The 56,775-nt window shown below is 61.1% G+C and carries 52 protein-coding genes and 1 pseudogene (2 of these 53 only partly in view); 21 read left to right on the top strand and 32 right to left on the bottom strand.

Annotation, left to right across the window (positions count from 1 at the left end; translation table 11 throughout):
* On the top strand, positions 1-328 hold the end of the coding sequence (purB, locus tag D7I37_RS18205) for an adenylosuccinate lyase (RefSeq protein ID WP_061795391.1). 1,043 nt of this gene lie to the left of the window's left edge; the window shows 328 of its 1,371 coding nt (coding positions 1,044-1,371); its start codon lies off the left edge, out of view; it ends in the stop codon at positions 326-328.
* Between the two features lie 311 nt (positions 329-639).
* On the opposite strand, the gene D7I37_RS18200 is transcribed toward purB, so the two are convergent.
* From D7I37_RS18200 to D7I37_RS18180, 5 genes are all read right to left on the bottom strand, one after another.
* A complete protein-coding gene (locus tag D7I37_RS18200) occupies positions 640-942 on the bottom strand; it encodes a contact-dependent growth inhibition system immunity protein (protein ID WP_129544136.1) in 303 nt (100 codons plus the stop codon).
* A gap of 7 nt (positions 943-949) precedes the next feature.
* Positions 950-1,780, bottom strand: coding sequence for an RNase A-like domain-containing protein (locus tag D7I37_RS18195; RefSeq protein WP_129544135.1), 831 nt, complete (start codon positions 1,778-1,780; stop codon positions 950-952).
* A gap of 518 nt (positions 1,781-2,298) precedes the next feature.
* Positions 2,299-3,003, bottom strand: a complete 705-nt coding sequence (locus tag D7I37_RS18190) for a GNAT family N-acetyltransferase (RefSeq protein WP_061795390.1) — start codon at positions 3,001-3,003, stop codon at positions 2,299-2,301.
* Between the two features lie 21 nt (positions 3,004-3,024).
* Positions 3,025-3,477: an N-acetyltransferase gene (locus D7I37_RS18185; RefSeq protein ID WP_061795389.1), complete on the bottom strand. Its 453-nt coding sequence runs from the start codon at positions 3,475-3,477 to the stop codon at positions 3,025-3,027.
* A 117-nt stretch (positions 3,478-3,594) separates the two neighbouring features.
* Complete coding sequence (locus D7I37_RS18180; RefSeq protein WP_129544134.1) at positions 3,595-5,112, bottom strand: PLP-dependent aminotransferase family protein; 1,518 nt, start codon at positions 5,110-5,112, stop codon at positions 3,595-3,597.
* 138 nt (positions 5,113-5,250) lie between these two features.
* Between D7I37_RS18180 and D7I37_RS18175 the strand changes: the two genes are divergently transcribed.
* Positions 5,251-6,015 carry a GntR family transcriptional regulator gene (locus D7I37_RS18175; protein WP_095097128.1) on the top strand — a complete coding sequence of 255 codons (765 nt, stop codon included), beginning with the start codon at positions 5,251-5,253 and terminating at the stop codon, positions 6,013-6,015.
* Here the strand turns inward: D7I37_RS18175 and D7I37_RS18170 are convergent.
* Genes D7I37_RS18170 through D7I37_RS18160 form a run of 3 tightly spaced genes read right to left on the bottom strand, consistent with a single transcriptional unit; the run spans position 6,012 to position 9,294 of the window.
* Entirely contained in the window at positions 6,012-6,977 is a 966-nt protein-coding gene (locus tag D7I37_RS18170; RefSeq protein ID WP_061795386.1) for a PfkB family carbohydrate kinase, read from the bottom strand. The two genes, D7I37_RS18175 and D7I37_RS18170, sit on opposite strands and share 4 nt — an antisense overlap.
* A complete protein-coding gene (locus tag D7I37_RS18165) occupies positions 6,974-7,993 on the bottom strand; it encodes an ADP-ribosylglycohydrolase family protein (protein WP_061795385.1) in 1,020 nt (339 codons plus the stop codon). Before D7I37_RS18165 ends, D7I37_RS18170 begins: the two co-directional genes overlap by 4 nt.
* Before the next feature lie 50 nt (positions 7,994-8,043).
* On the bottom strand, positions 8,044-9,294 hold the full coding sequence (locus tag D7I37_RS18160; protein ID WP_061795384.1) for a nucleoside permease: 1,251 nt from the start codon (positions 9,292-9,294) through the stop codon (positions 8,044-8,046).
* A 422-nt stretch (positions 9,295-9,716) separates the two neighbouring features.
* Between D7I37_RS18160 and phoP the strand changes: the two genes are divergently transcribed.
* From phoP to D7I37_RS18145, 3 genes are all read left to right on the top strand, one after another.
* Positions 9,717-10,388 carry a two-component system response regulator PhoP gene (phoP, locus tag D7I37_RS18155; RefSeq protein WP_020826469.1) on the top strand — a complete coding sequence of 224 codons (672 nt, stop codon included), beginning with the start codon at positions 9,717-9,719 and terminating at the stop codon, positions 10,386-10,388.
* A gap of 5 nt (positions 10,389-10,393) precedes the next feature.
* Positions 10,394-11,851, top strand: a complete 1,458-nt coding sequence (phoQ, locus tag D7I37_RS18150; RefSeq protein WP_061795521.1) for a two-component system sensor histidine kinase PhoQ — start codon at positions 10,394-10,396, stop codon at positions 11,849-11,851.
* A gap of 207 nt (positions 11,852-12,058) precedes the next feature.
* Positions 12,059-13,180, top strand: coding sequence for a cupin domain-containing protein (locus D7I37_RS18145; protein WP_061795383.1), 1,122 nt, complete (start codon positions 12,059-12,061; stop codon positions 13,178-13,180).
* Between the two features lie 349 nt (positions 13,181-13,529).
* Here D7I37_RS18145 and D7I37_RS18140 read toward each other — a convergent pair whose 3' ends face one another.
* Together D7I37_RS18140 and pepT are read right to left on the bottom strand one after the other, a co-directional pair.
* Positions 13,530-14,618: a malate/lactate/ureidoglycolate dehydrogenase gene (locus tag D7I37_RS18140; RefSeq protein ID WP_129544133.1), complete on the bottom strand. Its 1,089-nt coding sequence runs from the start codon at positions 14,616-14,618 to the stop codon at positions 13,530-13,532.
* A gap of 89 nt (positions 14,619-14,707) precedes the next feature.
* On the bottom strand, positions 14,708-15,937 hold the full coding sequence (gene pepT, locus D7I37_RS18135) for a peptidase T (protein ID WP_095100116.1): 1,230 nt from the start codon (positions 15,935-15,937) through the stop codon (positions 14,708-14,710).
* Positions 15,938-16,293: 356 nt separating this feature from the next.
* On the opposite strand from pepT, the gene potA reads away from it, so the two are divergent.
* From potA to D7I37_RS18110, 5 genes are all read left to right on the top strand, one after another.
* On the top strand, positions 16,294-17,409 hold the full coding sequence (potA, locus tag D7I37_RS18130; protein ID WP_095097115.1) for a spermidine/putrescine ABC transporter ATP-binding protein PotA: 1,116 nt from the start codon (positions 16,294-16,296) through the stop codon (positions 17,407-17,409).
* Positions 17,393-18,253 (top strand): spermidine/putrescine ABC transporter permease PotB, encoded by an 861-nt coding sequence (gene potB, locus D7I37_RS18125; RefSeq protein WP_061800533.1) that lies wholly within the window; start codon positions 17,393-17,395, stop codon positions 18,251-18,253. The genes potA and potB overlap by 17 nt, the downstream gene beginning before the upstream one ends.
* Positions 18,250-19,032, top strand: a complete 783-nt coding sequence (potC, locus tag D7I37_RS18120; protein WP_061800534.1) for a spermidine/putrescine ABC transporter permease PotC — start codon at positions 18,250-18,252, stop codon at positions 19,030-19,032. The genes potB and potC overlap by 4 nt, the downstream gene beginning before the upstream one ends.
* Positions 19,033-19,249: 217 nt before the next feature.
* Positions 19,250-20,809, top strand: coding sequence for a PTS transporter subunit EIIC (locus D7I37_RS18115; RefSeq protein ID WP_129544132.1), 1,560 nt, complete (start codon positions 19,250-19,252; stop codon positions 20,807-20,809).
* Positions 20,810-20,831: 22 nt separating this feature from the next.
* On the top strand, positions 20,832-22,217 hold the full coding sequence (locus tag D7I37_RS18110; RefSeq protein WP_061800538.1) for a glycoside hydrolase: 1,386 nt from the start codon (positions 20,832-20,834) through the stop codon (positions 22,215-22,217).
* Positions 22,218-22,234: 17 nt separating this feature from the next.
* Here the strand turns inward: D7I37_RS18110 and D7I37_RS18105 are convergent, their stop codons facing one another.
* Positions 22,235-22,948: a MurR/RpiR family transcriptional regulator gene (locus D7I37_RS18105; protein WP_061800562.1), complete on the bottom strand. Its 714-nt coding sequence runs from the start codon at positions 22,946-22,948 to the stop codon at positions 22,235-22,237.
* A 238-nt stretch (positions 22,949-23,186) separates the two neighbouring features.
* On the opposite strand from D7I37_RS18105, the gene potD reads away from it, so the two are divergent.
* Entirely contained in the window at positions 23,187-24,230 is a 1,044-nt protein-coding gene (gene potD / locus D7I37_RS18100) for a spermidine/putrescine ABC transporter substrate-binding protein PotD (RefSeq protein ID WP_061800540.1), read from the top strand.
* A gap of 49 nt (positions 24,231-24,279) precedes the next feature.
* Here potD and cobB read toward each other — a convergent pair whose 3' ends face one another.
* The 6 genes and pseudogenes from cobB to D7I37_RS18070 all read right to left on the bottom strand — a co-directional run bounded on the left by cobB (position 24,280) and on the right by D7I37_RS18070 (position 30,056).
* Entirely contained in the window at positions 24,280-25,116 is an 837-nt protein-coding gene (gene cobB, locus D7I37_RS18095) for a Sir2 family NAD+-dependent deacetylase (RefSeq protein ID WP_061800542.1), read from the bottom strand.
* A 79-nt stretch (positions 25,117-25,195) separates the two neighbouring features.
* Positions 25,196-26,113 carry an N-acetylglucosamine kinase gene (gene nagK / locus D7I37_RS18090; protein ID WP_061800544.1) on the bottom strand — a complete coding sequence of 306 codons (918 nt, stop codon included), beginning with the start codon at positions 26,111-26,113 and terminating at the stop codon, positions 25,196-25,198.
* A gap of 53 nt (positions 26,114-26,166) precedes the next feature.
* Positions 26,167-27,414, bottom strand: coding sequence for a lipoprotein-releasing ABC transporter permease subunit LolE (gene lolE / locus D7I37_RS18085; protein ID WP_061800546.1), 1,248 nt, complete (start codon positions 27,412-27,414; stop codon positions 26,167-26,169).
* Entirely contained in the window at positions 27,414-28,118 is a 705-nt protein-coding gene (gene lolD / locus D7I37_RS18080) for a lipoprotein-releasing ABC transporter ATP-binding protein LolD (protein ID WP_061800548.1), read from the bottom strand. Before lolD ends, lolE begins: the two co-directional genes overlap by 1 nt.
* Positions 28,111-29,313 carry a lipoprotein-releasing ABC transporter permease subunit LolC gene (gene lolC / locus D7I37_RS18075; protein ID WP_061800550.1) on the bottom strand — a complete coding sequence of 401 codons (1,203 nt, stop codon included), beginning with the start codon at positions 29,311-29,313 and terminating at the stop codon, positions 28,111-28,113. The genes lolD and lolC overlap by 8 nt, the downstream gene beginning before the upstream one ends.
* 105 nt (positions 29,314-29,418) lie before the next feature.
* Positions 29,419-30,056: pseudogene (locus D7I37_RS18070) on the bottom strand (transcriptional regulator).
* Between the two features lie 87 nt (positions 30,057-30,143).
* Between D7I37_RS18070 and D7I37_RS18065 the strand changes: the two are divergent.
* From D7I37_RS18065 to dauA, 4 genes are all read left to right on the top strand, one after another.
* Positions 30,144-31,127: a threo-3-hydroxy-L-aspartate ammonia-lyase gene (locus D7I37_RS18065; RefSeq protein ID WP_095097096.1), complete on the top strand. Its 984-nt coding sequence runs from the start codon at positions 30,144-30,146 to the stop codon at positions 31,125-31,127.
* Between the two features lie 142 nt (positions 31,128-31,269).
* On the top strand, positions 31,270-34,743 hold the full coding sequence (gene mfd / locus D7I37_RS18060; RefSeq protein WP_129544131.1) for a transcription-repair coupling factor: 3,474 nt from the start codon (positions 31,270-31,272) through the stop codon (positions 34,741-34,743).
* Positions 34,744-34,896: 153 nt separating this feature from the next.
* Positions 34,897-35,382 carry a heme-degrading domain-containing protein gene (locus D7I37_RS18055; RefSeq protein ID WP_095097091.1) on the top strand — a complete coding sequence of 162 codons (486 nt, stop codon included), beginning with the start codon at positions 34,897-34,899 and terminating at the stop codon, positions 35,380-35,382.
* Between the two features lie 230 nt (positions 35,383-35,612).
* The gene (dauA, locus tag D7I37_RS18050; protein WP_095097087.1) at positions 35,613-37,301 is read left to right on the top strand and encodes a C4-dicarboxylic acid transporter DauA; all 1,689 of its coding nucleotides are present in this window, start codon (positions 35,613-35,615) and stop codon (positions 37,299-37,301) included.
* Positions 37,302-37,347: 46 nt separating this feature from the next.
* Here dauA and kdsA read toward each other — a convergent pair whose 3' ends face one another.
* Genes kdsA through hemA form a run of 6 tightly spaced genes read right to left on the bottom strand, consistent with a single transcriptional unit; the run spans position 37,348 to position 42,700 of the window.
* Positions 37,348-38,202 (bottom strand): 3-deoxy-8-phosphooctulonate synthase, encoded by an 855-nt coding sequence (gene kdsA / locus D7I37_RS18045; protein ID WP_061799135.1) that lies wholly within the window; start codon positions 38,200-38,202, stop codon positions 37,348-37,350.
* Between the two features lie 33 nt (positions 38,203-38,235).
* Positions 38,236-39,045 carry an invasion regulator SirB1 gene (gene sirB1 / locus D7I37_RS18040; RefSeq protein ID WP_061799134.1) on the bottom strand — a complete coding sequence of 270 codons (810 nt, stop codon included), beginning with the start codon at positions 39,043-39,045 and terminating at the stop codon, positions 38,236-38,238.
* On the bottom strand, positions 39,042-39,440 hold the full coding sequence (locus D7I37_RS18035; protein WP_061799133.1) for a SirB2 family protein: 399 nt from the start codon (positions 39,438-39,440) through the stop codon (positions 39,042-39,044). Before D7I37_RS18035 ends, sirB1 begins: the two co-directional genes overlap by 4 nt.
* Before the next feature lie 46 nt (positions 39,441-39,486).
* Positions 39,487-40,320 (bottom strand): peptide chain release factor N(5)-glutamine methyltransferase, encoded by an 834-nt coding sequence (prmC, locus tag D7I37_RS18030; RefSeq protein ID WP_129544130.1) that lies wholly within the window; start codon positions 40,318-40,320, stop codon positions 39,487-39,489.
* Positions 40,320-41,405 (bottom strand): peptide chain release factor 1, encoded by a 1,086-nt coding sequence (gene prfA, locus D7I37_RS18025; protein ID WP_061799130.1) that lies wholly within the window; start codon positions 41,403-41,405, stop codon positions 40,320-40,322. Before prfA ends, prmC begins: the two co-directional genes overlap by 1 nt.
* A gap of 32 nt (positions 41,406-41,437) precedes the next feature.
* Complete coding sequence (hemA, locus tag D7I37_RS18020; RefSeq protein WP_061799129.1) at positions 41,438-42,700, bottom strand: glutamyl-tRNA reductase; 1,263 nt, start codon at positions 42,698-42,700, stop codon at positions 41,438-41,440.
* Positions 42,701-43,156: 456 nt separating this feature from the next.
* Here hemA and lolB point away from each other — a divergent pair, with 456 nt between their 5' ends.
* The 3 genes from lolB (at position 43,157) to prs (ending at position 45,764) form a co-directional block, all read left to right on the top strand.
* Positions 43,157-43,780: a lipoprotein insertase outer membrane protein LolB gene (gene lolB / locus D7I37_RS18015; protein WP_061799128.1), complete on the top strand. Its 624-nt coding sequence runs from the start codon at positions 43,157-43,159 to the stop codon at positions 43,778-43,780.
* Positions 43,777-44,643 (top strand): 4-(cytidine 5'-diphospho)-2-C-methyl-D-erythritol kinase, encoded by an 867-nt coding sequence (gene ispE / locus D7I37_RS18010; protein ID WP_095097084.1) that lies wholly within the window; start codon positions 43,777-43,779, stop codon positions 44,641-44,643. The genes lolB and ispE overlap by 4 nt, the downstream gene beginning before the upstream one ends.
* A 173-nt stretch (positions 44,644-44,816) precedes the next feature.
* Positions 44,817-45,764, top strand: a complete 948-nt coding sequence (gene prs / locus D7I37_RS18005) for a ribose-phosphate diphosphokinase (RefSeq protein ID WP_039992027.1) — start codon at positions 44,817-44,819, stop codon at positions 45,762-45,764.
* Between the two features lie 185 nt (positions 45,765-45,949).
* On the opposite strand, the gene ychH is transcribed toward prs, so the two are convergent.
* On the bottom strand, positions 45,950-46,228 hold the full coding sequence (ychH, locus tag D7I37_RS18000; protein WP_061799125.1) for a stress-induced protein YchH: 279 nt from the start codon (positions 46,226-46,228) through the stop codon (positions 45,950-45,952).
* 300 nt (positions 46,229-46,528) lie between these two features.
* Here ychH and pth point away from each other — a divergent pair, with 300 nt between their 5' ends.
* On the top strand, positions 46,529-47,119 hold the full coding sequence (pth, locus tag D7I37_RS17995; RefSeq protein WP_129544129.1) for an aminoacyl-tRNA hydrolase: 591 nt from the start codon (positions 46,529-46,531) through the stop codon (positions 47,117-47,119).
* Positions 47,120-47,156: 37 nt separating this feature from the next.
* On the opposite strand, the gene D7I37_RS17990 is transcribed toward pth, so the two are convergent.
* Complete coding sequence (locus D7I37_RS17990; RefSeq protein WP_129544128.1) at positions 47,157-48,686, bottom strand: SulP family inorganic anion transporter; 1,530 nt, start codon at positions 48,684-48,686, stop codon at positions 47,157-47,159.
* A 377-nt stretch (positions 48,687-49,063) separates the two neighbouring features.
* Between D7I37_RS17990 and ychF the strand changes: the two genes are divergently transcribed.
* Complete coding sequence (gene ychF / locus D7I37_RS17985) at positions 49,064-50,155, top strand: redox-regulated ATPase YchF (RefSeq protein ID WP_061799121.1); 1,092 nt, start codon at positions 49,064-49,066, stop codon at positions 50,153-50,155.
* 169 nt (positions 50,156-50,324) lie between these two features.
* Here the strand turns inward: ychF and D7I37_RS17980 are convergent, their stop codons facing one another.
* The 6 genes from D7I37_RS17980 to nac all read right to left on the bottom strand — a co-directional run bounded on the left by D7I37_RS17980 (position 50,325) and on the right by nac (position 54,904).
* Positions 50,325-51,062, bottom strand: coding sequence for an amino acid ABC transporter ATP-binding protein (locus D7I37_RS17980; protein WP_061799120.1), 738 nt, complete (start codon positions 51,060-51,062; stop codon positions 50,325-50,327).
* 9 nt (positions 51,063-51,071) lie between these two features.
* Positions 51,072-51,833 (bottom strand): amino acid ABC transporter permease, encoded by a 762-nt coding sequence (locus tag D7I37_RS17975; RefSeq protein ID WP_061799118.1) that lies wholly within the window; start codon positions 51,831-51,833, stop codon positions 51,072-51,074.
* Between the two features lie 5 nt (positions 51,834-51,838).
* Positions 51,839-52,534, bottom strand: coding sequence for an amino acid ABC transporter permease (locus D7I37_RS17970; RefSeq protein WP_061799117.1), 696 nt, complete (start codon positions 52,532-52,534; stop codon positions 51,839-51,841).
* A gap of 23 nt (positions 52,535-52,557) precedes the next feature.
* Positions 52,558-53,310: an SDR family oxidoreductase gene (locus D7I37_RS17965; protein WP_061799116.1), complete on the bottom strand. Its 753-nt coding sequence runs from the start codon at positions 53,308-53,310 to the stop codon at positions 52,558-52,560.
* 112 nt (positions 53,311-53,422) lie between these two features.
* Positions 53,423-53,863, bottom strand: a complete 441-nt coding sequence (locus D7I37_RS17960) for a biotin/lipoyl-containing protein (protein ID WP_231922138.1) — start codon at positions 53,861-53,863, stop codon at positions 53,423-53,425.
* A gap of 117 nt (positions 53,864-53,980) precedes the next feature.
* Positions 53,981-54,904 carry a nitrogen assimilation transcriptional regulator NAC gene (nac, locus tag D7I37_RS17955; RefSeq protein ID WP_061799113.1) on the bottom strand — a complete coding sequence of 308 codons (924 nt, stop codon included), beginning with the start codon at positions 54,902-54,904 and terminating at the stop codon, positions 53,981-53,983.
* A 362-nt stretch (positions 54,905-55,266) separates the two neighbouring features.
* On the opposite strand from nac, the gene D7I37_RS17950 reads away from it, so the two are divergent.
* On the top strand, positions 55,267-56,469 hold the full coding sequence (locus tag D7I37_RS17950; protein ID WP_095097077.1) for a pyridoxal phosphate-dependent aminotransferase: 1,203 nt from the start codon (positions 55,267-55,269) through the stop codon (positions 56,467-56,469).
* 215 nt (positions 56,470-56,684) lie between these two features.
* On the opposite strand, the gene D7I37_RS17945 is transcribed toward D7I37_RS17950, so the two are convergent.
* Positions 56,685-56,775, bottom strand: partial view of a 5-oxoprolinase subunit PxpA gene (locus D7I37_RS17945; RefSeq protein WP_061799111.1) — the 3' portion only. It continues 680 nt past the right edge of the window; the window shows 91 of its 771 coding nt (coding positions 681-771); the start codon falls outside the window, past its right edge; it ends in the stop codon at positions 56,685-56,687.

The following is a 56,775-nucleotide window of genomic DNA, read 5'->3' as shown; positions in this document are numbered from 1 at the left end:
CGGCCTGGGCTACGCGCTGATCGCCTATCAGGCGACCATGAAAGGCATTAGCAAGCTGGAAGTGAACCAGGCGCACCTGCTGGACGAGCTGGATCACAACTGGGAAGTGCTGGCCGAGCCGATCCAGACCGTGATGCGCCGCTACGGCATAGAGAAGCCGTACGAGAAGCTGAAAGAGCTGACCCGCGGCAAGCGCGTGGACGCCGCCGGCATGCAGGCGTTTATCGACGGCCTGGCGCTGCCGGAAGACGAGAAAACCCGTCTGAAGGCAATGACCCCGGCCAACTATATCGGCCGCGCCGCCGCCATGGTTGACGAGCTGAAGTAAGCTTTCCCTGCCCGAGAAAAAAGGCGGCCCGCAGGCTAATGCCGGTCAGTTAAACCTGACTGGCATTTTTTTATCCAATTTCTGTACGCTCCGTACAGGCGGAATTGCCGTAAATATTCCGCATTTCTCTGCTACCGCATTGTCGTCTGCCTGGGGCTGACCCCGCGTGAACATTCCAGCGGTGGCAAACAACGTCTGGGCACATCAGCAAGCGAAGGGATGGCTACTCAAAAGCCCACTTGCAAGGTGGGCTTAACTTAGTAGTAATCCTGCTCGAAATAAATATGTATCAGGTGCTCGCGCGCGGAAAGTTACCCATGTATTTCACTCAATGTCTGGATGATTTTTTCGAGGAAAGCTCGTACAGAGTACCCCCATGCCGTAGGTGAAAACTCCCCTTCAGCCAGGTTTGTAAAGGCAACTTCAAGTTGCTTCTCTTCTGGATACAAACCCAGCAGCATTTGGGCTTCATTCACCGTTTTTTGCACAGTCACAACGTTTTCAGTGTCCCTATAAGACTCAAGGATCTCTTCTACAGATTCTCCAAACAAATCATAATCCTGCCCAAAAAAAACACGGACAAGGGTACCAAGGTTAGGTGTTTGAGATGCCATAATTGCCTTATCTGATAATTGGGTAGGCGGTCAAAATGTAATAGGGCTTACCGTTGTACACTTTTTTGAGTAAGACCACGCGTACGGAGTTGGAAGTTAACTTAATGGAACTTCCTTGTCTGTAACCAAAACCAATAGCTTTACCCGCATTGTGCGTTAGCTCAAGCACGTTAGCCGATGCTGAATGTTGTGCCCACCGCTTAATTAACGCCTTATTGAGCCTTAACGTTCGACTTATCACCTGTTCGGCAGTACGCAAATCGCTAAACGTTGATGCGGACTGCATGGCCGGACTCTTCGCCAAACGCCCGAGTAGTTCCTCCTGTGTTCTGGCAACGTGCTTTCCAATTGTATGGCCACCTCCTTTTATCCCGGGGACAGATTCATGTTCTATCAGCTTCACATGCCCGATACGAACGGAAGCTGCACGAGCTGCACCTATTGCCACAGCAAAAACCAACGGCACGGCAATATCCACGGTAAGCCCCACGTTGTATGCCGTATCCTCATCCGCTCCCAACGTTTTAGCCAGTACGACAGCCGATTGGTAGGTATCAGTGATTGTCGGTTGGCCGGTGATGATCTGATTGGAGGCGGCTTTGATGCTGTCCAGGCTGTGGGTACCAACAACGATGCAGCCGACTTTGGTTAAAAATGTGGGGTCCGGTGCATAGCACATCGCGCCGGCACCTATGAGTTCGACAACCCCACCAGCAAGCCCCAACCCGCCAAATAGGCGATTGCTTAGGGTTTCCCCCTCGGTGACGCTCCGGTCTGACATGACCGCCGCCAGTTGAACCGGCGAAAGTACAACCCTTAAACCTTCCTCTGTTGCCATACTAAATCCCTTTATTGTGGTTGGTTTTACTGTGTACAACCGTAGTTGTAGTTAATGCCGTGCCAGGTGACTTTCGATCTCGGGTAACAATGGATGCTGGCCTCTCCAGCCCCCATACCGGAGTCTTTAAGATTAATAGAACTCCCAACCTCTGACGATATAATTCATGTGATCTGCCGCCATCGCTCCAGATACAACTACCGATCGAAAGATTATTATCTGCTAGGAACTAACACCTTTCTGCTACCATTGATTCCTTGCTCGCTAATTCTCCATCTGTTCGATGATACGATTAGAGCGTTATTTCAATGTGCTCTTTACATAAACCATATTCCTCGTCAGTAATAAATGCTGAAACGCTCAGGAAACGCCCCCTGAGTAACAGGAAATGCCCTTAACAACCTCGGTCGAGACGCGTGATCCTCATGGCGCATCTCACCTTTATCGACCGCAAACTTCACCAACGCCCGCAGAAAAATGCTAACTGACAAGCATTAGGCCCGCAGGCCGCCTTTTTGTTAGTTTCTCAACGCCTGCAGGCGCTGCTTCTGCCGCCCCTGCGCATCGAAGTTATCCGCGCTCAGCCAACGTTCGAACGCCGCGCCGATCGCCGGCCAGCGATCGCCGGTGATGGCGAACCAGTCGGTATCCCGGCTGCGGCCCTTGACGATCACCGCATACCGGAAGCAGCCCTCGTAGCTGAAGCCGAAGCGCAGCGCGGCCTGTTTGGACGGCGCATTATGGCTGTCGCATTTCCATTCACAGCGGCGATAACCCAGTTCGTCGAAGGCATGGCGCAGCATCAGCGCAATGGCTTCGGTGGCGCTCGAACGCCGCTTCATCGCCGGCGACCAGCTGACGTGGCCGATCTCCAGCACGCCGTTGGCCTCATCGATGCGCATAAACGCCACCGTGCCCACCGGCGCACCGCTGGCGGCGTCGAACACCGTAAAGTTGACCAGCGCGTCGTTGGCCTGCAGGTTGTTCAAGTGCTGCCGCATCGCCGCAGGGCTTTCCGGCCGCTCCACCGGCAGATAGGTCCAGTCGCGGCCGTCCGGCGCCTGCTGAAAGGCGGCGAACAGTGCGGCGCTGTCCCGCTGCGGATCGAGCGGCGCCAGCCGGCAAAAACGCCCGCCGAGCGTAGTAACGCCTTGCGGGCGGCGCGCCGGGCGCCAGTCCGCCAGCGGCTCCCCCACCGGCTGACCATGCTGATTGGTTCTCATAGGCTTGCTCCCTGAATGCGGTTAACGGGTATAAACGATGAACGAGCTTCGCTTGCCGATCTTGTCGTACAGCGAACGCGCCGGCGCGTTGTATTCCTGCGTCATCCAGTAAACCCGATCGCTGCCGCGCTGTTCGGCCAGCCGATAGGCCTGCTCAAACAGCTTTTCAGAGACCTTTTGGCCGCGGGCCTGCGGCGACACGTACAGATCTTCGATATAGCAATAGCCGGCGGCGCTCCAGGTCGACGGATGGAACACCAGATTCATCAGCCCCGAAAGCTGACCGTCCGGCCCTTCCGCCACCAGGCCGTGGACCTGCGCATCGTTGCACAGCCGCTCAAAGGTGACATCGCTCACCTGCGGAGCCAGGTCGGCGCGGTAAAAATGCAGATAGCCCTGCCACAACGCCAGCCATTGGCGTTTATCGTCACCGCTCACTCTGCGGATCAGCACTTGATTGTTTGATGGGTTCATGGTGCCTCACGGATAGTAAGATATTATTTCCATTGGGGAAATAATCGAATACCCAGAGGATACACCGGCCGTTGGCGATGGAATACGGACCAATTTACAACGGCGAGCAGACCAATTTCAGCCCGCCGATTCCGTCGGCATTGCGCTGAAGATCTGCGCCAGCCGGCTGATGAACTGCGTGATTTCGTCCGGCGCGTAGGCCGAAAACCCCAGCACCAGCGCGCCGTGCCGCGGCCGTTCGGTGTAAAAATCCGCCAGTCCGTACAGCTGCATGCCCTGCGCCGCGGCCGCCGCGATCAACCGCCGCTCCGTCGCCGCATCGGCCAGCGGGCACACCAGCTGCAGCCCGCCCTGCGGCAGCGTCGGCTGCGTCCAGTCGCCAAGCTGGCGGTGCACTGCGGCGTGCAGTATATCCAGCCGCGCCTTATACAGCCGGCGCATATTCCGCAGGTGCTCGGCATAGAAACCGTCATGCAGGAACCTGAGCAGCGTGGTTTGCGTCAGCGCCGAGGTATAGCCGTCCTGGAACTGCTTGGCGGCCACCATCGGCGCGATCAGCGGCGGCGGCACGATCATAAAACCGATGCGCAACCCCGGAAACAGCGTCTTGCTGAAGGTGCCGATATACAAGGTGCGCCCGTCGCGGTCCAATCCCTGCAGCGCCGCCTTGGGCTGCCGGTCATAGTTGAATTCGCTGTCATAGTCGTCTTCGATGACCCAGGCGCGTTCGCGCCGCGCCCATTCCAGCAGCCTCAGGCGCCGCTCGAGGCTCAGCGAATGCCCCAGAGGATAATGATGCGAGGGGGTGATATAAACGCCCCGCCCGCCGCCGGGCGTCTGAATCAGGCGCTCGACGTCCAGACCGCACGCGTCGACGCCAATCGGCCGGGCTACCAGCCCCGCCGACTGCACCAGCTTTTTGGCGCCCTGATAGCCCGGCTCTTCAACGAACACCGCATCGCCGGGGTCAAACAGCACCTGAGTGCACAAAGACAGCGCCTGCTGCGAGCTGGTGACCACGATCACCTGCTCCGCGCTCGCTTTAACCCCGCGTTCGCGCTGCAGGTACTGCGCGATCGCCGTTCGCAGCTCCGCCACCCCCTGCGGATCGGCGTAGCCGAGCATGCGCTCGCCGTACCGCCTGAGCGCCTGCTTTTCCAGCTGTAGCCAGCTGTCGATGGGAAACGCCCGCAGATCGGGCAGCGACGGGGTCAGCGAGGCGCTGCGCCGGGTATGCGGCGCATGGCGGGCGCTCAACAGCGCCCGACCGTGCGCGCTCAGCTCAGGCTCCGCCAATCGCTCGTCTTTGGCCTGCCCGGCCGCCAGCAGCTCGCGGCCGAGCAGCCTGTCGGGCTGATGGCAGACCACGCTGCCGCGCCCGACGGCGCGGGCGATATAGCCCTCCGCCTCCAGCCGCGCATAGGTCTGTTCGACGGTATCGCGCGACACCGCCAGCCGCGCCGCCAGTCCCCGGCTGGGCGGCAGCCTGGCCAGATAGGGCAGCTCTCCGCCGGTCACCAGCAGCGTTAACGCCTGATGCAATGCCGATCTCAGCGTGATCCCGCGCTGCAACTGCTGGGTAAAGGCCGCCTGTATCGCATCGTCCGCGGCGTAGCGCTTGCTGTTGTGCTTCATGGTATTCCGAGTGGGAAGATGGCCATACCTGCTACTTTACCTCATTTCGCCGCCGCGTCGCTGCGGCGGCAGTTGCGCCGCCGAATGAAATCCCCTTAAATAGGCTATCGCATTGAGGCTACGGGATTTCTGTCGGCTATGAGCATGGACACCAACCAGCGTCTGCTGGACAAACTGCAGCGGGATCTGGCCAGCGCGGGCGCGATGCCGCTGTACCTGCGCTTTAACGAATCGGTGCGCCAGGCCATCGACCAGGGGGTGTTGAGCCAGGGGGATTTTCTGCCCAGCGAGCGCCACTTCACCGATCGGCTCGGCATCTCGCGCATCACGGTGCGCAAGGCATTGGCCTGCCTGGAACAGGACGGCATCATCGGCCGCTCGCGCGGCTACGGCACCTTTATCCAGCCACAGCAGCCGGAGCCCAAGCTGGCCTACTCGCTGGCGGACGTCAAAGGCTTCTCGCGTGAGGTGATGCTGCAGGGGCGCAAACCGGACACGGTGTGGATCAGTCGCGAACAGATCCCCGCCGACCCGGCGCTGGCGGCCAAGCTGGCGCTGGCGGAAAACACCCCGGTATACAAGCTGAAGCGCATCCACTTTATCGATAAACGCCCGATGTCGGTGGCGGTGTCTTACGTGGTGGCGGAAGCGATCGCCAACGTCGAGGACATCGGCGTTTCGCTGTATGACTATTTCCGCCTGAACAACGTCGAGCTGGGCTCGCTGCGCAGCCAGGTGAGCGCGGCGATGAGCGACGACGAGACCCTGCAGGCGCTGCAGCTGAAAGAGCCGATGCCGCTGCTGATCGTGCGGCAGACGCTGTTCGACAGCGGCAAAAAACCGATCGAATACAGCGAAAGCTTCTGCCGCAGCGACATGTACGAGTTTATCAGCGAGGACTAGGCTTCTTCGCTGGCCAGCAGCTGGGCCAGCGTCGGCGCACAGTCGCCGCCGGGCTGCGAAACCACGTAGCCGGCGATGCTGTTGGCCAGCATCATGGTCTGGCGCGGCGTCAGGCCCAGCGCCAATCCGGCCAACAGGCCGGCGCTGTGGCTGTCGCCCGCGCCGATGCTGTCCGCCACCCGCACCCGGCGCGCCGCGATCCAGCCGCAGTCCGCCTCCCCGGCATGGTAATACGCCCCCTCCGCGCCGCAACGCACCACCACCGGCTGGCGGGTGCGCCGCCACAGCCCGCGGCAGAAATGGCCGATATCGCCCCGCATGCCGAGATGCTGCGCCTCACGCTGGTTGAGGGTCAGGATCACCCCCGGGCGGATCAGCCGCTGCAGCAAGGCGGCGTCGATTACGTCGATGCGCGGGCCGATGTCCAGCACGACCCGCACCGTCGGCGGCAGGCGCAGCATCCAGTCGATCAACACCCCGCCTTTGGCGGCGCTCAGCTGATAACCGGAAAGATACGCCAGCCCGGCGACGGGCGCGGCCCGCTCCAGCCAGGCCGCCTGCCACTGGTTTTCCACCCCGTCGATGGAAATGAAGGTGCGCTCGCCGTCCGGCTCCACCAGCGCCATGCACCAACCGTTGTCTTCGCCGCTCACCGGCAGATCGGATCGCAGGCCGCGGCGCGCCATGCCATCGCGCAGGCGGTCGGCCCACGGGCCTTCGCCGACCGGCAGCAGGTTGCGGCTCTCGATGCCCAGCTGTTTCAGCGCCACGGCGATGTTCAGCGCGCAGCCGCCGAGGTGGAACCCCTGCATTTTAGCGGCGACGTCGCCGCCGCGCGGCGGCAGCGCATCGGCGCTGACCACCATATCCATCACCGCCGCGCCGATCACCGTCACCGGGCACTGCTGATGCCATCCACCCTGCGTCAGGCTGCGCAGCAGCTCGCGTCGTTCGTGGCTCATTCCGCCTCCTGCCAGCGCCGGCGGAAACGCAGAAACGCCGGCGCATAGGCGCTGACGTCCAGCGGGTTAACCCTTTTCAACTCCGCCAGCAGCGACGGATCGAAAGCATCGATGCCGTTCAGCGCGCCGCAGACTGCCGTAGCCATCGCGCCGATGGTGTCGGTATCCCCGCCCAGATTGGCGCACAGCACCGCACAGCGGGTGGGATCGGTCTGCGCCAGCTGCACCATCGCCAACGCCGCCGGCACCGACTCGATGGTGCTGACGCCGGCGCCGACCAGCTGATAAACCCGCTCGGAGGCCTGCTCGGTGCCGATGGACTCGTCCACCACCCGGAACGCCAGCTCGATGCGCGCCGACAGCGAGGCGCTGAAGGTAGTCTCCTGGCGGCGCTGGGCGTACTCCGCCACCCCCGGCAGCGCCAGACGGATCTCTTCCCAGCTGGCGCCCTCCACCGCTCGCGACACCGCCCAGGCGATAACGACCGCGCCGGCGACGGCGATGTCGGATTTATGCGTCGGGCTGGAGGCCAGCCAGGTTTGCCGGCAAAAACGCGCCAGCGGCGCTGACGGCAGTACGCAGCCCAGCGGCGACACGCGCATCGCCGCGCCGTTGGTGACGCCGTTGTTCTCCAGCTCGGCGATCGGCGTGCCCTGCTTCTGCGCCCCCAGCGCCAGCTTGGAGCTGGGGCCAAGGATGTTCTTGTTGAAGGCGTCGAAACTGTCCACCCAGCGGATCACGTTGCGGGCGATCAGTTCCGGCACCACCTGCCCTTCCGCCTCCACCAGGGCGTCGGCCAGCGCCAGCGCCATCGAGGTGTCGTCGGTATACTGGCCGGCCTTGAAATAGCAGGCGGCGCTATTTTCCGCCGGGCCGTCGAGAAAACGATCTATCCAGCCGAAGTGGCGTTTAACCCGCTCACGCGGCCACAGTTCGGAAGGCATGCCGAGCGCATCGCCCAGCATTTGCCCATAAAGTGCGCCCACTACGCGTTGTTCCTGGGTTAACTGCTTCATCTGTTGCTCCTGAGTATTGTGCCGCGCCGGGCGTCAGGCCCGGCGCCGAATCATGATTGGGTGAGGCTGACCGGCGTAATGTCGTGGCTGCGCTCGCGGAAAAACAGCAGGAACAGCAGCATCACCGCCACCACCATCGCCGCGCCGACGCCCCACACGGCGAACCAGTCAAAGGTCATGCCGTCGCGCGGCTGCGCCAGCGCGAAGGTGGTCATCGCCCGGCCGCCCAGCCAGTTGCCGATAAAGCTGCCCAGCCCCTGGCAGATCAGGGTGATCAGGCCCTGCGCCGCGGTGCGCATGTGCGGCGGCGCTTTTTTGTCGACGTAGATGTAGCCGGTGACGAAGTAGAAGTCATAGCTGACGCCGTGCAGCAGTATGCCGAGGAACAGCATGCTGTAGGCCCAGACGTCGGCGGTGCCGCCGTAGATAAAGAACAGGTAACGGATGGCGGCGGTGACAAAGCCGAGCATCAGCACTTTCTTGATGCCGAAGCGTTTGAGCAACAGCGGCAGCGCCAGCATGGCGAAGATTTCCGACACTTGGCCGAGGGTCATCCAACCGGTGGCGTCCGGCAGGCCGACCTGGGTCAGATAGCCGTTGGCGAACTGGTAATAGAACGCCAGCGGCATGCAAAACAGGAAGGAACACAGCGCGAAGGTGGCGAACGAACGATCCTTCAGCAGGCCGAGCGCATTCAGGCCAAGCAGCGCCTTGACGTCCACCGGGCCGCTGCCCTTGGCCGGGGTGTTGGGCAAACCGAAGCTGTACAGGCCGAGCAGCAGCGACGCGATGCCGGTGATGATCAGCGGCAGATTGCCGTCGGAGATATTGGCGCTGCCCAACAGCGGCGGCAGCATAAAACCGATCACCAGACCGGAGGCGATCCAGCCCAGCGTGCCCAGCACGCGGATGCGCGGAAACTCTTTTTCGGCGTCGGCGATGTTGGCGAAGGCGATGCTGTTGGTCAGCGCCACGGTCGGCATGTAAGTGATGGCGTACAGCACCAGCAGCGGGAAGAAGCTGGAGAACTGGGTCTGCCAGGCGATGATGAACATCAGCCCGCCGCCCGCCAGGTGCAGCCAGCCCAGCACTTTCTGCGCGGCGAAGTAGCGATCGGCGATCACCCCCACCAGCACCGGCGACAAAATGGCGGCGATGGCGGTGCTGCTGTAGGACCAGGCGATTTCCGCCGGGGTAAAGCCAAGCTTGTTCAGGTACTGCCACAGGGGGACAAACCACGCCCCCCAGATAAACCATTCTGCAAACATCATGACGGACAGCTTCAGATGAGGACGTTTCATTATTATATCCTTGCTGACTCAGGGCCGGCCGGGTTAACCGGGGCGGCGGTGTAAGGGCCTGGTGTTGGCATCAATTTGATACCTTGATAATACCTTAATAATACCTTTGAGTTTTTTCAACGATCTTGCTCACACTTTGTACCGCGGGTCGAGCCGCCTTGCGTTTAAGTTTCGTTTAATTTTGTGCCGCCGTTGTTTATTCAGCGTTTATCAGCCGTTGCCGATAATGATTCGGCACAAAAATTGATAGCGCATATTTCCCGGCTCGCTTGCGGCCTGAGCAGGTTATACCTACCATAACGTCAGCGTTTTCTTCGAATGGACAAGGTGGCCGCGCGTTATCCCTAGGCACGCCGTAAAGCGTGTTACCTTATAGAGCGTGGGTGACAGGATGTTCACCCGCATAGTCACAGGAGTCCCCCATGCGAGTATTGGTTGTTGAAGATAATGGTTTGCTGCGCCACCACCTTTCCGTTCAGATGCGTGAAATGGGCCATCAGGTCGATGCCGCTGAAGACGCCAAAGAGGCCGACTACTTCCTGCAGGAGCATGCGCCGGATATCGCGATCGTCGATCTCGGCCTGCCGGGCGAAGACGGCCTGAGCCTGATCCGCCGCTGGCGCGCTCACCAGATGAAGCTGCCGATCCTGGTGCTGACGGCGCGTGAAAGCTGGCAGGACAAAGTGGCGGTGCTGGAAGCCGGCGCCGACGACTATGTCACCAAGCCGTTTCATCTGGAAGAGGTGATCGCCCGCATGCAGGCGCTGATGCGCCGCAACAGCGGCCTGGCCTCTCAGGTTATCGTGCTGCCGCCGTTCCAGATCGACCTGTCGCGCCGCGAGCTGAGCGTGAACGAACAGCAGATCAAGCTGACCGCCTTTGAATACACCATCATCGAGACGCTGATCCGCAACGCCGGCAAAGTGGTCAGCAAAGATTCGCTGATGCTGCAGCTGTACCCGGACGCCGAACTGCGCGAGAGCCACACCATCGACGTGCTGATGGGCCGCCTGCGCAAAAAACTTCAGGCGGAGTATCCGCAGGAAGTGATCACCACGGTGCGTGGCCAAGGCTATCGATTTGACGCGAAATGAACATCATGTTCAACAAGGATAAAAAACCGTTTTCGCTGCGCGCCCGTTTTCTGATGGCGACCGCCGGGGTGATCCTGGCGCTGTCGCTGTCCTACGGCCTGGTGGCGGTTGTGGGTTATATCGTCAGCTTCGACAAGACCGCCTTCCGCCTGCTGCGCGGCGAAAGCAACCTGTTCTTCAGCCTGGCGCAGTGGAAAGACAACAAGCTCACCATCGCCATTCCCCCCGATCTCGATCTCAACTTCCCTACCCTGGTGTTCATCTACGACGACAAGGGCAAGCTGCTGTGGAGCCAGCGCAAGGTGCCGGAGCTGGAGAAGCTGATCAACAAGGAGTGGCTTGAGGAATCCGGTTTCTACGAAATCGATACCGACACCCGCATCAGTAGCGAAGTGCTGGGCAACAACCCCAAGGCGCAGGATCAGCTGAAAGATTATGACGACACCGACCGGAATGCGCTGACCCACTCGGTGGCGGTCAACACCTACGCCGCCACCGCGCGGCTGCCGGCGCTGACCATCGTGGTGGTCGACAGCATTCCGCAGGAGCTGCAGCGTTCCGACGTGGTGTGGGAATGGTTCAGCTACGTGCTGCTGGCCAACCTGCTGCTGGTGGTGCCGCTGCTGTGGCTGGCGGCCTACTGGAGCCTGCGGCCGATCAAGGCGTTGGTCAATCAGGTCGGCGAACTGGAAAACGGCGAGCGGGAACAGCTGGACGAAAATCCCCCCAGCGAGCTGCGCGGGCTGGTGCGCAACCTGAACATTCTGGTGCGCAACGAACGCCAGCGCTACACCAAATACCGCACCACGCTGTCCGATTTGACCCACAGCCTGAAAACCCCGCTGGCGGTGCTGCAGACCACCCTGCGTTCGCTGCGCTCCGGCAAGCAGACCACCATCGAGGAGGCCGAGCCGATCATGCTGGATCAGATCGGCCGCATCTCGCAGCAGATCGGCTACTACCTGCACCGGGCCAGCATCAACTCGGGCCAAACGGTGCTGACGCGCGAGATCCATTCGGTGCCGGCGCTGCTCGACAGCCTGACGGTGGCGCTGAACAAGGTGTACCAGCGCAAAGGCGTGGTGATCACGCTGGACATTTCGCCGGAGGTGACCTTTGTGGGCGAGAAGAACGACTTTATGGAGGTGATGGGCAACGTGTTGGAAAACGCCTGCAAATACTGCCTGGAGTTTGTCGAGATCACCTCGCTGCATTCCGAGAAAAACCTGACCATCGTCATCGACGACGACGGCCCCGGCATTCCGGAAAGCAAACGCGAACTGATCTTCCAGCGCGGCCAGCGCGTCGATACCCTGCGCCCGGGCCAGGGCCTTGGCCTGTCGGTGGCGGCGGAGATTATCGAGCAGTACGACGGCCAAATCGCCATCAGCGACAGCCCGCTCGGCGGCGCGCGCATGCAGGTGACCTTCGCCCGCCAGCACGACACCCACCACAACGAATGAATTCTGGCGCTCGGGCCCCGATCCACGGGGCCAAACCTCGCTATATACTCTAAATAATTCGAATTGCATTGCGGCGGCCAGTGAGCAAGCCCGATGAGCTTACCGAAGTAAGCGATTCAGGTGAGCAAACGTAGCCAACAAAGATGCAGTTTGAAGCATGACGCGTATAATCGCACTCAGGCTCACTCCTCTCTCCTGGAATAGAACATGGATTATCAATTAGATCTGGACTGGAACGATTTTTTGCAACGCTATTGGCAAAAACGTCCGGTGATTCTGAAGCGCGGCTTCAAAAACTTTATCGATCCGATCTCCCCGGATGAGCTGGCCGGCCTGGCGATGGAAAACGAAGTGGACAGCCGCCTGGTCAGCCATCAGGACGGCCGCTGGCAGGTTGCGCACGGCCCCTTCGAGAGCTTTGATCACCTCGGCGAGAATAACTGGTCGCTGCTGGTGCAGGCGGTGGATCACTGGCATGAGCCTTCCAGCGCGCTGATGCGCCCGTTCCGCCAACTGCCGGACTGGCGAATGGATGACCTGATGATCTCCTTCTCGGTGCCGGGCGGCGGCGTCGGCCCGCACCTCGATCAGTACGACGTGTTTATCATCCAGGGTACCGGCCGCCGCCGTTGGCGGGTGGGCGAGAAGCTGCCGATGAAACAGCACAGCCCGCATCCGGACCTGCTGCAGGTAGAACCTTTCGACGCCATCATCGACGAAGAAATGGAACCGGGCGACATTCTGTATATCCCGCCGGGCTTCCCGCACGAGGGCTACGCGCTGGAAAACGCGCTGAACTACTCGGTGGGCTTCCGCGCGCCGAACGGCCGCGAACTGGTCAGCGGCTTCGCCGACTACGTGCTGGCGCGTGAGCTGGGCAGCAAGCGCTACAGCGATCCGGACATCAAGCTGCGCGAGCAGCCGGCCGAGGTGCTGCCGCAGGAGGTCGACGCGCTGCGGCAGATGATGCTGGAACTGGTGCAGCAGCCGGAACACTTCCAGCACTGGTTCGGCGAGTTTACCTCGCAGTCGCGCCACGAGCTGGACATCTCCCCGCCGGAGCCGCCGTATCAGGCCGGTGAAATTTACGAGCTGCTGCAGCAAGGCGAGCCGCTGCAACGCCTGGGCGGCCTGCGCGTGCTGCGCGTCGGCGACCAGTGCTTCGTCAACGGCGAACTGATCGACACCGAACACCTGCAGGCCGCAAACGCCCTGTGCCAGCACTTCAGCGTCGACGCCGCCCTGCTCGGCGAGGCGCTGGACGATCCGTCGTTCCTGGCGCTGCTCACCGCGCTGGTCAACAGCGGGTACTGGTACTTTAACGACTGAGCTGACGATTGAAACAATAAAGCCACCCATTCGGGTAATGCCGGTCAGTTAAGCCTGACTGGCATTTTTTTATCCAATCTCTGTTCGCTCCGTGCAGGAAGAATTGCCGTAAATACCCTGCATTTCTCTGCTACCGCAATGAACGGCACTTGGAGGGGCCGAGTAACGTTGGCGTAGCCAACCGTCTGATTGGGCAAAGGCGCGGGTTGCAAGGGGCCGCGCCCACGGTCCCTTGCTCGGTCGAGGCGCGTGAGCTTCATGGTACATCTCATATTCATCGACCGAAAACTTCTCCAACGCCCGCAGAAAAACGCTAACTGACAAGCATTAACCCATTCGGGTGGCTTTTTTATGCCTGCCGCGCCTGGGCGCGGTAGCCGTCCAGCTCGGCATCCGCCATGCCGGCCTGCTGCGCGGCGGCGCAAATCTGCCGCCAGGTGTTGGCGTCCACCGGGATGCCCTGCTGCAGCCGCGCCGCGCGGTTGGCCTCTTCCCACTCGCCCGGCACCGCGATCGGCTGGCCGTCGCTCGGCGGCGAAGCCTTGACCCAGTCGATGAAGGCTTCGGCCTCTTCCTGCATCGCCGGCGCCTCGAAGGCCTGCGGGTTGAGGATCAGGGTGGTCATGCAGTTGAAGATGGCGTCGCTGTCGGCCTTCAGGGTCGCGTCATGGGTAGTGCGGCCGCCGGACAGCGCGCCACCGAGGATCTCGCACAGCGCCGCCAGCGCATAGCCCTTGTGGGCGCCGAACGGCAGCAGCGAGCCGAACGGCTGTTGGTGCATCACCTTAGGTTCCCGGGTCGGTTGGCCATGCTGGTCAATCAGGTAGCCCGGCGCCACCTGCAAGCCTTTGTTGTAGGCCACGCGGGTTTTACCGAAGGCGATGCCGCTGGTGGCGAAGTCCAGCAGCAGCGGGGTTTTCCCCGGCCGCGGGAAGATGACGCAGAACGGATTGGTGCCGAAGCGGCGATCGCTGCCGCCGAATGGCGCCACCATAGGATCGCCCACCACGTTGACGAAGTGAATCGAGATAAAGCCGGCGCGGGCGCACTGTTCCGCCCAGTGGCCGATGCGGCCGATATGGTGCGCATTGTGCAACGCCACCGCCGCCAGCCCCAGTTGCCCGGCGCGTTCGATGCCCTTGGCCATCGCCTCGTTGGCCACCACCTGGCCAAAGCCCCGGCCGCCGTTGACGGTCAGCACCGCGCCGGCGTCGCGCACCACCTCGGCGTGTTGATTAAGCTGCAACTGCCCCTGCGCCAGCGAGGCCATGTAGCTGGGGATCATGCCGACGCCGTGCGAATCGTGCCCGGCCAAATTGGCCTGCACCAGGTGCTCGGCCACCAGTTCGGCCTCGCGCGCCGTGCTGCCGGCCCGGCGCCAGATGGCCTGAACGAACTGCCCCAGGCTCTGGCTGTCGATGCGGTACTCAGTGCTCATACTGCAAGTCCTTGCGCTTAAAAAGTGTTCCCTCACACTAAGAGCAAATCATTGTTGCGGCAAGCAATTATGACAAAGGCAAGCGTCGTTTATCGCGCCCGCTCGGCGGTCAGCGCGGCGATGCGCACGATCACCGCCACCGCCTGTTCCATCCCCTCCAGCGACACGAATTCGTGCTTGCCGTGGTAGTTATAACCGCCGGTAAACAGATTTGGGCACGGCAGGCCGCGGAACGACAGCTGAGCGCCGTCGGTGCCGCCGCGGATCGGCTTCATCACCGGTTCGATGCCGCAGTCGCGCATCGCCTGCTGCGCCAGCGCAATCACCTGCGGATGCTCCGCAACCTGTTCGCGCATATTGTAATAGCTGTCTTCGATGGTCACTTCGATATAGCAATCGCGCGGCAAGCCTTTGCCCACCTGCCGGGCCACCTCCACCATCTTGCGTTTGCGCGCCTCGAAGCCTTCGCGCTCGAAGTCGCGCAGGAGGTAGTGCATCTCGGCGCGCTCCACGTGCCCCTTGATGCTGCTGAGGTGGTAAAAGCCCTGATAGCCGTCGGTGGTTTCGGGGGTTTCATCGGCGGGCAGCGCCTGGTGTATGCGGGTAGCCAGCGACAGCGCATTGACCATCACGCCCTTGGCGCTGCCGGGATGGACGCCGTTGCCGACGATTTTCACCGTCACCGCCGCGGCGTTGAAGTTTTCGCACTCCAGCTCGCCGACGCCGCCGCCGTCCACGGTATAGGCCCATTGGGCGTCGAACGCCGCCACGTCGAACAGCTGCGCGCCCTTGCCCACCTCTTCATCCGGGGTGAAGGCCACGCGGATATCGCCATGCGGGATCTTGCGCCGGCGCAGGCGCACCATGGCGGTAAGGATTTCGGCGATGCCGGCCTTGTCGTCGGCGCCCAGCAGCGTTTTGCCGTCGGTGGTGATCAGCGTCTGGCCCAGCATCTGGTGCAGGATCGGAAACATCACCGGCGAAAGCACCTCATCGCCGATGCCCAACGCGATGTCGCCGCCGCGGTAATTTTCGACGATCTGCGGATTGACGTGCTTGCCGCTGAAATCCGGCGAGGTGTCCAGATGGGCGATAAAACCGATCGCCGGCACCGGCCAGGCGACGTTGCCCGGCCAGGTGCCCATCACGCAGCCGTGCTCGCTGAGCGACACCCGTTCAAATCCCAGTTCGATCATTTCCTGTTGCAGCGCGCGCGCCAGCTTCAGCTGCCCGTCGGTGCTCGGCACATGCTTGACGTTCGCTTTGGATTGGGTGTCGAAAGAGACGTAGTTGAAAAAGCGATCAAGTAGTTTATCCATGGTAGCGGCCCTCAGAATATCGCGTTTCATTATGCGGAACCGATCCGGATCAAATATTGAGTCAGGTCATTTTTAACCAGATTTAACGAATATCATTAAAGTCTGTGATGATTTCAGCGGGGGATTAGCTGTCATATTAGGGTCATCTGCCGCTATCATGATGAAAAACGACGCATCTGGGCCGGAACGGCTTTCAATTCCGCGAGTCAACGTCTATCATGCGCGCTCTAAAAATTTCCATTGGCGCAGCTGGTTTTGAGCTTCATTTGATCAACGGGTTAGCCCCGCGAGCTCCGGCAGTCTTTTCCAGTTGCGGTTCTATCTGCATTAGCCCACGGGATAGAGTGACACTATAAATGACTGAGAAATCCTCTCTGACACCCCTCGTTGAACTGCATGCCCTGAGCAAGGGGTTCGACGGCAAAACGATCATTGCCGATCTCGATCTGACGATTAACGACGGCGAATTCCTCACCATTCTCGGCCCTTCCGGCTGTGGCAAGACCACCGTGCTGCGCCTGATCGCCGGTCTGGAAGACGTCGATCGGGGGCGCATCCTGCTCGACGGCCAGGACGTCACCGCCATCCCCGCCGAGCATCGCCACGTCAACACCGTATTCCAGAGCTACGCCCTGTTTCCGCACATGACGGTGTTTGAAAACGTCGCCTTCGGCCTGCGCATGCAAAAAGTTCCGAGCGCCGAACTGACGCCGCGCGTCGAAGAGGCGCTGCGCATGGTGCAGTTGGATCAGTTCGCCCTGCGTCGGCCGGGCCAGCTTTCCGGCGGGCAGCAACAGCGGGTGGCCATCGCCCGCGCGGTGGTCAACAAGCCGAAGGTGCTGCTGCTGGACGAATCGCTGTCGGCGCTGGACTACAAGCTGCGCAAGCAGATGCAGAACGAGCTGAAAGCGTTGCAACGCAAGCTGGGCATCACCTTCGTGTTCGTCACCCACGATCAGGAAGAGGCGCTGACCATGTCGGATCGCATTGTGGTGATGCGCGAAGGCCGCATCGAGCAGGACGGCACGCCGCGTGAAATCTACGAAGAACCGAAGAACCTGTTCGTCGCCAGCTTTATCGGCGAGATCAACATCTTCGACGCCGTGGTGCTGCAGCGCCTCGATCCGCAGCGGGTGCGCGCCGACGTCGAAGGGCGCCAGTGCGATATCTACGCCGAGCTGCCGGTCGAAGCGGGCCAGCGGCTGAAGGTGCTGCTGCGGCCGGAAGACCTGCGGGTAGAGGAAGTCAACGACGGCGAACAGCCGGACGGCCTGATCGGCTACGTGCGCGAGCGCAACTACAAAGGCATGACGCTGGAGTCGGTGGTCGAGTTGGAAAACGGCAAGACGGTGATGGTCAGCGAGTTTTTCAACGAGGACGATCCGGACGTCGACCACTCGCTGGATCAGAAGATGGCGGTGACCTGGGTCGAAAGCTGGGAGGTGGTGCTGGCCGATGAAGAAATCGCGTAAGGTCTTCCAGAATACGGTGATCGTCAGCGTGGTGGCCTGGCTGCTGCTGTTCGTGTTTATGCCGAACCTGATGATCATCGGCACCAGCTTCCTGACGCGCGACGACGCCAACCTGGTGCGGCTGGTGTTCACGCTGGACAACTACAGCCGGCTGTTCGACCCGCTGTACGCCCAGGTGCTGCTGCATTCGCTGAACATGGCGTTGATCGCCACCCTGTGCTGCCTGGCGATCGGTTATCCGTTCGCCTTCATCCTGGCGCGCCTGCCGCAGAAGCTGCGGCCGCTGCTGCTGTTTCTGCTGATTGTGCCCTTCTGGACCAACTCGCTGATCCGCATCTACGGCCTGAAGCTGTTCCTCAGCACCCGCGGCTATCTGAACGACGCGCTGCTGTGGATTGGGCTGATCGATAAACCGCTGCGCATCATGTACACCTCAGAGGCGGTGATCCTCGGGCTGGTGTACATTCTGCTGCCGTTTATGGTGATGCCGCTTTATTCCAGCATCGAAAAGCTCGACAAGTCCTGCCTGGAAGCGGCGCGCGATCTGGGCGCTGGCAAGCTGCAGACCTTTATCCGCATCATCGTGCCGCTGACCATGCCGGGCATTATCGCCGGCTGCCTGCTGGTGGTGCTGCCGGCCATGGGGCTGTTCTTCGTCGCCGATCTGATGGGCGGCGCCAAGAACCTGCTGATCGGCAACGTGATCAAAAGCCAGTTCCTCAATATTCGCGACTGGCCGTTCGGCGCGGCCACCAGCATCTGTCTGACGCTGGTCATGGGCCTGCTGCTGCTGGTCTACTACCGTGCCGCCCGGCTGCTGAACAAGAAGGAGGACCTGGCATGATCGGCCGTCTGCTGCGCGGCGGCTTTATGACGCTGGTATACGCTTACCTGTATATCCCGATCGTCATTCTGATCGTCAACTCCTTCAACGCCTCGCGCTTTGGCATCAGCTGGCGGGGCTTCACCACCCACTGGTACGGTATGCTGTTCAACAACGACAGCCTGCTGCAGGCGGCGGGCCATTCGCTGACCATGGCGGTGCTGTCCGCCACCTTCGCCACGCTGATTGGCTCGCTGACCGCGGTGGCGCTGTATCGCTACCGCTTCCGCGGCAAGCCGTTCGTCAGCGGCATGCTGTTCGTGGTGATGATGTCGCCGGATATCGTGATGGCCATTTCCCTGCTGGTGCTGTTTATGTTGCTGGGGATCTCGCTCGGCTTTTGGTCGCTGCTGTTCTCGCACATCACCTTCTGCCTGCCGTTCGTGGTGGTCACCGTCTATTCGCGGCTGAAAGGCTTCGACGTGAAAATGCTGGAGGCGGCGCGCGATCTCGGCGCCGGCGAAGTCACCATCCTGCGCAAGATAGTCCTGCCGCTGGCGATGCCGGCGGTGGCGGCCGGCTGGCTGCTGAGCTTCACGCTGTCGATGGACGACGTAGTGGTGTCTTCGTTCGTCACCGGCCCCAGCTACGAGATCCTGCCGCTGAAGATCTATTCGATGGTGAAGGTCGGCGTATCGCCGGAGGTCAACGCCCTGGCCACCATACTGTTGTTGCTGTCGCTGGTGCTGGTGATCGCCAGCCAGTGGGTCATGCGCGATCGCGGTCCCAAAGCCGGCTGACGCCGCAGGGCGCTGCGGCGCCCTTTTGCTCCCCCCTTCACGACCGGCACCGGTTGTCATTCGCTGACCACCGGTGCCTATTTCCTCCCGCCAATTGCTTCGCCGGATCTTTCCCCCTATAACTGAATTCAGGCAGGGCTCGCCATTATCACTTTCATCTTTTCAGGGAGCATGATCAGCAACGTCGTATCCACTAAAATATAAAAAAGGAACTGCCATGAAAGGTATTATTGATAATATCTTGAACAAGCTGCAGCTTTTTTCCAAAGCCATGATGGGACCGATATTTTTTCTGCCGGTTATCGGCCTGATACTGGCATTAAGTTCTATTCTCACCAATCCCACGCTGGTTAATGAAAGTTCCGGCATTTTTCATGTCGGAAAAATGATCGGCGATACCTTCTGGCCATTATTCGGCAACCTCGGCCTGATTTTCTGCATCGGCATTACCTACGGATTAGCCAAGGATAAAAAAAGCGAAGCGGCGCTGGTGGCGGTAATGTGCTTTATCATGTTTCTCGGCGCCAACGCCTCTTATCTGCAGCTCAGCGGCCAGGTGGCGCAAAAAATCAACGGCGAACACTACGGCACCGGGCAGACCGAGCTGCTGGGCTTCACCGTGGTGGACATGGGCATCTTCCTCGGCCTGATCCTCGGCGTCACCATCGCCTGGGTGCATAACCGCCTGTGCAACGTCGAGCTGGGCGGCGTGTTCTCGGTGTACGGCGGCGCCAAGCTGGTGCTGATCGCCATGACGCCGGTGATCCTGGTATACGCCATCGCCTTCAGCTACCTGTGGCCGGCCATTTCGCACGGCCTGATCTCGCTGACCGGCTTTATGAAAAGCTCCGGCTCGCTCGGCGTGTTCGTTTACGGCTTCTTCGAGAAATTCCTCATTCTCACCGGGCTGCACCACTTTATCTGGTCGCCGTTCCAGCTCACCAGCATCGGCGGCTCTATCGTGCAGGATGGCCATACCGTCTCCGGCTCGCAGGCGATCTTCCTGGCCTATATGCGCGACCCGGGCATCTCGCCGTTGATGAACGAGGCGCTGCGCTTCTCGCAACAGGGCATGGTGACCATTTTCGGCCTGTCGGGCGCGGCGCTGGCGTTTTACCGCACCGCCAAACCGGAGAAAAAAACGCTGGCCAAGGCGATCCTGATCCCCGCCATCACCACGTCAATTCTGGTGGGCATCACCGAACCTATCGAATTCACCTTCCTGTTTATCTCACCGCTGCTGTGGGTGATCCACGCGGTGCTGACCGCGCTGTCGCAGGTGGCCTGCAACCTGTTCGAGGTGCGCCCCTGGGGCGCCAGCGGCCTGATCGAGTTTTTGGTGTACAACCTGCCGCTGCCGGCCACCCTTACCCGCTGGCCGCTGTACGTGGTGATTGGCCTGGTGCAATTCGCGGTCTATTACCTGGTGTTCAAAACCCTGGTGCTGAAACTCAATTTGAAAACGCCGGGCCGTGAAGACCGGGACGACGTCAAACTGTATTCCAAACAGGATTATCAGAACAGCAAGAACCAACCGAATGAACTGAGCGGCATTATTATTCGCGCCCTCGGCGGCAAGGACAATATCATTTCCGTCGATAACTGCTTTACCCGGCTGCGGGTGGAATTAAAAGACCTGCAACAGGTAGACGAAGCGGCATTAAAAAGCACCGGCGCCAAAGGGGTGGTGAAAAATCGGCGTGAAGTGCAGGTTATTTATGGCGTCACCGTCGGCAAGGTGAAAAATCAGGTTGAGAAGTATTTAGCCACTCTGTGAAATGATTAATGGGAGATATCGAATGAAACTTACCGTATTGGGCGGCGGCGGTGTGCGCTCGCCGTTCCTAGCGAAGTCCATCGCCTATAACGCTCACCGCATCGGCGTTACCGAGGTGGTGTTTATGGACACCGACCAGCACAAGCTGGCGATTTACGGCGCCATCGCCCAGGGGGTGTTCCAGCGCATCCGCGGCGATATCGCCTTCAGCCTGACCAGCGACGCGCGCCAGGCGCTGAGCGGCGCGGATTATATCATCACCACCCTGCGCATCGGCGGCGAGGAAGGCCGCATCCATGACGAACGCATTGCGCTCAACCACCAGGTGCTGGGGCAGGAAACCACCGGCGCCGGCGGCTTCGCCATGGCGCTGCGCTCGATCCCGGCAATCGTCGACTACTGCCGCCTGATCGAGCAGCTGTCGTCGCCGGACGCGGTGCTGTTCAACTTCACCAATCCCTCCGGCATGGTCACCGAGGCTATCATCAAATCCGGCTTCACCCGCCGGGTGTACGGCATCTGCGATGCGCCCAGCGAGTTTATCCGCGAACTGGCCGAGCTGCTGGGCTGCCGCGAAGCGGAGTTGAGCATCGACTGCTTCGGCCTGAATCACCTGTCCTGGTTCCGCAATGCGCGGGTGAATGGCGAACCGGTGACCGACAGGCTGCTGGCGGATCCGCGCCTGTACCGCGACACCTGCATGAAATATTTCTCGCCGGAGCTGGTGACGCTGTCGGATAACCTGATGCTCAACGAGTATCTGTACTACTACTACTACCGCGAGCAGGCGATCGCCGCCATCGTCAGCGCCGGAGAAACCCGCGGCGAGCAGATTGCGGCCATCAACCGACAGATGCTGGCGAGCCTGGCGCAGCTGGACATTCCCCGCCAACTGGAACAGGCCTTCAGCGTCTATTTCAGCCATTACCTGACGCGCGAGAACTCGTATATGCAGCGCGAATCCAGCCAGGGCAAGGTGAAAGAGCGCGAAATGCTGACGCTGCAGCAGTTTATCGAACAGCCGGACAGCGGCGGCTACGCCGGCGTGGCGATCGACATCCTGGAAGCGGTGAACAGCGGCCAGCAAAAACGCGTCGTCGTCTCGATGCAGAACAACGACACGCTGGATTTCCTGCATCCGGAGGACGTGATTGAAATCAGCTGTGAACTGAGCAGCGCCGGGATCCATCCGGTGAAAATGCGCGACATCCCCGATACCCAGAAAAACCTGATCGCCCGGGTGAAGGAGTATGAACGGCTGGCGGTGGCGGCGATTTTAACCGGCGATCGGCAAAAGGCCATCAAGGCGCTGATGGTGCACCCGCTGGTGAACTCCTATTCGCTGGCGAAAACGCTGGTGGAAGAGTACCTGCAGGCCCACCGGCAATATGCCGAACACTGGCGGTAGCGGCGACGGCGCGGCTTTCAGCGGCTGCGCCGTTCAAACCAGGCCTTGATCAGGTTTTCGAATCCCAGCAGGCAGTGGCCGAAGAACGGATTGGGATAATAAATATCGTGGTCATATTTTTGCCGGTCTTCATAAATAAAGCGCATGTCGGCCTGCTGCGCCAGCGGGCTGTCGCCATCGCCGCAGAACGCCGCCAGGCGAATGTCGTTGCGCTTCACCGCCTCCCCCCAGCTCAGCGCCGAGCCGCTGTTGCCCGACTTTGAAATCACGATCACCATATTGAAGCGAAAGCGCGTTTCCCGATCGAGAATGTCGAAATCCGGCCACAGCGACAGGTAGCTGTCGATGCCCAACGTCATAAACTTGTTGTACATGTATTGCGCCACCAGCTGCGAGAAGCCGCTGCCGTGGATCAGAATCTTGCCGTGGTCGAGCAGGTCGAGAAACTGCGCCTGCTGCTGCGCGCTGACCGCCGCAGGCCCCTGCCGCTCCGCCAAATAGGCCGGCGCCATCGCCAGGTTGAACTTGATGAAATACACCAGCTCCAGATAACCGCGGAAACCCAGCTTCTTGGCCAAACGCACCAGCGTGGACGGCGAGCTGTAGCAGCGGGCGGACACCGCTCGGATGCCGTCATCGATGCAGGCGTCCGGATTGTCGAGAATGCAGTTGAGAATGGCCAGGTCCGTCTTGCTGAGATCCGCCTGGCTGAAAACCTGTTTGAAATTCACCGCCACCCCCTGCTTATTCACTAAGATTATGTTTCTCATGCGCGTGCACGGCTGTCCAGCGGGCAGCGATAAAACTGTGACACGCTGTCGGTCGGTAAAATCGCTGATTTGCCAACGGGATAACCGCCTTTACCCGCTGGACCCCGGCACCTATAATGACCTTTTTCTGGGGTATGACGCACCGCGGCAGGCGGCGGCGCATACGGGAACGGCTAAATACTGCTGAAGGATACGCTGCATGAAAAAGTGGTCACATCTGCTCGCAGCCGGGATGGTGGCGCTGAGCATGTGCTCTGCAAACGCCTCTGACGGCAAAACCCTGTACTTCTATAACTGGACTGAATATGTCCCGCCGGGGCTGCTGGAGCAGTTCACCAAGGAAACCGGCATCAAGGTGATTTACTCCACCTACGAATCCAACGAATCCATGTACGCCAAGCTGAAGACCTACAAGGACGGCGCGTACGATCTGGTGGTGCCTTCAACCTACTTTATCGCCAAAATGCGCAAAGAAGGCATGCTGCAAAAGATCGACAAAAGCAAGCTCAGCCATTTCAAAGATCTGGATCCCAACCTGCTGAACAAGCCTTTCGATCCCAACAATGACTATTCGATCCCTTACATCTGGGGCGCGACGGCGATCGGTGTCAACAGCGACGAACTCGACCCGACCACGATCACCTCCTGGGCCAATTTCTGGCAGCCGCAGTACAAGAGCCGCCTGCTGCTGACCGACGACGCGCGCGAAGTGTTCCAGATGGCGCTGCGCAAGCTGGGCTACTCCGGCAACACCACCGATCCCAAACAGATCGAGGCCGCTTACCACGAGCTGCAGAAGCTGATGCCGAACGTGCTGGCCTTCAACTCCGATAACCCGGGCAACCCGTTTATGGAGGGGGAAGTCAATCTGGGGATGGTGTGGAACGGTTCGGCCTTCGTGGCGCGCCAGGCGGGCACCCCGCTGGAGATCGTCTGGCCGAAAGAAGGCGGCATCTTCTGGATGGACAGCCTGGCCATTCCGGCCAATGCGCAGAACGTCGAGGGCGCGCTGAAGCTGATCGACTTCCTGCTGCGGCCCGAAATTGCGGTGCAGGTGGCGGAAACTATCGGTTACCCAACGCCTAACCTGGCGGCGAAAAAGCTGCTGTCGCCGGAGATCGCCAACGACAAATCGCTGTATCCGGACGAGTCGGTGATCAACAACGGGGAATGGCAAAACGACGTCGGCGACGCCAGCACGCTGTATGAAAGCTACTTCCAGAAGCTGAAAGCCGGCCGCTAGGCCCGCTCAGCCGCCGGGGCGCAATCCGCATTGCGCCCCGCCTCACGCCTTATGGCCGATCCGCTCGCGCCACCTTGCCCACCAGGAATTTGTGCACGAAGCGCGGCACCACCTCGCTGGCCGGGCCGTAATGCTTCTCGTCGAACTGACTCTCCACCTGGCTCGGCTCCAGGTTCAGCTCCATGGCGTACGCCCCGCCCAGCCGCGCCTCATGCACGAAACCGGCCGCCGGATAGACGTGGCCGGAGGTGCCGATAGCGACGAAAAAGTCGGCCTTGGCCAACGCCTGATAGATGTCGTCCATGCCCAGCGGCATTTCGCCGAACCACACCACGTGCGGGCGCAGCGGCGCCGGAAACTGACAGCAGTGGCAGCGGTCGTCGACGCCGAGATCTTCCGGCCAGTCGAACACCTGGCCCGAGCTGGTGCAGCGCACCTTGAGCAACTCGCCATGCATGTGCAACACCCGCTTGCTGCCGGCGCGTTCATGCAGGTTATCGATATTCTGCGTGACCAGCAGGAAGTTGTCCCCCAGCCACTCTTCCAGATCCGCCAGCGCGCGGTGAGCGGCGTTGGGCGCGATCTCCGCCGTTTGCAGCTGGCGGCGGCGCGCGTTGTAAAACGCCTGCACCAGCGCCGGGTCGCGCTGATAGCCTTCCGGCGTGGCGACGTCTTCGACCTGGTGCTCTTCCCACAGCCCGTCCGCGGCGCGGAAGGTGCGAATGCCCGATTCGGCCGAAATGCCGGCCCCGGTCAACACCACGACAAACGGCTTTTTCAGCTCGGCCGCCGCCATGGTGTCACGGTGAAAAATGCGTGAACGAAAGCGCTGATGCAGCACATGCTTACTCTTGCGAAACTGGCACAGCCGATGGCGAGTGTGCATTAACTCTCTCCTTACTTGTCCTTGACTGCCCTTCTTGCCTGGCGTTGCCGCGTTGTTGGTCACCCGCCGGCAACGCCAATTAGCTCGGGCGTACCAAATTGAGGAACGCCGCCCCGCGTACGCCGCCGGCATCGCCGTAGCGCGCCTTTTCAATCCGCGGCGGCCTGGCCACCCGCAGCAGGTGCGCCGGCAGGCGCTGCGGCAGCTCGCGGTAGATGGCGTCAAAATTCGACAGCCCGCCGCCGATCACCACCAAATGCGGATCCAGAATGGTCAGCAAATTGCCCAGGCAAATCGCCAACACGGCCATAAAGCGTTCGACGTGAGCCGCCGCCTGCGGCTCACCCGCCTGATAATGCGCAATAATCTGCGTGGCGGGCAAGTGCCGCCCGTAAAAGTGGGCGTACATCCACTCAAAACCGCGGCCCGAAATGTAGTTTTCTATGCAACCCTGGTGGCCGCAACCGCAGGCAACGCGAGGTATGTCACGTCCCAGCACCTCCAGAGCGTCCACCGGCAGGCGGAAATGGCCAAACTCGCCGGCGATATAGTTGCGCCCGGTCAGCGTCTTGCCGTTGACGATCAGCCCGCCGCCCACGCCGGTGCCGAGGATAATGCCCAGCACCGTCGGATAACGGCGAAACTCGTCGTCCCAGGCTTCCGACAGCGCAAAACAGTTGGCGTCGTTGTCTACCCGCACTTCTCTGCCGATCAGTTCGGCCAGGTCGCGCGGCAGCGGCTGCCCCATCGCCGCCGGCACGTTGGCGGTAAACAGCGTGCCGTCATCGTCGTTGGGCAAGCCGGGAATGCCGATGCCCACGCTGCCGCGCCGGCCGCAAAAGGCATCCGCTTCATGGGTCAGATCGCGCAGCGTCGCCAGCAGCTGCGAATAATCCTCGCGCGGCGTCGGCACCCGCTTCTGCCAGATGCGCTGCAGATTTTCGTCAAACACGCCCAGTTCAATCTTGGTGCCGCCCATATCGAAACCGTAGTACATAACCCACCCTCAGGCTAAAAAAAGGGGGCGGCATCTCTGCCTCCCCATTTTGTCTATTGTCCGCTCAACACCCGCGCCGGATCGATGCGGCTGGCGCGCCTGGCGGGATACCAGCTGGCCAACAGGCTGAGCACGATGGCGGTCGCCAGCACGATCGCCACGTCCAGCCAGTGCAGCTCGGAAGGCAGGAAATCGATAAAATAGATGTCGCCCGACAGGAATGAATGCCCAAGCAGCTTTTCGATGCCCTTGATGATGTTGGTCAGCTGCAGCGAGGCGATCACCCCGACCACCACGCCGCTGAGGCTGCCCACCAGCCCGGCCAGCAGGCCATACCAAATGAAGATGGCGCGGATAAAGCCGTCTTTGGCCCCCAGGGTGCGCAGCACCGCGATATCGCCGCTCTTGTCCTTCACCGCCATCACCAGGGTGGAAACGATGTTGAAACAGGCCACGCCGATCACCAGCACCATCGCCAGGTACATGATGGCGCGGATCATCTGGATGTCGCGGTACATGTAGCCGTAGGTGCCGATCCAGCTCTTGATGTAAACGTAGGAATCGGTCACCTCGCCGGCGTCGCGCACCAGCTTGTTGGCGGCGAACACGTCGTTGACCTTGATGGCGATGCCCGTGACGCTGTCACCCATATCGAGATACTGCTGCGCGTCGGCCAGCGGCACCAACGCCAGGCTGTGATCCAGCTGGCCGCTGAGCTGCAGAATGCCGGTCACCTGCAGACGAATGCGCTTCGGCTGCAGCAGCTTCATTTCCGGGTCGCTGTTGGGGATCATCACCGTGACATAGGCGCCCTGCTTGACGCCCAGCGCGTCGGCCACGCCCTTGCCGAGGATCACCTGCTGTTCGCCGGCCTTGAAGTTGGCCCAGGCGTCGCCCTGCACGTACTGCGGCAGCGCGCTGAGCCGGCTTTCCTGCTGCGGGTTAACCCCTTTGACCTGCACCGCACGCAGCTGCGCGCCGTTTTCCATCAGCCCGGTAAAGTTGATGTAAGGCGCTGCGGCCATAATGCCCGGCACCTTTTCCACCCGCTGCAGAATCGACGGCCAACCGTTGAACGGCGGCTTCACCGGTTCGATCTCGCCGTGCGGCACCACCGCCAGAATGCGGTTTTTCAACTCGCGCTCAAAACCGTTCATCGCGCTCAGGCCGACGATCAAGACCGCCACCCCCAGCGCGATGCCGATGGTGGAGATCACCGAAATCAACGACACCATGCCGCCGCGTTTGCGGCCGCGGCTGAAACGCAGGGCCGTCAGGAAGGAAAGTGAGGCTCCCGCCATTACTCGGCCCCCATCAGGGTCAGCTGCGCCTGCAGGTGGCCGTCGGCCATTTCCAACTGGCGGCTCAAACGCTTGGCCAGCTGCAGATCGTGGGTCACCACCAGGAAGGCGGTGCCCTGGCGCACGTTGAGTTCGCCCAGCAGATCGAAGATGCTGTCTGCGGTGCGTTTGTCCAGGTTGCCGGTCGGTTCATCCGCCAGCACCAGCGCCGGGCTGTTGACCAGCGCGCGGGCGATCGCCACGCGCTGGCGCTCGCCGCCGGACAGCTCGGAGGGGCGGTGCTTGCTGCGCTTTTCCAGCCCGACCGCCGCCAACATTTCCATGGCTTTTTCCTGCGCCAGCGCCGGCTTGGTGCCGCCGATCAGCAGCGGCATGGCGGCGTTTTCCAGCGCGGTAAAGTCCGGCAGCAGGTGGTGGAACTGGTAGATGAAGCCCAGCTGGCGGTTGCGCAGCTCGGCCTTGGCCGCCGACGACATGCCGTTCAGCGACTGGCCCTTGAAGATAACCTCGCCGGAGGTCGGCGAATCCAGCCCGCCCAGCAGGTGCAACAGGGTGCTTTTGCCGGAGCCCGAGCTGCCGACGATCGCCATCATCTCGCCCGGCTGCATGGCAAAGCTGACATTGCGCAGCACGTCGGTATGCAGATGGCCTTCCTGATAGGTCTTGCACAGGTTGTCGCACTGCAGCAAAAGATGGTTACTCATAACGTAAAGCCTCAGCGGGTTGTACGGCGGCAGCGCGCCATGAAGGGTAAAGCGTGGACAACAGGGACACCGCCATCGCCACCACGGCGATGATCGTCACCTGAAGCGGGTCGACCGCCACCGGCAGCGAAGCGCCGTCGATCAACGCGCCGAGGATCGGCATCAGGTTATTCAGATTGGTGGCCAGCAGCACGCCGAGCAGCGTGCCGAGCAGTGAACCTATGATGCCGGCGCTGGCGCCCTGCACCATGAATACCGACATGATCTGCCGGCGGGTCAGGCCCTGGGTCTGCAGAATGGCGACCTCGCCCTGCTTCTCCATCACCAGCAGGCCGAGCGAGGTGATGATGTTGAACGCGGCCACCGCCACGATCAGGCTGAGCAACAGCCCCATCATGTTTTTCTCCATGCGCACCGCCTGGAACAGCTCGCCCTTGCGTTCACGCCAGTCTTTCCACTCGGTGCCCTGCGGCAGCGTCTGCTGGCTGAGGGTGTCGACCGTCAGCGGTTGCTGCAGGAACAGGCGCCAACCGGTGATGTTGCCGGCCGGATAGCGCATCAGGCGCGAGGCGTCCTGCTGATTGACCAGCAGCTGATAGCCGTCCACCTCGCTGTTGGCGTGGAAGGTGCCGACGATGGTGAACAGACGCTGGCTGGGAATGCGGCCCATCGGCGTGAACTGGCTGGCGCTGGGCACCATCAGGCGCAGCGAGTCGCCGCGCTTGACGCCGAGCTGGCCCGCCAGCTGCTCGCCGATGATGAGGTTGTACTGGCCCGGCTGCAGCTGCTGCTGTTTGACGTTGACCAGGTAAGGGGTCAGCGGATCGGCTTCGTCCGGGTTGACGCCGAGCATCACGCCGACCGCCACGCTGCGGGCGCTTTGCAGCACCACGTCGCCGGTGGTCAGCGGCGCGACGCGGCTGACGCCCTTCAGCCCCTGCGCGGCCGAGGCCGGCAGCTGCTGCGGATTGATCGACCCCTGCCTGGCGGTGATCAACGCCTGCGGCATCAGGCCGAGAATGTTGTTCTCCAGATCCTTTTCAAAACCGTTCATCACCGAAAGCACGGTGACCAACGCCATCACCCCCAGCGTGATGCCGATGGTGGAAAGCCAGGAAACAAACCGCCCGAAGCGGTCTGAGGCCCGCCCGCGCATGTAGCGCAGGCCAATGAATAACGCGACAGGTTGATACATGAAATCCGTTTTGTTGCCGTAGCTTAAGCAAAGTAGTCTTGGATAATAAAGGCTCTCCCCCGTTTAGGGAACACCCGGCGGCCTTTTATTGCGCCGGGCGCCGCCTCACCCGGCGTCGCGTTTGAGCAGGTTATAGACCGACACCCGCGAAATGCCCAGCGCTTCGGCCGCCATGGTGGCCGCGCCGCGCAGCTGCAGATACCCCTGCCGCTTCAGCTGTTGGATCACCAGCAAGCGCTGTTCCGAAGACAGCGCGCGCGGTTGGGTGGCGTGCGAAGCGGCGAAGGCGTTGATCACCGCCGCGATGTCCGACAGCGAACGAGCGCCCTCAACCGCCTGCGGCGCGCTTTGCACCACCGCCGTCAGCTGCTGCAGGATGGCGGTGACGCTGTTGAAGATAGACACGTCCAGATTGAGGCAAATCGCCGCCACAAAGGCCCCTGGCTGTTGCGCAGGCCGATGGACGTGCTTTTGGCCGGGCGGCCGTCCGGGAAGGCGCTGGCGTAGTTCTGCACCACGTCGGGGAATTCCGGCGAAGCGATGCGTTCCAGCCCCATTTCCGTCGCGGCGTCGCCGATGCGGCGGTTGGACAGATTATTGGCGATGGCGACGATGGCGTGATCCGGCTGGGTCAGGTCGTGCAGCACCACCTCGCACCCCGGGGCGAACATCGCGCCCAGCGCCTGGACAATTTTTTCCGCTTCGCGCAGCAACAGCGCGTTTTCCTGCCTGAGATCGCTCATTGAGTTAACCATTTGACAATAACTTTACAAAGAGTAAATTAAAACTTCGTGACAATCAATTCCCCTTTTCCCCCGCGCGAGGTCGTTATGAGTTCAAGGCTCCATTGCATCACCGCCGCAGATATTTCCACCGCCGCCGAGGTTATTGCCGGGCATGCCGTTCGCACCCCGGTGATGACCTCGCGTCAGGCCGATCATCTCACCGGCGCACGGCTGTTCTTCAAATGCGAGAATTTTCAGCGCGTCGGCGCCTTCAAATTTCGTGGCGCCTATAACGCCATCGCTCAACTGAGCGAGGCGCAGCGGCGCGCCGGAGTGATCGCCTTTTCTTCCGGCAACCATGCGCAGGCGATGGCGCTGGCGGCGCGCGAGCTGGGCGTCAGCGCCACCATCGTGATGCCCGACGACGCCCCGGCCGCCAAGCTGGCGGCGACGCGCGGCTATGGGGCTAACGTGGTTATCTACCGGCGCCACAGTGAAGACCGCGAGGAAATAACCCAACGGCTGGCCGCCGAACGGGGCCTGACGCTGGTGCCGCCCTACGATTACCCGCAGGTGATCGCCGGCCAGGGCACCGCGGCCAAAGAACTGTTCGAAGAGGTCGGGCCGTTGGACGTGCTGCTGGTGTGTACCGGCGGCGGTGGGCTGCTGGCCGGCAGCGCGGTGGCGGCCCGGCACTGGTCGCCGGGGTGCCGCGTGTATGGCGTAGAACCCGCAGCGGGCAACGACGTGCAGCAAGCCTTTTTGCGCGGCGAACCGGTGCGCATTCCGGTGCCGAACACCCTCGCCGACGGCGCGCAAACCCAGCAGGTCGGGCGGCTGACCTTCCCGATTATTCAAGATTGCGTCGAGGGCATTCTGACGGTCAGCGACGCGCAGCTGTGCCGGCAAATGCGCTTCTTTATGGAACGGATGAAAATGGTAGTCGAACCGACCGGCTGCCTGGCGGCCGCGGCGGCGATGAACGCCCTGCTCGATTTGCGCGGTAAAAAGGTCGGCGTCATCGTCAGCGGCGGCAATGTCGACGTAGACAAGATCGGGCAGTACCTGGCTCTGGCCGGCGAAAATTAACGTCGTTAATATCAGGCGAAAAATCAAGGCGTAGCGCTTTTATCTGTGTCAGTTTGGCGGCCGCTGGGCTACTATAACCAGGATAAAGGCGCTTGTTATTTGTGCCGGGGCGAACTCTAACACATTGATTAAAGATACCTGAATGAGCACTTCCGATAGCCGTAACCGTTCCTCATCCCCCCGTTATTCCCTGCCCGAACGCACGGGCGACCTGCGCCAGCTCGGCCAGTTGACCGGCTCGGCCTGCGCCGTGGAGTGCGCAGAGATAGTCGAACGCCATAACGGGCCGGTAATGCTGATTGCCCCGGACATGCAGAATGCCCTGCGGCTGCGCGACGAGATCCAGCAGTTCACCGACCAGATGGTGACCACGCTGTCGGACTGGGAAACCCTGCCGTACGACAGCTTCTCGCCGCATCAGGAAATCATCTCCGCCCGGTTGTCGAGCCTGTATCACCTGCCGACCATGGTGCGCGGCGTGATAATCCTGCCGGTCAATACCCTGATGCAACGCGTCTGCCCGCACGAGTTCCTGCATGGCCACGCGCTGGTGATGAAAAAGGGCCAGCGCCTGTCGCGCGACAAACTGCGCGCCCAGCTGGAACAGGCCGGCTACCGCAGCGTCGATCAGGTGATGGAGCACGGCGAGTTCGCCACCCGCGGCGCGCTGCTCGATCTGTACCCGATGGGCAGCGAAGAGCCCTACCGCATCGACTTCTTCGACGACGAGATCGACAGCCTGCGCACCTTCGACGTCGACACCCAGCGTACGCTGAACGAAGTGGACGCCATCAACCTGCTGCCGGCCCACGAGTTCCCGACCGACAAAAACGCCATCGAGCTGTTCCGCAGCCAGTGGCGCGAGCAGTTCGAGGTGCGGCGCGACGCCGAACACATCTACCAGCAGGTCAGCAAAGGCACCTGGCCGGCCGGCATCGAATACTGGCAGCCGCTGTTCTTCAGCCAGCCGCTGCCGTCGCTGTTCAGCTACCTGCCGGCCAACACCCTGATCGTCAACACCGGCAATCTGGAGAGCGCCGCCGAGCGTTTCTGGCTGGACGTCAACCAGCGTTACGAAAACCGCCGCGTCGATCCGATGCGCCCGCTGCTGGCGCCGGACACCCTGTGGCTGCGCGTCGATGCGCTGTTCGGCGAGCTGAAAGCCTGGCCGCGCATGGCGTTGAAAACCGAAGACCTGCCGACCAGGGCCGGCAACACCAATCTGGACTACCGCACTCTGCCGGATCTGGCGGTGCAGGCGCAGAACAAGGCGCCGCTGGACCACCTGCGCCGTTTTATCGAGGGCTTCGACGGCAGCGTGATTTTCTCGGTCGAAAGCGAGGGCCGGCGCGAAACGCTGCAGGACCTGCTCGGCCGCATCAAGCTCGGCACCTCGCTGATCCAGCATCTGGATCAGGCGCAGCCGGCCGGCCGCTACATGATGGTCGGCGCTGCCGAGCGCGGTTTCCTCGACGGCATGCGCAACCGGGCGTTGATCTGCGAAAGCGATCTGCTGGGCGAGCGCGTCAGCCGCCGCCGGCAGGACAACCGCCGCACCATCAACACCGATACCCTGATCCGCAACCTGGCGGAGCTGCATCCCGGCCAGCCGGTGGTGCACCTGGAGCACGGCGTCGGGCGCTATGTCGGCCTGACCACGCTGGAAGCCGGCGGCATCAAGGCCGAATACCTGATCCTGTCCTACGCCGGTGAAGACAAGCTGTACGTGCCGGTGTCTTCGCTGCACCTGATCAGCCGCTACGCCGGCGGCGCGGATGAAAACGCCCCGCTGCACAAGCTGGGCGGCGACGCCTGGACCCGCGCGCGGCAAAAAGCCGCCGAACGGGTGCGCGACGTGGCGGCCGAATTGCTGGACATCTACGCCCAGCGCGCCGCCAAGACCGGCTTCGCCTTTAAACACGACCGCGAACAGTATCAGCTGTTCTGCCAGACCTTCCCGTTCGAGACCACCCCCGATCAGGAGCAGGCGATCAACGCCGTGCTGAGCGACATGTGCCAACCGCTGGCCATGGATCGCCTGGTGTGCGGCGACGTCGGCTTCGGCAAAACCGAAGTGGCGATGCGCGCCGCCTTCCTGGCGGTGGAAAACGGCAAGCAGGTGGCGGTGCTGGTGCCGACCACCCTGCTGGCCCAGCAGCACTTCGACAACTTCCGCGATCGCTTCGCCACCTGGCCGGTGCGCATCGAGATGATGTCGCGCTTCCGCAGCGCCAAAGAGCAGCAGCAGGTGCTGGACGACGCGGTCGACGGCAAGGTCGACATCATCATCGGCACCCACAAGCTGCTGCAGAGCGATCTGCGCTGGAAAGACCTGGGGCTGCTGATCGTCGATGAAGAACACCGCTTCGGCGTGCGCCACAAGGAACGCATCAAGGCGATGCGCGCCGACGTGGACATCCTGACGCTGACCGCCACGCCGATCCCGCGCACGCTGAACATGGCGATGAGCGGCATGCGCGATCTGTCGATTATCGCCACCCCGCCGGCGCGTCGTTTGGCGGTGAAGACCTTCGTGCGCGAATACGACAGCCTGGTGGTGCGCGAAGCGATCCTGCGCGAGGTGTTGCGCGGCGGGCAGGTCTACTACCTGTACAACGACGTGGAAAACATCGAAAAGGCGGCGCAGAAGCTGGCGGAGCTGGTGCCCGAAGCGCGCATCGCCATCGGCCACGGCCAGATGCGCGAGCGCGATCTGGAACGGGTGATGAACGACTTCCATCACCAGCGTTTCAACGTGCTGGTCTGCACCACCATTATCGAAACCGGCATCGACATTCCCAGCGCCAACACCATCATCATCGAACGCGCCGACCGCTTCGGGCTGGCGCAGCTGCACCAGCTGCGCGGCCGCGTCGGCCGTTCGCACCATCAGGCCTACGCCTATCTGCTGACGCCGAATCCCAAGGCCATGAGCACCGACGCCCACAAGCGGCTGGAGGCCATCGCTTCGCTGGAAGACCTGGGCGCCGGCTTCGCGCTGGCCACCCATGACCTGGAAATCCGCGGCGCCGGCGAACTGCTGGGGGAAGACCAGAGCGGCCAGATGACCACCGTCGGTTTCTCGCTGTATATGGAGCTGCTGGAAAGTGCGGTCGACGCGCTGAAAAACGGCCGCGAGCCATCGCTGGAAGATCTCACCAGCAGCCAGACCGAAGTGGAGCTGCGCATGCCGGCCCTGCTGCCGGACGACTTCATTCCAGACGTCAACACTCGGCTGTCGTTCTATAAGCGCATCGCCAGCGCCAAACGCGACGGCGAGCTGGAAGAGCTGAAGGTGGAGCTGATTGACCGCTTCGGCCTGCTGCCGGATCCGGCGCGCAACCTGCTGCAAAGCGCGGCGCTGCGCCAGCACGCGCAGACGCTGGGCATCAAGCGCATCGAAGGCAACGAACGCGGCGGGTTTATCGAGTTCGGCGACAAGAACCGCGTCGATCCGGGCTATCTGATCGGCCTGCTGCAGAGCAATCCGCAGGTTTATCGCCTGGACGGGCCGAGCAAGCTGAAATTCATGCTCGATCTGACCGATCGGCAGAAACGCCTGAAGTTTGTCGAAGATCTGCTGAGCGCCTTCCGCGAGCATACCCTGGCAATCTGATCCGCCCCCCGGCGGCAACGCCGGGGCACTCCCCGCAGCATATCTGGCCGCGTCGGCCCCCGACGTTGCGGTTCTATCTTATCGCCAAGGCGTCTATCTCCACGCCTGGCGTTCGGGATACTCTTTCGATCGCCAAGATTAACGGGGACCGCCATGACTTTAGACGATGATTTGCGCGCGCTCAGCGAACAGGAAGCGGCGCTGACCTTCAGCCATTTCGACCATACCACCGCCTGGGCGTTGGGCGCGGCGCTCAAAGCCGCCGCGGAGCAGCGCCGCCTGGCGATCGCCATCGAAATCCAACTGGCCGGGCAAACGCTGTTTTATTACGCCATGCCCGGCGCCACGCCGGATATCGCCGACTGGGTGCGGCGCAAACGCAACGTGGTGAAGCATTTCCACAAAAGCTCCTACGCCATCGGCCTGCGGCTGCAGCAGCGGCAATCGACGCTGGAAGAGCGATACGGTCTGAGCGTGCGCGACTATTCGGTGCACGGCGGCGCTTTCCCGCTCAACCTGAGCGGCGTCGGCTGCATCGGCAGCGTCAGCATTTCCGGCGCGCCGCAGCTGGAGGACCACCACCTGCTGGTCAGCACTCTGGCCCAGTTTCTCGGATTATCCTTACCCGCCGTCCACTAAGCGCCAAAAACCACTTTAAATCCCCCGCCACGGCCGCCGGATACGCGGCCTGGCTGGGTAAAATCAAATGCCCGCCATGACAAAACCCGCGCATTTCTTTTCCCGCGCCAATTTGATGCAGGTCTGGTAATCCTTCGGCCAATGGGCGTATGGTATGACCTGACGCGACGCGACGGACCTCATCTGGCCCGCCATTCCTTTCTCTTTTAAAGATTTGGTTTGCACCTTAGATGAAAACGCATGAAATCAACAGAATTCGCCCCTTCAGCGCACTGATCGACGCCTGCTGGCGGGAACCTTATACCCTGCAACGCCTGCTGAAAGACGCCATCGCCGGCGTCACGGTCGGCATCATCGCCATCCCGCTGGCCATGGCGCTGGCGATCGCCAGCGGCGTGCCGCCGCAGTACGGGCTGTACACCGCCGCCGTCGCCGGTATCGTCATCGCCGTCAGCGGCGGCTCGCGCTACAGCGTCTCCGGCCCTACCGCCGCCTTTGTGGTGATCCTCTACCCGGTATCGCAGCAGTTCGGCCTGGCCGGGCTGCTGATCGCCACCCTGCTCTCCGGGCTGTTCCTGGTGATTATGGGGCTGGCGCGCTTTGGCCGGCTGATCGAGTATATTCCGCTGTCGGTCACCCTCGGCTTTACCTCCGGCATCGCCATTACCATCGGCACCATGCAGATCAAGGACTTCTTCGGCCTGCAGCTGGAGCAGGTGCCGGAAAACTACGTCGGCAAGCTGCTGGCCCTGCTGCAGGCATTGCCGACGCTGGACGTCGGCGACACGCTGATCGGCGCCGTCACGCTGCTGATCCTGATTTTCTGGCCGAAACTCGGCCTGCGGGTGCCGGGTCACCTGCCGGCGCTGCTGGCGGGCACCGCGCTGATGGGCGCGCTGGCGCTGTTCGACCACCCGGTGGCGACCATCGGCTCCCGCTTCAGCTACCTGCTGGCCGACGGCGGCCGCGGCCAGGGCATTCCGCCGATCCTGCCGCAGCTGGTCTTGCCCTGGGAACTGCCGGGCGGCGACGGCAAACCCTTTTCGCTGAGCTGGCACACCCTCTCCGCCCTGCTGCCGGCGGCATTCTCGATGGCGATGCTGGGGGCGATTGAATCCCTGCTGTGCGCGGTGGTGCTCGACGGCATGACCGGCAAGAAACACCACTCCAACACCGAGCTTATCGGCCAGGGCGCCGGCAATATCATTGCGCCGTTCTTCGGCGGCATCACCGCCACCGCCGCCATCGCCCGCTCCGCCGCCAACGTGCGCGCCGGCGCCACCTCGCCGGTGTCCGCCGTCATCCATGCGTTGCTGGTGCTGTTGGCGCTGCTGGTGCTGGCGCCCTGGCTGTCTTACCTGCCGCTGGCGGCGATGGCTTCGCTGCTGCTGATGGTGGCCTGGAACATGAGCGAGGCGCATAAGGTGGTGTATCTGCTGCGCCGGGCGCCCAAGGACGACATTCTGGTGATGCTGCTGTGCATGTCGCTGACGGTACTGTTCGATATGGTGATCGCCATTACCGTCGGCATAGTGCTGGCTTCGCTGCTGTTCATGCGGCGCATCGCCCGCATGACCCGGTTGAGCGAGCTGAGCGCCGACCGCGGCCGCCTGGTGCTGCGGGTCAACGGACCGCTGTTCTTCGCCGCCGCCGAACGCATCTTTACCGAGCTGCTGGCGCGCAGCGAAGGGTATCAGGTGATCGTGCTGCAGTGGGATGCGGTGCCGGTGCTGGACGCCGGCGGGCTGAGCGCCCTGCAGCGCTTTATCGACGAGCTGCCGGCCGGCAAGCGGCTGGCGATCACGGATATTCCGTTCCAGCCGCTGAAAACGCTGGCGCGGGCGCGGGTACAGCCGATCGAAGGGAAACTGCACTTTTATCCGACGCTGCCGGAAGCGCTGGCGGCGCTGGACGGTTAAAAAAAAGCCCGACGAGAGTCGGGCTTTTTTATGACGCCGTTGGCGCTTAGTTGCTGGTATCCAGCTCCGGGAAGCTTTTCACCAGGTCGTCGATGGCTTTCATCTGCACCAGGAACGGCTCCAGCTTGTCCAGCGGCAGCGCGGACGGGCCGTCGCACTTGGCGCTGTTCGGCTCCGGGTGCGCTTCGATGAACAAACCGGCCAGGCCGACCGCCATGCCGGCGCGCGCCAGCTCAGCCACCTGCGCGCGACGGCCGCCGGAAGCGGCGCCGAACGGATCGCGGGTCTGCAGCGCGTGGGTCACGTCGAAAATCACCGGATGGCCACCGGTCACGTTTTTCATCACGTTGATGCCCAGCATGTCGACCACCAGGTTGTCATAGCCAAAGTTGCTGCCGCGATCGCACAGGATCACCTGGTCGTTGCCGCCTTCCTTGAACTTGTCGACGATGTTGCCCATCTGGCCCGGGCTGACGAACTGCGGCTTCTTCACGTTGATCACCGCGCCGGTTTTCGCCATCGCTTCCACCAAATCGGTTTGGCGCGCCAGAAACGCCGGCAGCTGGATCACGTCGACCACTTCGGACACCGGCTGCGCCTGCGCCGCTTCGTGCACGTCGGTAATGATCTTCACGCCGAAGGTTTTTTTGATTTCTTCGAAAATCTTCATCCCTTCTTCCAGGCCCGGACCGCGGTACGAGTGGATGGAAGAACGGTTGGCTTTATCAAAAGAGGCTTTGAAAACGTAAGGGATGCCCAGTTTTTGCGTCACGGTGACGTAGTGTTCGCAGATGCTCATCGCCAGATCGCGCGATTCCAGCACGTTCATACCGCCAAACAGCACAAACGGCAGGTCGTTCGCTACGTTGATGTCGCCAATGCTAACCACTTTCTGTTTCATGCTTTCGCCTTTGTTGAAGGTAAATCGAATAAATTAATGCAGCGTAACCTGTTTCGGCTCAATCGAATGGATCTGTACCTTGATCACTTCGCTGACCGGATCTTCAGGACACTGCTCGACAAAATAGTTGAGATCGGAAATGGCGATATGGTTGCACTCCAGCTGGGCGTAAATCAGCCCGCGATCGCGGATCTCGTACGGGTCGTCCGGATCGAAGCACAGCACCGTTTCGCTGGCGCGCAGCGCCATTTCCATCTGCTTTTCTTCCATCAGGGCCGCCTTCAGGGTGTCGAGCATCTTGCGCACCACCATGACGTTTTCCGATTCGTCGAGGTCGTCGTCTTCCAGCTCGGCCCCCAGCCCCAGGTTGCCCTTGATCCACACTTCCAGCTGATGTTCGTTCAGCGTTTCGCCGTTCAACGGGTTGATCAACCACATTTCGTCGTCCAGCCAGTCGGCGCGCAGAATAAGCTGGGTGGGGAAGATCACCGGCATCAGCGGCAGATCCAACTGGTGGGCGATGTGCAGGAAAATGGTGCCCAGCGACACCGGCGTGCCCTGGCGCCCTTCCAGCACCTTGTCCAACCAGATGGCGTCGGACAGGCGGTAAACGCCGCCGGCGCCGCCGAAGCCCCAGGTTTTGTAGAACAGCTCGATGAGTGCGTCCAGTTGCTGTTCCTGAGTCAGATCGTGCGGCATCGCCGCGCGCGCTTCATCGACCAGCTGCTGCAGCTTGCGCTCGACCTCGGCAACCGGGAAATCGCGCCGCACCGACTGCGACACCAGGATCACCCCTTCGCTCAGCGGCGAGGTGTTAAATTCAAAATCAGCAATGCTACTCATAGGTATCCCATCAGAAACGGTATTTTCGTCGTGGCAAGTTTAATTATCAGGTACAGACAGCCCAACGCCAGAACGAACGCCAACGCGCGCAGCTTCTGGCTTTTGGTCTTCTTGCCCAATGCGACGTAGCCAAGCAGGATATAGATAATAACGCCAAACAGCTTCTCGGTCAGCCATGAGTCCATACCCAGCAACGGATAAAACCCGAATGTCGCCACCAGCGCAATGCCGCTGACGAACAGCAGCGTGTCATTAAGGTGCGGCGCGATCTTGACCCAGCGCCGGCTCATCATCGCCGACTGGCGCCATTGCCAAAAGAAACGCAGCACAAACAAGGTAATACTGATGGCGACCGTCAGCAAATGGAAATGTTTCAATGCGGTGTATGCAGTCATGGGGCTTCCTTAAATTGCTTTGCGCGTCGTTATTATTGGTTTTCTGTTAGTGCGGCCATTGGCCGAGGGTTACGCGATCGTTATCGCCATAGTCGCGGTGGGTGGCGACCGCGGTAAACCCGGCGGCCTGCAGCAGCTCGCGCACGCTGCGGCCCTGCTGCCAGCCATGTTCCAGCAGCAGCCAACCCTGCGGCTGCAGATGCTGCGGCGCCTGGTGCACGATGGCGGCCAAATCCGCCAGCCCCCGATCCGCCGCCACCAATGCGCTGCCCGGTTCGAAGCGCACGTCGCCCTGCGCCAGATGCGGATCGGCGGCGTCGATGTACGGCGGGTTGCTGGCGATCAAGGTGAAGGTGCGGCCGGCCAGCGGCGCAAACCAGCTGCCCGGCAAAAATTGCGCGTTGCCGATGTTCAGCTTCCGCGCGTTGTGCTGCGCCAACGCCACGGCGTCGGGCTGCAGGTCGACGCCGGTAACCGCGCAGTCCGGCCGCTCGCTGGCCAACGCCAGCGCGATGGCGCCGGTGCCGGTGCCGAGATCGAGAATACGGCAGGGTTCCGCCGGCAAACGCTCCAACGCCAATTCCACCAGGCATTCGGTATCCGGCCGCGGGATCAGCGTGGCGGGCGATACCGACAGCGGCAGCGACCAGAATTCGCGCTCGCCGACCAGATAGGCGACCGGCTCACCGCGTTCGCGGCGCGCCAGCAGCGTCTCCAGCTGCCGCTGCTGTTCTGGCGGCAGCGGCGTTTCGCCGAACGCCATCAGAAAGGTTCTGGCCCGGCCGGTGACGAAACCCAGCAGGATTTCCGCATCGCGCCGGGCGCTGTCGCTGTGCGTCAGCCTGGCGGCGGCGGCCTGCAGCCAGCGTTGATAGTCCATTACTCAAGCTCGGCGGACAGCGCGGCGAGCTGGTCGGCCTGATATTCCTGCACGATAGGCTGGATCAGCATGTCCAGCTTGCCTTCCATCACTTCGTCCAGACGGTACAGCGTCAGGTTAATGCGGTGGTCGGTCACCCGCCCCTGCGGGAAATTGTAGGTGCGATTGCGGTCGGAACGGTCGCCGCTGCCCAACAGGTTGCGGCGGGTGGAAGCCTCGGCCTGTTGGCGCTTGGCCATCTCGGCGGCGCGGATGCGCGCGCCCAGCACCGACATCGCCTTGGCTTTGTTTTTGTGCTGCGAACGCTCGTCCTGGCACTCCACCACGATGCCGGTCGGCAAGTGGGTGATGCGGATCGCCGAGTCGGTGGTGTTGACGTGCTGGCCGCCCGCGCCCGAGGAGCGGAAGGTGTCGATTTTCAGATCGCCGGCGTTGATTTCGGGCATTTCGGCCTCCGGCACTTCCGGCATCACCGCCACGGTGCAGGCGGAGGTATGGATGCGCCCCTGCGATTCGGTTTCCGGCACCCGTTGCACGCGGTGGCCGCCGGATTCGAACTTCAGCTGGCCGTAAACGCCGTCGCCGGACACTTTGGCGATCACTTCCTTGTAGCCGCCGTGCTCGCCTTCGTTGGCGCTCATCACTTCCACGCGCCAGCGGCGGGTTTCGGCATAGCGGCTGTACATGCGGAACAGGTCGCCGGCGAAGATCGCCGCCTCATCGCCGCCGGTGCCGGCGCGCACTTCCAGGAAGCAGCCGCGCTCATCGTCCGGGTCTTTCGGCAGCAGCAGCACCTGCAGCTGTTGCTCCAGCGCTTCCGCCGCCGCCTTGGCCTGCTTCAGCTCTTCCTGCGCCATTTCACGCATTTCCGGATCGTCCAGCATCGTTTCCGCCGTCGCCAGGTCTTCCTGCACCCGGCGCCACTCCAGGAAGCAGCGGCTGACGTCGGTCAGCTGCGCATACTCGCGCGACAGCGCGCGGAACCGGTCCTGCTCGGCAATAACGCCGGCGTCGCCGAGCAGCGCCTGCACTTCTTCATGGCGCTCTTGTAACGCTTCCAGTTTGGCAACAATAGAAGGCTTCATGCGTGGTATTAAACCCTGTTAATAAGAGAAAACTAATGCTGATCCAGCCCGAGGCTGTCGCGTAATAAGTGCAACCGCTCCACGTCGCCGTCGCCGGCTGCCTGCTGGAGGGATTTGGTGGGGGCATGAATAAGACGGTTGGTCAGTTTGTGGGCCAGTTCGTGGATAACCTGCTCCACGTTGGCGCCCTGCGCAATGGCGGCCAGCGCTTTGGCTTCCATTTCGGCGCGAATTTGATCGGCCTGCGAACGGTAGTCGCGAATGGTTTCCACCGCGCCCTGTGAGCGCAGCCAGGCCATAAAGTTGGTGCTTTCCTGCTGCACGATGGATTCAGCCTGCACCGCCGCCGCCTTGCGCTGCGCCAGGTTGTTCTGAATGATGGCGTGCAGATCGTCCACGCTGTACAGGTAGGCGTTGGCCAGTTTGCCGACTTCCGGCTCGATATCGCGCGGAACGGCGATATCCACCAGCAGCATCGGCTGATTGCGGCGCGCTTTCAGCGCTCGCTCCACCATCCCCTTGCCGATGATCGGCAGCGGGCTGGCGGTGGAACTGATGATGATGTCGGCGTCCGCCAGGCGTTCGTCGATTTCCGGCAGGGTGATCACTTCCGCGCCGACTTCGTCCGCCAGCAGCTGAGCGCGTTCGCGGGTGCGGTTGGCGATGATCATATGCCGCACTTTGTGCTCGCGCAGATGGCGCGCGACCAGCTCGATGGTTTCACCGGCGCCGACCAGCAGCACGTTCAGATCGGCCAGCGATTCGAAGATTTGCCGCGCCAGGGTGCAGGCGGCGAAGGCCACTGACACCGCGCTGGCGCCGATGTCGGTTTCGGTGCGCACGCGCTTGGCGACGGAGAAGGATTTCTGGAACAGGCGCTCGAGCTCGCCGGAAAGCGACTGGCCGCGCTGCGATTCGGCAAAGGCCTTTTTCACCTGGCCGAGGATCTGCGGCTCGCCCAGCACCAATGAATCCAGCCCGCTGGCCACCCGCATCAGGTGGCTGACCGCGTCGTTATCATGGTGCCAGTACAGACTTTTCTTCACGTCTTCCGGGCGCAGATGATGGTATTCACACAGCCAGGCAACCAGCTGTTCGTGAATATGTTCCTGTTGCTCCACGCTGAGATACAGTTCGGTGCGGTTGCAGGTAGACAACACGACGCCGCCCTGCACCAACGGCTGTTGGAGCAAGCTGGAGAGCGCCTGATCGATAGACTCTGGCGAGAAGGTCACCTTTTCACGCAGAGAAACCGGAGCGGTTTTGTGATTAATACCTAACGCCAGCAGGGTCATTGCTTCGAGTAATACTTATGTTGGTACGGGTTCTCGTTGAACGGCATTCTACTTGATGCGCGGGATCAATAAAAGCAACAACCGCATCTTCCGTTCAATCGCTGATATAGGCAGCATCAATTGATAAATCCGTAATAAATACAGCAAGATGAATAATTGTTCGACGACATGACTTACTGAATTTTAACGCAGTCTGTGATATTCCGCACGCTATTCGCGCAAACGCCGCGCGTTGGGCCGAGGGAGCGGGCCGGCAATCTGACGCAAACGGCGGCGCGGCCGAACGATTGTGTTAATCTTATGGCAAACCCCGCGCCTGGCGCTGCGCTGGCAAAGCCGGCAAGATTCAACGCGATGCAGCAAAAAATTGACGCGCCGGCGCCGCGCCGCTAGCGTGAATGCTGAAAACGGGTTTCGCTGAGCATGCCCGCAAGGACAAAAGGACAAGAGAAAGTTATGCCAATCCGCAAAGTTAGTTTGCTTCGTCTGATCCCGCTGGCCAGCCTGGTGCTGGCCGCCTGTACCACCACCAGGCCGACCGGTCCGGCCACCAGCCCGACCTCGCCGCAGTGGCGCGCCCACGAGCAGGCGGTGCAGCAGCTCAGCCAATACCAGACCCGCGGCTCCTTCGCCTATTTGTCTGACCAGAAAAAGGTGTACGCGCGCTTCTTCTGGCAGCAGTTCTCCCCGGAGCGCTATCGCCTGCTGCTGACCAACCCGCTGGGCAGCACCGAGCTTGATCTGAACGTGCAGCAAAACGTGGTGCAGCTGACCGATAATCAGGGCAAGCGCTACGTCAGCGACAACGCCGAAGAGATGATCCGCAAGCTGACCGGCATGGCGATCCCGCTGGACAACCTGCGCCAGTGGATGCTCGGCCTGCCGGGCGAAGCCGATGACTTCGCGCTGGATGACCAATATCGCCTGAACAAGCTGACCTACCGGCAGGGCGGCCAGACCTGGACGGTGGATTACCAGGATTACCACGGCGACATCAAACCGCAGCTGCCGAGCCGCCTGGAGCTGAAACAGGGCGACCAGCGCATCAAGCTGAAAATGGATAACTGGACGCTCAAATGATTCGCCAATGGCCCTCTCCCGCCAAGCTCAACCTGTTTTTGTACATCACCGGCCAACGTGAGGACGGGTATCATCTGCTGCAGACGCTGTTCCAGTTTCTGGACTACGGCGATACCCTGACCCTGGACCCGCGACGGGACGACAGCATTCGCCTGCTGACCCCGGTGGACGGCGTGCCTGACGAGCAGAACCTGATCGTGCGCGCCGCGCGTCTGCTGCAGCAGCATTGCGATCGCCATGGTTTGGCCACCGCGCCGCGCGGCGCCGACATCAGCATCGAGAAACGCCTGCCGATGGGCGGCGGATTGGGCGGCGGGTCGTCCAACGCCGCCACCGTGCTGGTGGCGCTCAACACCCTGTGGGGCTGCGGGCTAAGCGACGACCAGCTGGCGGAGCTGGGGCTGAGCCTCGGCGCCGACGTGCCGGTGTTCGTGCGCGGCCACGCCGCCTTTGCCGAAGGCATCGGCGAACGGCTGCAGCCGGCCAACCCGCAGGAAAAATGGTACCTGGTGGCGCATCCCGGCGTCGGCATCCCTACGCCGGTGATTTTCGGCGACGCGGAATTAAAAAGAGATACCCCGGTTCGCTCCTTAAGTGAGCTGTTGCAGGCTCCGTACGCAAATGATTGCGAACCTATCGCAAGAAAACGTTTTCGCGAGGTTGAACAGCTTCTTTCATGGCTGTTAGAATACGCCCCGTCACGCCTGACTGGCACGGGTGCTTGTGTGTTTGCTGAATTCGACACAGAAACCGCCGCTCGTCAGGTGTTAAATCAAGCCCCGGTGTGGTTGCGTGGTTTTGTAGCGCGTGGCGTTAACGTCTCTCCACTACATCGCATCCGTTCCGGGCAGTTTGAGTCGTAGCTCAACGTTTCGCTGCGCAGGGTCATGCACACCTGGCCCTGTTATCCCTGCGCTGCCTGCGTCTCAACTTAGTTTTACATACCCGTATGTATATTGCGCCGGCGTCGCCAACTGCCCTTTGGCGAAGGCCGTATGACAATATCTTCTCTGGACGCAAGCCTGAGGTTCTTCTCGTGCCTGATATGAAGCTTTTTGCTGGTAACGCCACCCCGGAACTAGCACAACGTATTGCCAACCGTTTGTACACCAGCCTTGGTGACGCCGCTGTAGGTCGTTTTAGCGACGGCGAAGTGAGCGTGCAAATCAACGAAAATGTACGCGGCGGTGATATTTTCATCATCCAGTCCACCTGTGCCCCGACCAACGACAACCTGATGGAACTGGTTGTTATGGTTGATGCCCTGCGTCGCGCCTCCGCGGGCCGTATTACCGCAGTTATCCCTTACTTCGGCTATGCCCGCCAGGATCGCCGCGTGCGCTCCGCACGCGTGCCAATCACGGCCAAGGTCGTCGCCGATTTCCTCTCCAGCGTAGGGGTTGACCGCGTATTGACGGTGGATCTGCATGCTGAGCAGATTCAAGGCTTCTTCGATGTTCCGGTAGATAACGTGTTCGGTAGCCCGATCCTGCTGGAAGACATGCTGCAACAGAATCTGGTGAACCCGATCGTGGTTTCTCCAGACATCGGCGGCGTAGTGCGCGCCCGCGCTATCGCCAAACTGCTGAACGATACCGATATGGCCATCATCGATAAACGCCGCCCGCGCGCGAACGTTTCTCAGGTGATGCACATCATCGGCGACGTGGCAGGCCGTGACTGCGTGCTGGTCGACGATATGATCGACACCGGCGGTACCTTGTGTAAAGCGGCTGAAGCGTTGAAAGAACGCGGTGCCAAGCGCGTATTTGCCTACGCGACGCACCCGATCTTCTCCGGTAACGCCGTGGACAACATCAAGAACTCGGTGATTGATGAAGTGATCGTCTGCGACACCATTCCGTTGTCGCCTGAAATCAAGGCACTGAAAAACGTACGCACTCTGACGTTGTCCGGCATGCTGGCCGAAGCCATCCGCCGTATCAGCAACGAAGAGTCGATCTCTGCGATGTTCGAGCATTAATCCGCGTCCTTTCCGGTACGGCGCCCTGCCGTACCGGAAGGGGCGTTTGCTCGACGGCAGATAAAGAAAAACCCGTTGGCGCGTGAGCAACAACGGGTTTTCTACTCGTAGTCAAACATGACCTTAAACCTGAATACGCGGCAGTTCTCCTTTGCCGTACCGCCGGGTCCCTTCCGATTTTTTAATCAATGCGACGAACGATGTTGATCGTTTCGGCAGCGTTTATCAAAGTGTTTTACCCACCAGTAGCGATCCGCCACCTGTTCGCGCCCGCCGATACGTGCGCCAACCAGCCACAGCAGCGCGCCGACGAAGATGCTCATGATCGCGCCATGCGCGAAAAACTGGGGTAAATTGAACTGAGATACTTCAGCGATAATGGAGTATCCGACCCCGCCGACCATCACGACCAGCCCCAGCCCCATAAAAAAGTTGCCCATTCTGTCCGCGTTTCTACGTTTCATATGCCACCTCCATAGTGCCATGTGCCAACCGGGATAACGCTGCAAACTGTTAACCCACTTTGATAAGTCAAGTATAGTCCTTGCCCTGGCAAGGGGATTGCGGAGGCGATCACAAATGGTAAAGAAAGATTGACACTTCTTAACCCTATCCTGACAGTTAGCCGACAAATTGAATTATTCAGCTAATGAATTATTCATCTTTTCCCGCAGAGGCCGATCCGGCATCAGGGTTTTGTCATTCCGGGCCCCGGCAGGTAAACTATTGCCCTTTCCCTTATCTCGATCATAGCGAATCTCCCAGTGAGCAGTATTAAATTGATAGTCGGCCTGGCGAATCCGGGCGCGGAATACGCCCAGACGCGGCACAACGCCGGCGCCTGGTACGTCGATCTACTGGCCCGGCGCCACAACCAGCAGTTGAAGGAAGAGAGCAAATTCTTCGGCTATACCGCGCGGCTGAACCTGGCGGGCAACGACGTGCGCCTGCTGGTGCCGACCACCTTTATGAACCTGAGCGGCAAGGCGGTGCTGGCGATGGCCAATTTCTACCGCATCGAACCGGACGAAATCCTGGTGGCGCATGACGAGCTGGACCTGCCGCCGGGCGTGGCCAAGATCAAGCTCGGCGGCGGCAACGGCGGCCACAACGGCCTGAAAGACATTCAGAACAAGTTTGGCAACAACCCGAACTTTTACCGGCTGCGCATCGGCATCGGCCATCCGGGCGATAAGAACAAGGTGGTGGGCTTCGTGCTCGGCAAACCGCCGGCCAGCGAACAGAAGATGATTGATGAAGCGATAGACGAATCGCTGCGCTGCACCGAAATGCTGATGAAGGACGGGCTGGAAAAAACCGTTCAGCGCCTGCACAGCTTCAAGGCGCAGGCCTGAGTCTTGCCGCAGCGGGCCTGACGCCCGCTGCTTGCCGCTAGGTGCGGGTATTGAAGGTCTCTTCTCCCACCCGCCGATCGTCGGTATCGTAGCCCTCTTCCGCCACGTAGTAGTCAGGATCGTCCAGCTCATGGCTGCAGAACGGCCCGGCCCGCTTTAACAAACGCACGCAGTCGCCGCTCAGGTGACGCAGACGAATGCTTTTCCCCGCCGCCAGATAACGCGCCGTCAGCTTGTCGACAGCCTCCACGCCGCTGGAGTCCATCACCCGGGTGCCGGCGAAATCCAGCACCACGTGGTGCGGATCGTTGTTCGGATCGAACAGCTCGGCGAACGCCGCGGCGGAGCCGAAGAACAGCGGGCCTTCGAGCTGATACACCGCCACATCGCCCGCCAGCTGCCGCTGGCGCACCCGAATGCGCGCCTGTTGCCAGGCGAACACCAGCGCCGAGATGATCACCCCGCTGATCACCGCCACCGCCAGATCGGTAAAAATGGTGATCAGGGTGACGATCACCATTACCAGCGCATCGGCCTTCGGCATGCGGCGCAGACGGCGCAGCGAGCTCCATTCGAAGGTGTTGTAGCACACCACCAGCATCACCCCGGCCAGCGCCGCCACCGGCAGCAGGCCGATATAACGCGACAGGCTGACCACGAACAGGATCAGCAGAATGGCGCCGACGACGCCGGAAATGCGCCCGCGACCGCCCGAGGTAAAGTTAATGATCGACTGGCCGATCATCGCGCAGCCGGCAAAGCAGCCGAACAGGCCGCAAATCGCATTGCCGGCGCCCTGAGCGATGCTTTCGCGGTTGCCGTTGCCCTTTTTTCCGCCCATTTCATCGAGCACCGTCATGGTCAACAGCGATTCAATCAGGCCGACCAGGGCGATCACCACCGCATACGGCAGCACCACCTTCAGCATCTCCAGATTGAACGGCGCCACCGGCAGGCTGAAGTGCGGCAGCGAGCCGGAGATATCCGCCAGATCACTGACCCGCAGCGTGTGCAGGTTGAACCCGATCGCCAACGCCGACACCAGCAACAGCGCCGCCAGCGAAGAAGGGATGACCCTGGTCAGGCGCGGGAACAGCACCACCACCAGGACAGCCAACGCCACCAGGCCGTACATTAACGGCCCCTGCCCGGCAATCATATGCAGCTGCGCCAGCATGATGACGATCGCCAAGCCGTTGACGAAGCCGTGGATCGCCGGCAGCGGCACCAGCCGGATAAACTTGCCCAGCCGGAATACGCCGATCAGAATTTGGATCGCGCCGGCAAAAATGGTCGCCCACAGCACGTAACCCATGCCGTACTGCGCCGCCAGGCTCATCAACACCACCACGATCGAGCCGGCCGCGCCCGACACCATGCCCGGCTTGCCGCCGAACAGCGCGGTCACCAGGCCGATGATGAACGCGGTATGCAAACCGACGATCGGCGAAAGTCCGGCGACCAGCGAAAAGCCGACCGCCTCGGGGATCATCGATACCGCCACCACAAAGCCCGCCAGGACTTCATTCTTAACGTCCGCGATCCTGAAATTGCTCAGGTTAAACATGAATTATTCACTTCTGACAGATGAAAACGCCTCCCCGCGGAGCGGGAACGGGAGCCGCACGCTGCGGCGAACGAGCAGGCGGGCACAACTCAGGGTGGCGTAGGCAAGAAATACATCCGGCGCGTTTCCTGTCGGTTAATCGGAAGTGTCAGTATGTGTAAATGTGATCCAAATCTCAATCAAAAACCGGCCACCCTATCCGTCTTCCCTGCGTACCCTAAATAATTGGAGCTGCATCAAGGCGGGCAAATATGACGGGCGCACAGTCAGATCGAGATAAACGCCCATTACGTGTATAATGGCGGCATTATTTTGCCCTTTATGCAGCCAGTTAAACCTAACAGGCTGATAGTTAAGATATTTAAGGTGATAACAACATGGGATTCAAATGCGGTATCGTCGGCCTGCCTAACGTGGGCAAATCCACCCTGTTCAACGCGTTGACCAAAGCGGGCATCGAAGCAGCCAACTTCCCGTTCTGCACCATTGAACCGAACACCGGTGTGGTGCCGATGCCCGATCCGCGTCTGGACAAGCTGGCCGAGATCGTCAAGCCGCAGCGCATTCTGCCGACCACCATGGAATTCGTCGACATCGCCGGCCTGGTGAAAGGCGCCTCCAAGGGCGAAGGCCTGGGCAACCAGTTCCTGACCAACATTCGCGAAACCGAAGCCATCGGCCACGTGGTGCGCTGCTTCGAAAACGACAACATCATCCACGTTAACAACAAGGTCGATCCGGCCGAAGACATCGACGTGATCAACACCGAGCTGGCGCTGTCCGACCTCGACACCTGCGAGCGCGCTATCCACCGCGTGCAGAAGAAAGCCAAAGGCGGCGACAAGGACGCGAAAGCCGAGCTGGCGGCGCTGGAGAAATGCCTGCCGCATCTGGAAAACGCCGGCATGCTGCGCGCGCTGGATCTGACCGAAGAAGACAAGGCGGCGATCAAATACCTGAGCTTCCTGACGCTGAAACCGACCATGTACATCGCCAACGTCAACGAGGACGGTTTCGAAAACAACCCGTACCTGGACACCGTACGCAACATCGCCGCCGGAGAAGGTTCGGTGGTGGTTGCAGTGTGCGCGGCGGTTGAATCCGACATTGCCGAGCTGGAAGACGAAGACCGCGACGAGTTTATGGCCGAGCTGGGCCTGGAAGAGCCGGGCCTGAACCGGGTGATCCGCGCCGGTTACGAGCTGCTGAACCTGCAGACCTACTTCACCGCCGGCGTCAAAGAAGTGCGCGCCTGGACCATCCCGGTCGGCGCTACCGCGCCGCAGGCGGCCGGCAAAATCCACACCGACTTCGAGAAAGGCTTTATCCGCGCGCAAACCATCGCGTTCGACGACTTCATCACTTACAAAGGTGAGCAAGGCGCCAAAGAAGCCGGCAAGATGCGTTCAGAAGGCAAAGACTACATCGTCAAAGACGGCGACGTGATGAACTTCTTGTTCAACGTCTAACGACTTCTTGAACTCGGGAGCGCTTGGTGGCACTCAGTGGACTCAGTAGGTTTTTCAATCCATAACTTACAAAGCAATACGTTCTACTGAGCGCTCCTATTGTTTATCGAAGTCTGAAAAATCGGCTCGAGTTCACTTTCCCTGGCCGCCTCTCTGGCTACTTTAGTGTCTAGTGAACCAGTAAATCATTGAGGAAACGCCGCGCGCGCGGGTGCTGCGGCGCGGTGAAGAACTTATCCGCCGCTGCCTTTTCCAGTATTTGCCCCTGATCCATAAACCAGATCGTATCGGCGACGTCGCGGGCAAAGTTCATTTCATGAGTGACGCACATCATGGTCATTCCTTCCTGCGCCAGCCCGCGCATCACGCTCAACACCTCACCGACCATCTCCGGGTCGAGCGCAGATGTTGGTTCATCGAACAGCATCACCGGCGGTTTCATCGCCAATGCCCGGGCGATAGCCACCCGCTGCTGCTGGCCACCGGAAAGCTGAGCCGGGTAAACGTCGGCTTTGTGCGACAGCCCCACGCGCTCCAACAGCTCCCCGGCATGGCGCCGGGCCTCGGCGCGCTTCTCACCGAGAACTTTCACCGGCGACATCATAATATTCTCCAACACCGAAACGTGCGGAAACAAGTTGAAGCTCTGAAATACGAAGCCGATTCGCGTCCGCAGCGGGTTCAGCCGGGTGCTGGAACCATGGATATCGACGCCGTCAAACAGAATCTGCCCCTGTTCGATAGGCTCAAGACGGTTAACCGTCCGGATTAACGTCGACTTCCCGGACCCGGAAGGGCCGCACACCACAACCACTTCACCGCTTTTGATTTCGGCGCTCACATCGGTCAGGGCCTGATATTCCCCGTACCATTTATTCACCTGATTGAACAGAATCATCGGTCGCATGGTTGCTCCTTATTGAGTTTGTGATGGCGATTGGTCGAGCGCCAACGGCGTGACCGGCTTTCCCGTGGCGGGCGGCACCCGTTGCCTCCTGCCGGCGATACGTAGTTCGAGGCGATTGGCCAGCCACGTCAGGCTAAAGTTAATGATGTAGTAGCTCAGCGCTACGATGGCGAAGACCTGGAACGGTTTCGTCAGCAACTGGTTGCTGACCTGGTTAGCCGCATAGGTCAGCTCCGGAACGTTAATCACGTAGCCGAGGGTACTGTCTTTGATAATCGACACCAGCTGGCTTACCAGACTCGGTAGCGTGTTGTACAGCGCCTGCGGCAGGATCACCAGACGCAGCGCCCGGATATGCCCCATTCCCAGCGCTCGGGAGGCTTCGTACTGCCCCGAGGGCAGCGCCTGGATCCCGCCGCGTACGATTTCAGCAATATAGGCGCTCTCGTAGATGATTAGCGTACACAGCATGGTGCTGAAGCCGCTGATGTTGTGGCCGATCAGCAACGGCACACAAAAATAGGTCCAGAACACTACCATCATCAGCGGGATACCGCGCAACAGATAGATCCAGCCGGTTACCGGCCAGCTCAGCCAGCGCCACGGCGAGAGGCGAGCGAGGCATAGCAACACACCGACCGGGAAGGCGAACAGCACTGCCAGTAGCGACACCAGCAAGGTACACAGCACCCCGCCCAGCGGGCCATCAGGATACTGCCCCATCAGCAGCAACAGGCCGTTATCGTGCAGGATCGTGAAAAAATCAAACATACTTGTTACCTCGCGTACGCGCGCTGAAAGCGGCGGGCCAGCAGAGCCCCTCCCCCCATCAGCAGCAAAGAGAAGGCCAGGTAACCTACCGTCGCCACTATGTACGCTTCAAAAGTGCGGAAAGTCTGGTTTTCAATATCGCGCGTGACGTACGTCAGCTCGACGACGCCAATGACCATGGCAAGGCTGGTATTTTTAAACAGCAACACCGTGTGGTTAATCACCGATGGCAGCGCGTTACGGAGTCCTTGGGGCAGAATGACCAGTCGCATGGCGCGCAGATACCCCATTCCCAGCGCCCTCGCCGCTTCATTCTGCCCCTCGTGTATGGCGCGCAGGCCGCTGCGGATGTCTTCAGAGAAGTAAGCCGCCTGGCACAGACCCAGCGCGACCAGCGAGAACAGAAACTCCGCATTCATCTCGTTAACCCACATCTGCAGCGACTCGGGCAGCAGCGTCGGGATCGCGAAATACCACATCATCAGCTGGATCAGCGTCGGGACGTTGCGGTGATAGGACACATACGCCGCCACCAACAGCTGCGCGAAGCGCTTGTTGCTCAGGCGGATCATCACCAGCAACAGCGCAATAAACATTGCCAGCAGCCATGCACCCAACGCCAGTTCCAAAGTGACGGCGGTGCCATCGATAATCATCTGCCCGTAGTGACCAGTCATCACGTTACTGAAGTCGAGTGCCATATATCCTCCTCGTTTGCCGTCATTCAGGATTCGCGGTCACCGGGGCGCATCGTAGATAGCCCGCCGGGAACCTGCAGCGTCGGGGTGATCTCGATGTTGCCGATGTTAACCGCTACCGGCGTGGCGAGCGCAAAAGCCACGCAGTCGGCGATATCTTTTGCCTGCGGCAGCTCGAAACCATCGATAAAACGGCGGCGCGCCTCTTCGTGATCGCCGGAAACGTTACCGAAGATCTCCGTCGCCACTCGCCCCGGGCAAATTTCGGTGATCCGCACCCGCTTGCCGTAACAATCGACGCGCAGCTGGCGCGACAGCGCATGCACACCCGCTTTGGTAGAGTGGTAGATGGAATTGCCGTTGAAGTTATAAATCGCGGCGATGGAGGTGATGTTAATCACGTGGCCGCAGTCGCGCGCCACCATCCCCGGGACCAGCAGGCGGCACAGGTGCAGCACGGCGCGCAGGTTGACATCCACCTGGGTATCGATCCAGTCGGCATCAGCATCAAGAATGGAGCCAGGATGGGAAACGCCAGCGTTGTTCACCAGAATATCAACCTGCAAATCCCGGCACAGCGCGGTCAGCGCCTGAAGGTCGCCGACGTCGACGACGTGGGGAATGCAGCCGGTTCTGTCCGCCAGAGCGGCTAACTGTTCATGACGACGCGCTACCGCATGGACCAAAATCCCTTCCTGACAAAGGCGTTCGACAATCGCTTCACCCATCCCGGCGGAAGCGCCGGTCACCAGGGCCACTTTATAATCTGAAAATGGCATATATGCTCTCCTGTTATGGCAGACCGATCTGCCTTTGACGTCGTTTTTCTGACTGTATGCAGTTATGTCCAATGGGGATAAGACATAAATAGTTTGGCCCGATAAGGGGGGCTTATAACTTCGCCAAGACGGTGTCCGTGGGCAGCAGCAACGCGATCTCGCTGCCGTATTCCAGCCGGCTCCCCGCCGTCGCGACAAGGCTTTTGAGCGTCCCGGCCACCGGGCTGCACACCGGTAAATAGAGCGGCCCGACCTGCACCAGCGCGAGAATATCGTGCGGCTCAATGTGCTGCCCTTCGCTAACGAACGCCTCTCCATGGCTGGGGTGGCTCAGCAGTAGGCGTCCCGGCATCGGGGAACACACCGGCAGCAGGCTGGTTTCGGCCACGGTCGGCGGCAGAGGCAGCGGTTCGGCCATCGTGTCGCCGCCGGGATAGTGCAGGCGAACCGACCAGTTCGCGCCGCGCCACTCCAGCTCCCGTAATCCGGCGTGGTACATTTTCTGCGCCAGCTGGCGCACATCCTCAAGGGCTATCAGTTCTTTTTCCATCATGGTTCCATCACGCAAGGGTCAGATCACGGCAGCGCCGCGCGCCAGAGTAGCGACTCTAGCGCGGATATCGGGCGGGTCGATAAGAGGGTTTAGCTTTGAAGCAATAAGAGGGACTTATTATCCCACCAGGGTTAGTGGCCGATTGTCCTCGGTCCGCTGCGCCATCAGGGAGAGCAAAATCCCCTTCACCGCTTCCGCGGGCTGCGAAAGCGGCAGATGGTCGGACATACAGAAAGAGAGCGAGGTGAGCACATTGGGTTCGACAATTCTCGCCATCCAGGCATTGGCGGGCTGGAGCATAGCGCGCGCAGCGGACTCCGGCATGATGGTGCCGCCGAGCTCCGCCGCTAATGCCGCGTTAAGCGAGGTCTGCGATTCAATCTCGCACTTCACCCGATAGCTCAGCCCGACCTGGGTAAAGGCATCGTCCGCGGCTTTACGCATAATGTTATAAATTCGTGGCAGGAACAGGTCGTAGCGGGCGACCTCCGCGAGGGGAATTTCGCGCCGCGGCTCCCCCAGCGCATGCGGACAGACGAAAAAGAGCGCCTCTTTCATCAGCGGTAGAAAACGCAGGCCATGAATATCGCGATCGCCGTAAATCACCGCCATGTCCATCCGACCGCTCATGATTAATTCGCTGAGGGTCGTGCCAAAGTTCTCATTGAAATAGAGCACAATTCCGGGATGCTGGCGTTGCACTTCGGTCAACAGCGGGATCGCCAGCTGCTGGGCGGCGGTGCCCGGCGCCAGGCCGACGGAGACCTGGCCGCTCAGAGTCCGCCCCGCGCCGTCGATGGCGCTCTGCGCCTGCGCGCACTGACGCAAAATAGCCTGGGCGTGGGTATAGAGAATTTTCCCAGCGTCGGTTGGCGTTACGCCGCGCTTGGTGCGAATCAATAGCTGCTGATCGACCTCGCCTTCCAGGGTCGCCAGTTGCTGGCTGAGCGCCGGCTGGGCAATGTGCAGAATGTCTGCGGCCTGCGTCAGGCTCCCCACGTCGACAATTTTGATGAAATATTTCAGGCGGCGAAGATTCATAGTAGCGGTCCCACATCAATACGTATCCCTGATGACAAGCAAGATAGGTGCCAGAAGCAAAAAACCCCGCTGGCCGCCGCTCACGCCGAAATTTCGGGCACTCCGCTCTTCAACGCTCCCACGTTTGCACCGTCAGAGAGCACCGGCGCATAAGTGCGGCCCTGTCCATCCGACGGTTGCCAGGAAAGCGAACCTCGTCAGCCATCGCATTGCGTTATGTCCCCACAACAAAGCGCTATTAGCTCGCCGCCTTTACCTGCCTCTATGCTGGTTGGCGTGCATTGACCCCCTCTCGCCGCCCGTGGCGGATCGTTCTGCGCCGCGGGCGGGTTTGCTGACCTTGTAACCAGGAACCGCTGCTGATGCCTGATATCGCCGATCGTCTCAACAATGTTACCGTCTCCGCCTCCGTCGCCATGACGCAAAAGGCTCGCGATCTCGCCGCGCGGGGAATCGACGTCGTCGGTCTCTCGACCGGCGAACCGGACTTTCCCACACCGCCGCACGTGATCGATGCCGCCTACGCCGCAGCGCGCGCCGGGGATACCCGCTACCCGCCGACGGACGGCACGCCCACGCTGCGCGCCGCTATTCAGCGCAAGTTCCTGCGCGACAATGAACTGCGCTATGACGTCAGCCAGATCCTGACCGCCGGCGGCGCCCGACAGATCATCTTCAACGCCATGATGGCGACGATTAACCCCGGCGACGAAGTGATCATCCCCGTGCCGTCGTGGATCAGCTACGCCGATATCGTTAAATTCGCCGGCGGAACGCCGGTTGCGGTGACCTGCCATGAAGAGTATGGCTTTAAACCGCTGCCGCAGGACATCGAAGCGGCGATCACGCCGAAAACCAAATGGCTGCTGTTGAACTATCCCGGCAATCCGACCGGCTCCGTCGCCACGCATGCCGAGCTGCAGGCGCTGGGCGAAACGCTGCTGCGTCATCCACAGATCTGGATCATGACCGACGATATCTATGAGCATCTGCTGTACGACGGCGTGAAATTCTGGACCCTGGCTCAGGTGGAGCCCCGGCTGTACGATCGCGTTTTGACGGTGAACGGCGTCTCGAAAGCCTACTCGATGACCGGCTGGCGGCTGGGTTTTTGCGGCGGCCCGCAGGCGCTGATCAAAGCCATGAGCAACGTCAATACGCAAAATAGCGGCGGCGTGGCGACGCTGTCGCAGGCAGGCTCCGTCGCCGCACTTGACGGCCCGCAGGATCTGCTGGCCGAGCGGGCGGAAATCTACCGCCAGCGCCGCGATTACGTACTTGCGCGCCTTGCCGGTATTCCCGGCCTGCGCTGCCATAGGCCGCAGGGGGCCTTCTATCTGTTCGTGAACATCGCTGAATTTATCGGCAAAACCAGCGCCGGCGGGCATCGCATCGACAGCGACGCCGATTTCGTGATGGCGCTTATCGAAGAGCAACATGTGGTGACGGTACAGGGGGCGGCCTACGGCATAAGCCCCTACTTCCGCCTCTCTTACGCCACCAGTATGGAACGCTTGCAAACCGGTTGCGATCGTCTCGCGGCCTTCTGCACGGGTTGCCGTTAAGCTTCGGCGCGCAGATTCTGCGCGCTGGGCAGAGTGAAATGCCTGCTTGGCGTCTGACCGGCAGGCATTTTTTATCCCGTCTGCGGGGCTGCGGGATGGGCTCGTGCCTGACGGGATGGAAAATGGGCTTTAGCAGAATGGAAGTCCAGGTGTGCATAGGCAGAGCAGAGTGTGGTCAGGGGCGCGGTTTGCCCCCCTGACAACGGGAAAAGGCTTTACTGCGCCAGCACCTCCGCCGCCGGCGCCACCATCGCGCCGCAGGATTCAATCTCACTGCGAACCAGCGTCGCCAGCGTCAGCGAGCCC

This window comes from Serratia sp. 1D1416, from assembly GCF_003641105.1.
GTDB classification, from domain to species: domain Bacteria; phylum Pseudomonadota; class Gammaproteobacteria; order Enterobacterales; family Enterobacteriaceae; genus Serratia; species Serratia ficaria.
Note: the sequence above shows the minus strand (reverse complement) of the source record. Positions and strands in the feature narration are given on the sequence as shown.

Coding starts and splice junctions, on each gene's coding strand:
- lolD (WP_061800548.1), bottom strand. CDS start 28,118: ATGAGTAACCATCTTTTGCTGCAGTGCGACAACCTGTGCAAGACCTAT.
- kdsA (WP_061799135.1), bottom strand. CDS start 38,202: ATGAAACAGAAAGTGGTTAGCATTGGCGACATCAACGTAGCGAACGAC.
- D7I37_RS18200 (WP_129544136.1), bottom strand. CDS start 942: ATGGCATCTCAAACACCTAACCTTGGTACCCTTGTCCGTGTTTTTTTT.
- mfd (WP_129544131.1), top strand. CDS start 31,270: ATGAGCACTTCCGATAGCCGTAACCGTTCCTCATCCCCCCGTTATTCC.
- D7I37_RS18115 (WP_129544132.1), top strand. CDS start 19,250: ATGAAAGGTATTATTGATAATATCTTGAACAAGCTGCAGCTTTTTTCC.
- cobB (WP_061800542.1), bottom strand. CDS start 25,116: ATGCACACTCGCCATCGGCTGTGCCAGTTTCGCAAGAGTAAGCATGTG.
- D7I37_RS17960 (WP_231922138.1), bottom strand. CDS start 53,863: ATGATGGAAAAAGAACTGATAGCCCTTGAGGATGTGCGCCAGCTGGCG.
- prmC (WP_129544130.1), bottom strand. CDS start 40,320: ATGGACTATCAACGCTGGCTGCAGGCCGCCGCCGCCAGGCTGACGCAC.
- ychH (WP_061799125.1), bottom strand. CDS start 46,228: ATGAAACGTAGAAACGCGGACAGAATGGGCAACTTTTTTATGGGGCTG.
- D7I37_RS18185 (WP_061795389.1), bottom strand. CDS start 3,477: ATGAACCCATCAAACAATCAAGTGCTGATCCGCAGAGTGAGCGGTGAC.
- phoP (WP_020826469.1), top strand. CDS start 9,717: ATGCGAGTATTGGTTGTTGAAGATAATGGTTTGCTGCGCCACCACCTT.
- D7I37_RS18065 (WP_095097096.1), top strand. CDS start 30,144: ATGAGTTCAAGGCTCCATTGCATCACCGCCGCAGATATTTCCACCGCC.
- D7I37_RS18110 (WP_061800538.1), top strand. CDS start 20,832: ATGAAACTTACCGTATTGGGCGGCGGCGGTGTGCGCTCGCCGTTCCTA.
- D7I37_RS17980 (WP_061799120.1), bottom strand. CDS start 51,062: ATGCGACCGATGATTCTGTTCAATCAGGTGAATAAATGGTACGGGGAA.
- prfA (WP_061799130.1), bottom strand. CDS start 41,405: ATGAAGCCTTCTATTGTTGCCAAACTGGAAGCGTTACAAGAGCGCCAT.
- D7I37_RS17990 (WP_129544128.1), bottom strand. CDS start 48,686: ATGTTTAACCTGAGCAATTTCAGGATCGCGGACGTTAAGAATGAAGTC.
- nagK (WP_061800544.1), bottom strand. CDS start 26,113: ATGTACTACGGTTTCGATATGGGCGGCACCAAGATTGAACTGGGCGTG.
- D7I37_RS17965 (WP_061799116.1), bottom strand. CDS start 53,310: ATGCCATTTTCAGATTATAAAGTGGCCCTGGTGACCGGCGCTTCCGCC.
- sirB1 (WP_061799134.1), bottom strand. CDS start 39,045: ATGAGTAGCATTGCTGATTTTGAATTTAACACCTCGCCGCTGAGCGAA.
- potA (WP_095097115.1), top strand. CDS start 16,294: ATGACTGAGAAATCCTCTCTGACACCCCTCGTTGAACTGCATGCCCTG.
- dauA (WP_095097087.1), top strand. CDS start 35,613: ATGAAAACGCATGAAATCAACAGAATTCGCCCCTTCAGCGCACTGATC.
- D7I37_RS18035 (WP_061799133.1), bottom strand. CDS start 39,440: ATGACTGCATACACCGCATTGAAACATTTCCATTTGCTGACGGTCGCC.
- pepT (WP_095100116.1), bottom strand. CDS start 15,937: ATGGATAAACTACTTGATCGCTTTTTCAACTACGTCTCTTTCGACACC.
- nac (WP_061799113.1), bottom strand. CDS start 54,904: ATGAATCTTCGCCGCCTGAAATATTTCATCAAAATTGTCGACGTGGGG.
- D7I37_RS17970 (WP_061799117.1), bottom strand. CDS start 52,534: ATGGCACTCGACTTCAGTAACGTGATGACTGGTCACTACGGGCAGATG.
- D7I37_RS18140 (WP_129544133.1), bottom strand. CDS start 14,618: ATGAGCACTGAGTACCGCATCGACAGCCAGAGCCTGGGGCAGTTCGTT.
- lolC (WP_061800550.1), bottom strand. CDS start 29,313: ATGTATCAACCTGTCGCGTTATTCATTGGCCTGCGCTACATGCGCGGG.
- potB (WP_061800533.1), top strand. CDS start 17,393: ATGAAGAAATCGCGTAAGGTCTTCCAGAATACGGTGATCGTCAGCGTG.
- D7I37_RS18175 (WP_095097128.1), top strand. CDS start 5,251: ATGAGCATGGACACCAACCAGCGTCTGCTGGACAAACTGCAGCGGGAT.
- hemA (WP_061799129.1), bottom strand. CDS start 42,700: ATGACCCTGCTGGCGTTAGGTATTAATCACAAAACCGCTCCGGTTTCT.
- phoQ (WP_061795521.1), top strand. CDS start 10,394: ATGTTCAACAAGGATAAAAAACCGTTTTCGCTGCGCGCCCGTTTTCTG.
- ispE (WP_095097084.1), top strand. CDS start 43,777: ATGATTCGCCAATGGCCCTCTCCCGCCAAGCTCAACCTGTTTTTGTAC.
- D7I37_RS18145 (WP_061795383.1), top strand. CDS start 12,059: ATGGATTATCAATTAGATCTGGACTGGAACGATTTTTTGCAACGCTAT.
- lolB (WP_061799128.1), top strand. CDS start 43,157: ATGCCAATCCGCAAAGTTAGTTTGCTTCGTCTGATCCCGCTGGCCAGC.
- lolE (WP_061800546.1), bottom strand. CDS start 27,414: ATGGCGGGAGCCTCACTTTCCTTCCTGACGGCCCTGCGTTTCAGCCGC.
- D7I37_RS18180 (WP_129544134.1), bottom strand. CDS start 5,112: ATGAAGCACAACAGCAAGCGCTACGCCGCGGACGATGCGATACAGGCG.
- D7I37_RS17975 (WP_061799118.1), bottom strand. CDS start 51,833: ATGTTTGATTTTTTCACGATCCTGCACGATAACGGCCTGTTGCTGCTG.
- D7I37_RS18160 (WP_061795384.1), bottom strand. CDS start 9,294: ATGAAACGTCCTCATCTGAAGCTGTCCGTCATGATGTTTGCAGAATGG.
- potC (WP_061800534.1), top strand. CDS start 18,250: ATGATCGGCCGTCTGCTGCGCGGCGGCTTTATGACGCTGGTATACGCT.
- D7I37_RS18165 (WP_061795385.1), bottom strand. CDS start 7,993: ATGAAGCAGTTAACCCAGGAACAACGCGTAGTGGGCGCACTTTATGGG.
- potD (WP_061800540.1), top strand. CDS start 23,187: ATGAAAAAGTGGTCACATCTGCTCGCAGCCGGGATGGTGGCGCTGAGC.
- D7I37_RS18055 (WP_095097091.1), top strand. CDS start 34,897: ATGACTTTAGACGATGATTTGCGCGCGCTCAGCGAACAGGAAGCGGCG.
- D7I37_RS18170 (WP_061795386.1), bottom strand. CDS start 6,977: ATGAGCCACGAACGACGCGAGCTGCTGCGCAGCCTGACGCAGGGTGGA.
- D7I37_RS18195 (WP_129544135.1), bottom strand. CDS start 1,780: ATGGCAACAGAGGAAGGTTTAAGGGTTGTACTTTCGCCGGTTCAACTG.
- D7I37_RS17950 (WP_095097077.1), top strand. CDS start 55,267: ATGCCTGATATCGCCGATCGTCTCAACAATGTTACCGTCTCCGCCTCC.
- D7I37_RS18190 (WP_061795390.1), bottom strand. CDS start 3,003: ATGAGAACCAATCAGCATGGTCAGCCGGTGGGGGAGCCGCTGGCGGAC.
- ychF (WP_061799121.1), top strand. CDS start 49,064: ATGGGATTCAAATGCGGTATCGTCGGCCTGCCTAACGTGGGCAAATCC.